This is a genomic window from Actinoplanes sp. NPDC051405 (assembly GCF_055586185.1).
In genome coordinates this window covers 1-57,671 of sequence record NZ_JBVJIR010000022.1, presented here as the reverse complement: position 1 = coordinate 57,671, position 57,671 = coordinate 1, and the positions used below count along the sequence as shown (strand labels likewise).

The window sequence follows — 57,671 nt, the reverse complement described above, 5'->3', positions numbered from 1 at the left end:
GACCTGCGACGACAGGTTGTCGATCTGGGAGATGAAGGTCCGCACGATGAGGCTGAGCCCGCCGAAGACCAGCAGCAGCGCGGCGACGAGGACCAGGCCGGCGGCCAGCGAACGCTTCATCCCGCGGCGGGCCAGGGCGGCGGCGGCCGGCTGGAACAGCGCGGCCAGCAGCAGCGCGACCACCACGGGGATGATCACCACCCGCAGCAGCCCGATGACCCGCAGGAAGAGGTACGCGGCCGCGACGAACAGGATGAACCGCAGGGCCCAGGCCCCGGCCGTACGGACGCTGCGGGGCAGGACGTCGTCGGTGCCCGGGCGCTGCTCCTGCACGACCAGCACCGGCGTGGCGGGATCCTGGAGGTCACCCGGCACGAACGGCGGAGGAGCGTTACGGGCCGCGGCGGCCGCGAGCCGTTCGCGTGCCCGGGTCCGCAGGGTCTGGGCCCAGGTACCTCTCCCCGCGCTGGGCGTACCTGTCATCGGATCCTCCAGATGGTGCTGAGCACTCCGGCCGAACCGGCCGGGCAGCCTCTAACTGCCCGCATCCGGGCCGATTCACGCGTACGGCGCAGGGGTTTCGTCCGCACCGGGAATGACCGTCCCCGGGGCGGGCATTCCGCGGTCCCGGGCGGGGTCCCCAGCGGTGGTTACGCTGGCTGTGGATCGAGGTACGAGAGGGGACAGATGACATCTCAGCGGCGCGCACTCGTCGTCCGGGGTGGATGGGCCGGGCACGAGCCGGTCAAGGCCACCGACCTGTTCATTCCGTACCTGCGCGAGCGGGGCTTCGCCGTGGAGGTGGCGGACTCGCCGGCCCCGTACGCCGACGCCGCGCTGATGGCGGCCACCGACCTGGTGCTGCAGTGCATGACCATGGCGACGATCTCCGGCGAGGAGGTCGCCGGCCTGGTGTCCGCGGTGGAGGCCGGCACCGGCCTGGCCGGCTGGCACGGCGGGATCGCCGACGCGTACCGGGCCAGCGCCGACTACCTGCAGCTCATCGGCGGTCAGTTCGCCGCGCACGCCGCCCGGGAGGCCTCCGGTGAGCGCACCGGCGACCAGTCCGACAACTACGTCCGGCACCGGATCGCCATGACGCCGGCCGCCGCGACCCACCCCGTCACCGAGGGCATGGCCGACTTCGACCTCGACACGGAGCAGTACTGGGTGCTGACCGACGACTACATCGACGTCCTGGCGACCACCACCACCGCTGTCCGGCCGTGGGCGCCGTGGCAGCGGCCGGTGACCTGCCCGGCGGTGTGGACCAGGCAGTGGGGACGGGGCCGGGTGTTCGTCGCAACGCCGGGGCGCACCGTCGAGGTCCTGGAGGATCCGAACGTGCGGACCATCGTGGAGAGAGGACTGCTGTGGGCGAGTCGTTGAGAGCCGGCATCGTCGGCGCCGGCAAGATCAGCGGCCAGTACAGCGCCACCCTCTCCCGGCTGTCGCAGGTGACGGTCACCGCGGTGGCCGACCTGGACCCGGGCCGGGCGCAGCTGCTGGCCGGTCAGCATCCGGGAGCCCGGGTGGTGGACCTGCCCGAGCTGTACGCCGCCGCCGACGTCGATGTGGTGCTCAACCTGACCACACCGAACCAGCACGCCGCCGTGGCCCTGGCCGCGATCGCCGCCGGCAAGCACGTCTACGGCGAGAAGCCGCTGGCCGCGACCGGTGCCGACGCGGTCGCCGTGCTCGAGGCGGCCGACGCCGCCGGGGTGCGTGTCGCCTGCGCCCCCGACACAGTGCTGGGTACGGGCGTGCAGACCGCCCGGGCCGCCGTCGACGCGGGCGAGATCGGCGTGCCGCACGCGGCGACCGCCTTCATGACCGGTCCCGGCCACGAGCGGTGGCACCCCGACCCCGAGTTCTACTACCAGCAGGGCGGCGGGCCGCTGCTGGACATGGGCCCCTACTACCTGACCTCGCTGGTGCAACTGCTCGGCCCCGTCCGCCGGGTGGTCGGCATGTCGTCGCGGCCGCGCCACGAGCGCACCATCGGCGACGGCCCGCGCGCCGGTACGGCCTTCCCGGTCGACGTCGACACCCACGTCACCGGCGTCCTGGAGCACGAGAGCGGCGCCCTGACCACGCTGATGATGAGCTTCGACATCTGGGCCGCCCACCTGCCGCGGATCGAGCTGTACGGCTCGCGGGGCTCCCTGTCGGTGCCGGATCCCAACTACTTCGACGGCGACGTCCGCCTGTTCACCGCGGGCGGCGAGAGCTGGCGGGTGCTGCCTCCGGCGGCCGGTTACGCCGGCGCGGGTCGCGGGGTGGGGCTGCTGGACCTCGCCGAGGCGCTGGTCGAGGACCGGCCGCACCGCGCCGCCGCCGACGTCGCGCTGCACGTGCTGGACGTGATGGAGGCGATCCAGGCGAGCGCGCGCGGCGGCTCGTGCGTGCCGGTGCACACGACCTGCCGGCGTCCGGACCGTATCCCCGGTGTGCTCGACCTCGGCTGATGAGGCAGCTGACGGGCGCCGGTCGGACGGTGGTGGCGGGACAGGCCCGGCGCCGGTGGAGCGTCGTGCTTGCGGTTGTGGTGGTGCTCACCGCCGTACCGGTGCTGCTGGCCCACCGGCCGGTGCCGGCGACCGGGGTCGCGCCCGCCGCGTTGCGGGACCGGATCGCGGCCTCGGCCACGCAGGTCTATCAGGGGTACGCGCAGAGCGCGGGCGCCCTGGGCCTGCCCGCGCTGCCCAACCTGGAGCAGGTGACCGCCCTGGTCAGCGGGACCACCGAGATGCGCGTCTGGCGCGGCGCCCCGGACCGGTGGCGGGTGGACGTCCTCGGGCCCGGCACCGAGCAGGGTCTCTACCAGCTCCCGGGCGAGCAGTATCTGTGGGATTACGGCGACAGTCAGCTCACCCGGATCGTCGGCGAGCAGCCGCTGCGCCTGCCCCGGGCGGCCGACCTGACGCCGCCGGAGCTGGTCCGCCGGCTGCTGAGCCTGGCCGCGGGTGATCGCCTGGAGCAGCTGCCCGGCAAGCGGATCGCCGGGGTGGTCGCGGCCGGGCTGCGGATCGTCCCGGTCGCCCCCGGCACCACCGTCGCGCACATCGACGTGTGGGCCGACCCGGCCAGCGGGCTGCCCCTGCAGGCGGAGATCACCGCCCGGGGCGCCCGGCGGCCGGTCTTCGTCACCCGCTTTCTGGAGGTCTCGCTGACCGCCCCGGCCGCCGCGGTGCTCGTCCCGCCGGCTCCCGGGCCGGGCATCGGGTCGGCCACCACCTCCGCGGCCGACGTGCTGGCCGCCCTGGACCGCTGGGACTCGCTGACCCCGCCGGACAGCCTCGCCGGCTTTCCCCGCCAGGACAGCGTCGCCGGGGTGCCGGTCGTCGGCGTCTACGGCACCGGCCTGGCCCGGTTCGTGGCGCTGGGCCTGCCCGGCCGGCTCGGTGACGACGTGTTCCGCAACGCGGCACGGTGGGGACGCCGGCTGACCGTGCCCGGCGGGGAAGCCGTGCTGATCACGGCCGGCCTGCTCAACGTCCTGGCGGTGCGGGCGGAGCGGACGTATCTGGTCACCGGCTTCGTGGACGCGCCGCTGCTGGAACGGGTGGCCGCCGATCTCGCCGGAGGGACCGCATGATCATCACCAGGGACCTGACCAAACGCTACGGCCACACCACAGCCGTACGCGGGGTCGATCTGGAGGTCCGCGAGGGCGACCGCTACGGCCTGCTCGGGCCGAACGGCTCCGGCAAGACCACCCTGATCCGGATGCTGCTGGGGCTGGTCTTCGCCACCCGCGGCGAGATAGAGGTGCTGGGCCTGCCCGTCCCCAGACGGGTGCGGGAGGTGCTGCCGCAGGTCGGCGCGCTGGTCGAGGGCCCGGGCATGTACCCGCACCTGCCCGGGCGCACCAACCTGAACCTCTTCGACGCGGCCGGGCCGGGCGGCGGGCGCCGCGACCGGCGGCGGCGGGTCGACCAGGCCCTCGAACGGGTCGGGCTGGCCGGCATCGACCGGCGGCCCGTCCGGGCGTACTCGCTGGGCATGCGGCAGCGGCTGGGCCTGGCCGCGGCACTGCTGCGCACGCCCCGGCTGCTGATCCTGGACGAGCCCACCAACGGGCTGGACCCGCGGGGCATCCGGGAGATCCGCGACCTGCTGACCGAGCTCAACGACGAGGGCACGACGGTGCTGCTCTCCAGCCACCTGCTGACCGAGATCGAGGCGTTCTGCAGCCGGGTGGGCGTCATGGACAGCGGCCGTCTGGTCCTGCAGGACGATCTGGCCGCGCTGCGCGCGCCCACCGGCCGGGTGGTGCTGCACACCCCGGACGCGGACCGGGTGATCGCGTTGCTCGACGGCCGGGTCGAGGCCCGCGACGGAGACCGGCTGACGGTACGCCACCAGGCGCCCGGCGACCTCAACGCCGAGCTGGTCACCGCGGGCGTCCGGATCGTGGAGCTGGCGGGCGAGCGACGTTCGCTGGAACAGGTCGTGCTGGAGGCCACCACCACGAGCTCGGACCGCGTCGAAGGGGGCACGGCATGATCCGGGTCGAACTGGCCAAGCTGTTCCGCCGCCCGCGCACGTACGTGATCGCGGCGCTGCTGTGCGCACTGCCGTTCATCGTCGCGGTGTTCCTGGCCACCACCCGGATCCCGCCGCCACCGGGGCAGGGCGGTGCCTTCCTGTCGGCGGTGCTGAGCAACGGCGCGCTGTATCCGGCCGCGGCGATGGCCCTGGTCCTGCCGGTGCTGCTGCCGGTCTCCGTCGCCGTGCTGGCTGGGGACGCGGTGGCCGGCGAGGCATCCGCGGGCACGCTGCGTTATCTGCTGATCCGCCCGGTGGGCCGGACCCGGCTGCTGGTGGCCAAGCTGGTTTCGCTGGTGGTGTTCGTGCTCTTCGCCATCGCGACCGTGCTGGTCACCTCCTACCTCACCGGCTTGGCGCTGTTCGGTGCCGAGCCGGACAGCACCGGGGTGACGCTGCCGGCCGACGTCACTTCCCTGTCCGGCGTCACGATCACCCCGGCCGGGCTGGCCTGGCGGCTGCTCGCCACGGTCGCCTACATCACGGTGTCCATGCTGGGCGTGGCGGCGATCGCCCTGTTCCTGTCGACGGTCACCGACTCGGCGCTGGGCGCGGCGATGGGGGCGCTGGCGATGCTGGTCGTGAGCCAGGTTCTGGTGACCCTGGACGCGGCAGCTGCGGTCCGGCCGTACCTGCCGACCCGCTACTGGCTGGCCTGGATCGACTTCTTCCGCGAACCGGTCCTCTGGCGCGACATCGAACGCGGCGCCGCCTTGCAGCTGGTCTACCTGGTGGTGCTGCTCGGGGCCGCGTGGGCGAACTTCATGACCCGCGACGTGACCAACTAGGCGGGGCAGGTTGCGGGCGCTGACCAGGGGGATGGGCCGAGGGCTTCCAGCACCAGGGCGGTGACGATCGGGTCGGTGGGTAGCGCGCTGTGCGAGATGCGCGCGTCCGGGCACAGCGTCTGCACCGCCAGGTTCGTGGCGCCGTCCAGGCGGGCCGAGTCGGGTGGTTGCACGGTCTCGTCGTCGTTCGTCCAGAGCGACAGCCAAGGCAGCCCGTCGGGCACCGGCTCCTCGTCGACGTCATCGAGCAGTGCACTGCCGGGAGCGAGCTGGCGGCACGCCGCCGGGCAGGAGCCGGGGGCCAGCGCGGAGCCCGCGCCGGCGATCCGGGTGCCGTGCAGGGGCGAGCCGAGGGTGACGATCCGCCGGGCCGAGTCGGCGCTGCGGTGCCGGTCCACCCACAGTTTGACGGCCACGCCACCAGCGGAGTAACCGACCACGTCGACCGAGGGCGCCCCTTCGTCCAAGGCGGCGCGCACGGCCGCGTCGACCGTGCCGGCCTGGACGAGCAGGTCGCCGGTGCCCTCGCCGGGCAGAGTCAGCACCGTCGCGGTGCGGCCCTCGGCGCGCAGCCGGGCCGCCAGCTGCGACAGGCCGGTCCGGCTGCCGCCGTACCCGGGGACCAGCAGGACCGGCCCGGGCCTGGCCTGATCCGGGCGGGCGACCGGATCCTCGCGGTTGATCAGGCGTACGCCCACCGTCACCAGCACCGCCAGCAGGACGGCGAGGGCGGCACCGAGCATCAGGCGGCGGCGAGGAGACACTCTTCATCATGACTCGCCGGCCGGGTCACCGTACTAGGATCGGCCGGTGACGTCGTTCGCGGTCGTCGGGGCGGGTTTCCGGGCCGCGGCGTACTGGCGGATCGCCGCCCGGCTCGACGGTCTGTCCTGTGTGGGCGCGGTGGTCCGCACGCCGCGCCGGCTGCCGGTCCCGGCGTACGGGTCGGTGGGTGAGTGTCTGGCCGGGGCGCGGCCCGATTTCCTGGTGACCGCCCTGCCCCGCACGGTCAATCCGGATGTCATCGTCGCCGCCGTGCGGCGCGGGGTTCCGGTGCTCTCGGAAACGCCGCCCGCCTCCGACGCCGCGGGTCTGCGGGAGCTGTGGGCCGCCGTCGGCGAGTCGGGGCTGGTGCAGGTGGCCGAGCAGTATCTGCTCATGCCCACCCACGCGGCGCGGGCGGCGGTCGTGGACCGTGGCCTGATCGGCGTGCCGAGCCAGGTGCACGTCTCGTCGACGCAGCTCTACCACGCGGTGTCGCTGATGCGGCGGCTGCTCGGCGCCGGCCACGAGCCTGTCACCGTCCGCGCGACCCGACACCGGGCCCCGCTGCTCGATCCGCTGAACCGGGCGGGCTGGACCGGCGCCACCGAGCCGCGCACAGCCACCACCACCATCGCCACGCTGGACTTCGGGGCCGGCCGCCGCGGCCTGTACGACTTCACCGACAACCAGACCCGCAACCAGCTGCGCTTCCGGCGCCTGCTGGTGCGGGGCAGCCACGGTGAGCTGCGCGACGACGAGGTCGTCCGGCTCGCCGGGCCGCGCACGATCGTGCGGACGCCGCTGGTGCGGGGCCGCGGCGCGGACGATCCGGACACCGGGCACCTCTCGCTGGGTGATGAGGTGCTCTTCCGCAACCCGTACGCCGGACTGCGGTTCAACGACGACGAGATCGCCACTGCCGCGCTGCTCGAGGCGACCGCCGCGTGGGTGCGCGGGGACGGGCCGGAGCCGTATCCACTGGCCGAGGGCGCTCAGGACCACCTGACCGGACTGGCGATCGAGGAAGCGGCCGAGACCGGTCGTACCGTCACGACCAGCACGCCGCCCTGGGACGCCGGCTGATCCGCGGTCAGTGCGGCGCGTCCTCCCGATCGGCGAACACGCGCGCCGCCAGGTGCAGCAGCTCCTCGACCGCCGCGCCCGGGTCGGCCGGGGGAGCGGGCACCGGCTCCGGTTCCACACACCGGTCCAGCAGCAGCTCCACCAGGGCGGCGCGGTTCATGACGTCGCCGGCGGTCAGGGCGCCGGGCAGGATCCGGATCTCGATCGTGTCCCGGACCGGGGTGTCGGTGAGCAGCTGGGTCAGGTTGACGTCGAAGAACTTGGTGAGCTTGCCGTCGGTCGCGGCCTTGCGCAGGTCGTCGTAGGAGGGCAGACCGGCGACCGCCTCGACCAAGGGCTCCGGCAGCGGGGCGAGCCGCCGGCAGGCCGGGTTGGTCTGGAGCAGCAGCCGCAGCGGCTCGCGCCAGTGGGCGAACAGCCGGACCACGTTGGCCAGGGCGTGCGGCTCCCGGAACGGCGCGCCGTCCACGTGCAGGTGCACGGCGGCCTCGTCGGGGACGGTGAAACCCAGCTCACGGGCCGGACCGAGGAGCTCTTCGAGCGCGGCGCCGTGGTCGGCGCTCAGCGGCGGCGTGACGATCTCGCACGGGCGTTCCCGCTCACCGCCGTGCGGCGCGGCCAGGGCGATGGTGGCGCCGGAGACGTCGTCCAGCCGGTACACGTCGCCGTACCGGTGGACCTTGCTGCCCCAGAGCTGGGCGGTCGCGTCCAGAGCGGCCCCCAGCGTGCCGCCCGGGTCGCTGTGCGCCGCCAGCAGGCTCAGCAGGCGGGGGTCGTCGCTGAGGATGCGGAACCAGCCCGGCGGCGCGGGGGTGCGCGGGTCGAGGCCCGCCATCAGGGTGACGTCGTCCACCAGCGTGCACAGCGGTGAGCCGTCGGCCCGGCGTACCTCGAAGCCCTGCGTCAGGTGCAGGAACCGGCCCAGGCCCGGGACCAGGGACGGTTCGCTGTCGTGATGCCACACCGGGTGGACCCGGCCGCCGCAGCGGTCGGCCAGGTCCCGCGCGAGAGTCCGCCGGCTGTGGCCTGGCGGGGCCATCAGCTCGATCTCGAATCCCGTACGCCGGTGCAGCGTGGCGGTCACGGCTTGACGGGCAGGGTGTCGCCGGCCAGCAGCCGCTTGCCACCTTCGACCTTGGCCGCGTACGGGTCGGCGAGCTTCCACAGCTTGGCCAGCTTGACCGCGTCGTCGTAGTCGTACCCGGCGGCGAAGAACTTGTTCACCCGGGCCGCCTCCTTGGCCTCGGCGACGGCGCTGGGCTTGACCGGCAGCTTCTTGTCGGCCAGCAGCCGCTTGCCGCCCTCGACCTTGGCCGCGTACGGGTCGGCGAGCTTCCACAGCTTGGCCAGCTTGACCGCGTCGTCGTAGTTGTAACCGGCGGCGAAGTACGCGTCCAGCTGCTTCTGTTCCTTCGGGTTGATCTCCTCGTCCGGCGCGGGGTCGTCCGGCGTGGCCGTGATCGGCAGCTTCTCGCCGGCCAGCAGCCGGCGCCCGGCCTCGGCCTTGATCGTGCCGATCTCGTCGCGGGACCGCCAGATCGCGGCGAGCTTGACCGCGTCCTCGTAGTCGTAGCCCGCGGCGAAGAAGGCGTCGTACTGCTTCTGCAGCTCGGCCTCGGCCGATGGGGTGGAGGGCGCGGCCGACGGCGCCATGTTCGGCATCGTGGCGGCGCCGGCGTTGACGGACTCCTGCTTGTGCTGGCCCGGCAGCAGCCCGGGCAGGCTGATCGCCCCGGCGATCAGGCTGACGCCCAGCACGGCGCCACCGGCGGCCTGCACACCCCAGCGGCGGCGCTGGTACGAGCGGGAGAGCTCCTGCACCCGGCTGTAGACCGCGGCCGCGTCGGGTGCCAGATGTTCATGGGTCTCAAAGGCGTTGCGGAGCTGGTCTCCGTGCTCGGTCACGACTTCTCCTCGGCGTGGATCCTGTGCTGTTTCTCCGACGAGAGCCGGAGTGTCTTGAGCGCCCTCGAAGCGTGGCTGCGCACCGTCGCCGGCGAACAGCCGATCAGGTCGGCGATGGCATCGTCGTCGAGCTGCTCGTAGTAGCGCAGCACGAGCACCGCCCGTTGCTTGCGCCCGAGCGTCGCCAGGCGGTTCCACAGCTCGTCGGCCTCGACGACGTCGTGGGCGTGGTCGCGTACCCCGCCCCTCGCGTCGTCTATGTCGACCAGCCGTTCCCCCACGGCGTGCACGTTGCGCGCCGCCCAGCTGCGCCGCCACGACAGATACTCGTTGAGCACCATGCGGCGGACGTAGGCCTCGGGGGAGTCGGCCACGTTGATCCGACGCCACCGGACCTGCGCTCTGGCCAGCACCTCCTGGACGACGTCCTGCGCCAGGTCACGGTCGCCGGTGAGGACGACCGCGTACCGCAGCAGACTGGGAAGCCGGGCCACCGCGAACTGCTCGAAGGTCACACCCTCTAGGACGGGTGCCGGGTGGTCGGTTGTGCACTCATGATCCGAACTTTTTCCCATGATCCTGGGCTCCCCGCGCCGGCGATGAATTGGTCACGCACGGTGATGGCGGTGCACCGCGCCGCCGACTCTAGAGGTGCCCCGCACCCCCGGCGCCGATCCGCGGGAATCGCGCCTGCAACCGTCCTGCTGCCCGGCGGCTCCCGGTGTGCCGCCCGGGGGCGTCCAGACTTGGCGCATGGTCGTCATCAGCCGGTGGAGCATCACCGACAAGCCGCAGGGCCGCCTCGACACCGCTCGTGAACTCGTCGCGGTGTGGGCCGTGCACCTGCACCGGTCCTACCGGCTCATCCGCGGCGCCTGAGCCGCCCGCTCGGTCTGGGTCCGCTTTGTTTGCATCCGCTTTGTTCTAGGCCCGCTCAGCCGGGCCCGCTCAGCCGGGCCCGCTCAGCCGGGCCCGCTCAGCCGGGCCCGCTCAGCCGGGCCCGCTCGGCCTGGCGCGCTCCGCCGGGGGGCGCTCGGTCCGGGCCCGCTCGGCCTGGCGCGCTCCGCCGGGGGGCGCTCGGTCCGGGCCCGCTCGGTGCTGGGTCGCTCAGCGTGGGTCCGCTCAGGGCGTCGGCGCGGCCTCGATCCGGGGCCGGGGGAAAAGCGTCAGCAGGCGGTCGGCAGCCTCCCGGTCTCCGCGTACGGTGACCAGCCCCGCGACCTCAGCGGCGGCCAGGGTCCCCGCACCGAAGATCAGCTCCCGGAATACCGTCGCGCTCGTGTCCACTACTGCGTCCGGCACCTGAGCCGCACCTCGGGTGAGCGTGAACCGGCTGTCGTTGACCTCCGCCACCAGGATGTCGCCGTCGAGCCGCAGTTCGCACCGGGCGGCCCACGTGCCGGCCGCATTCGCGTCAAAGGTCGTCCGCATCGCCAGGGCCAGCGCGTCCACGCTGAGCGCCGCGGTGGAGGTCGGCGGTGTGCGGCTGCCCCAGCGCCCGAGCGCCTGCAGGACCGGTTCGAGGTCGAGGCCGCGTTCGGTCAGCTCGTACACCTGGGCACTGGCCGGTGGGCCCAGCTGCCGGCGGCGCAGCACGCCGGACCGCTCCAGCTCGGCCAGGCGGTGGGTGAGCATGCTCTGCCCGGCGCCGGGCAGGCCGCGGCGCAGCTCGCTGAACCGTTTCGGACCCAGTAGCAGCTCCCGGACCACCAGCAGGGCCCACCTGTCGCCGACGAGGTCGAGCGCGCGGGCAACTCCGCAGGGGTCGTCATATGTCCGGGCCACGCGTTCATAGTATCGTTACCGCACTGACCGGTACAGAAAGAGAACCACGAAGCGGAGTGCCCATGCCGACGACCCGTTCGTACGTCCTGGTCCCCGGAGCCGGCGGGAGCGCCTGGTACTGGCACCGCCTCGTGCCCGAGCTCCGCCGCCGCGGCCACGAGGCGATCGCGGTCGACCTGCCGGCCGCCGACGACAAAGCCGGCCTGCGGGAGTACGCGGACGCCATCGTCGCCGCCGCCGAGGGTGATCGGCGCGTGGTGCTGGTGGCTCAGTCGATGGGCGGCCTCAGCGCTCCGCTCGCCTGCGACCGCCTCGATGTCGAGGAGATCGTCCTGGTCAACGCGATGATCCCGGCGCCCGGCGAGACCGGCGGCGACTGGTGGGCGGCGACCGGCCAGGAGCAGGCCCGCCGCGAGCTCGACGTGCGCGAGGGCCGCGACCCGGACGCGCCGTTCGACCCCCGCGTGATGTTCTTCCACGACGTGCCGGCGGAGGTCACCGAGGAGGGCATGGCGGCCGAGCCGGGGCAGTCGGGCACGCCGTTCGGTGAGCCGTGGCCGCTCGACGCATGGCCGGACGTGCCGACCCGGGTGCTCAGCGGCCGGGAGGACCGGCTGTTCCCGGTCGACTTCCAGATCCGCGTTGCTCAGGAACGGCTGGGGATCACGCCGGAGACCATGCCGGGTGGGCACCTGGTGGCGCTCAGCCGCCCGGAGGAGCTGGCCGCCGAGCTCGTCCGGCTCGCCTAGCTCGCCGAGCTCGCCTCGCCGCCGGGCTCGCCTAGCTCGCCGGGCTCGTTCGGCCCGCCTGGCCGGTCGGGCTCACCCGGTGAGCGTGGCCGTCCCCGCGACCGGTGCCGGGTGCTGGGTGCTGGGTCAGTCGGGCGGTCCCACCGGGGCGCCCTGTGCGGCCGGGCTGTCCGCGGCCGCGCCGGGAACGCCCGGGCCGCCGTCGTCCGCCCGGTGCACCTCGTCGTAGCTGAGGTCGCCGGGGTTGCCGTTGTCCGGCTCCGTCATCGCGTCCGGATCCATCGAGCCGGGGTCGGCCACGCTGCTGAGATCGTCATGCGGGTTCGTCATGCCGGCGGGCTTCCCCGGCCGTGCTCAGGCATACCCGAACCTGATGAAGTTCACCTATCCTTTACCCGGGCCCACCCGCGCACCTGTCGCATCCGTCAGGTCATCACCGGCCGGCCACTCGCGCGTGGACTCAGCGTCGCCCATGGTCCCTAGCGTCACCGGCAGGGGCCCGGCGACCGTGCCAGGGCCGGAGTGCAGGGGGTCCCATGCTCACCCGCCGTCAGGTTCTCACCGGCATCGCCGTCACCGCGGGCGCCGCCGCGCTGCCGGCCGATCCCGCCCGCGCCTCCGCGCACGCCGCCTCCGCCACCGGGTTGTTCTCCCTCGGGGTGGCCAGCGGTGATCCGCTACCCGGCGGCGTCATCCTGTGGACCCGGCTGATGACCGGCGACAGTGGTTCGGCCGCCGCCGGGTGGGCGCGCCGGCCCGTCGAGGTCGGCTGGCAGGTCGCCCGGGACGAGCGCTTCCGGCGGGTGGTGCGCAGCGGGCGTACGGTCGCCCGGCCCGAGCTGGCGCACTCGGTGCACGTCGACGCGCGAGGTCTGGAGCCCGGCCATGAATACTTCTACCGATTCCGGGCCCTGGACGCGCTGAGCCCCGTCGGCCGCACCAGGACAGCCCCGCACCCACGGCACGACGTGGCGAGCCTGCGCTTCGGCGTCGTCAACTGCCAGGATTTCCAGAACGGGTACTGGCCGGCGTACTGGGGTCTCGCGAACGAGGACCTCGACGTCGTCGTGCACCTCGGCGACTACATCTACGAGTACGACGCGAGCAGCCGGTTCGCCGACCGCCGGCACTCCGCCACCCGGACGCCGGGCCTGAACCAGCTGGTCACCCTGGCGGACTACCGCGACCGGCACGCGCAGTACAAGAGCGACCCGGCCCTGCAGGCGGCGCACGCCGCGTTTCCCTGGATCGTCACCTGGGACGACCACGAGACCGAGAACAACTATGCCGGCCTGCTCGACGAGATCGACGACACCGGAGCGTCCCGGCAGAACCCGGCCGCGTTCGCCCGCCAGCGTGCCGCCGCCTACCAGGCGTACTACGAGCACATGCCGATCCGGGCGAACCTGCGCCCGGGCAGCGCCGATCTGCGGATCTTCCGTCGTTTCGACTTCGGCCGGCTGGCCCGGTTCAACGTCCTCGACACCCGGCAGTACCGCACCGACCAGCCGGGGGCCTTCCCCGGCGACTTCGGCCTCGCGGCGGCCGGCACGGCCAACACCACCGGCACGCTCACCGGCGAGGCGCAGGAACGCTGGCTGCGTTCGGGGCTCGACCACTCGCCGGCCCGGTGGAACGTCATCGCGCAGCAGGTGATGATGAGCCGGATCAGGTTCCCCAACCCGGGCGGGCCGGTGCCGCCGCTGGTGGCCAACCTGGACCAGTGGGATGGTTACGCGCCGCAGCGCGAGCGGCTGCTGCGGCATCTCGCGCAGGCCCGGATCGCCAATCCCGTCGTGCTGGCCGGCGACATCCACTCCACCTGGTTCAGCGAGCTGCGCACGGACTTCGACCGCCCCGAGCAGCCGCCGGTCGCCGCCGAGTTCACGGCGACCTCAATCAGCTCAGAATTCCCTGCGGCGTATGACGCCCCGCTCAAGGCGGTCAATCCCACCCTGAACCCGCACGTGCGGTACTTCGACGGTTCCCGGCGCGGCTATCTGCGGTGCCAGGTCGGGCGGCGCGCCTGGCGCACCGACGTGCGCACGGTCGAGACCATCGAGGTACGGCGTACGCCGGTGAGCACCAGCGCGTCGTACTCGGTGGAAGCGGGGACCTCGGCGGTGCACCCCTCCTGAGCTCACCCGCGGCGGAAAACCCAGACAACATCGCTGTGGACCCGTACGGGAAACTGAGCCGATGCGGACCAAGCAGGAGCTCACCGAAGCAGTCAAGCGGGACCGGCGGGCGGCGCTCGTCGTCAACGCGCACTCCCGGCAGGGCATGCGGTTGTACGACGCCGCCCGGACCCGGCTGCTGGCGGCCGGCTTCACGCTGCTGGACGCGTACCCGGTGGACCGGCCCCGGGAGCTGGAGGCGACGCTCGCCGCGGTCATCGATCGCGGCCCGGATCTGCTCGTCGCCGGCGGCGGCGACGGCACCATCAGTACGGCGGCCCGGCTGCTCGCCCACCGTGACATCGCCCTGGGTCTGCTGCCGCTGGGCACCACCAACAACTTCGCCCGCACGGTCGGTGTGCCGCTGTCCCTCGACGAGGCCGTGGCGACGCTGACCGACGGCAAGGTCATCGACGTCGACCTGGGGCTGGCCGGGGCGACCGCGTTCACCAACCACGTCGGCGTGGGACTGTCGGCCGACCTGATGCTGTCGGCGCCCCGGCTGCTGAAGCGGGTGATCGGCCGGACGGCGTACCCGATCACGGCTCTGGGGTTGCTGGCCCGGCACCGTCCATTGCGGATCGTCGTGCGCGCCGGCGGGCGTGAGCACACGTTCGTGACGCACCAGCTCTACGTGGCCAACGGCGGTTTCCACGCCGGGCGGCCGATCACGGCGGACGCGCACGCCGACGACCGGCTGCTGGTGGCGTATCCGGTCGGTGGCCGCGGGCGGTGGGGCCTGCTGCGGGAGACGGCGCGCAACGCGGCGACCGGTCACCGGCGCACGCTCGACGAGGAGCCGTTCCTGGCGGTCGGCGAACTGTGGGTGGAGACCGACCGCCCGGCCCGCGTCGAGGTCGACGGCGAGCCGTCCGGCCGGACCCCGCTGCGGATCGGCCTGGACCCCAACGCGTTGCGGTTGATGGCCCCGGCCGACACGCGTGACCTCTAGGGCTGGGTCACCCCGCTCCGCCACGACGGGTCGCGGCCGATGAAGCCCACCAGCCGGGTCTGGACGTCCGCGTCGTCGGGCACCTCGACCCGGGCGCCGTACTGGCCGGACGAGCGCAGGACCTCTTCCATCTGCTCCATCCCGGCGAGCAGGCCGGCGCAGAAGGCCGGGTCCAGCCGGTCGTCCTGACCGGTGGCCCGGGACAGATCCCAGGTGTGCATGAACACGTCCGAGGTGTAGAACTGGTCGATCGCGTTGGCCAGCGGCAGCTTGCCGAGGTGCGGGTTGCTGAGCTCCCGGTGCGCCGTCGCCGGATCGTCGAGCACCGCCTGCACGCCGTCGCAGTGCACCTGCCACGCGCGGACCGGGTCGTCGTCCACCGACGGGCCGCGGGGCAGGTCGATGCCGGCGCCGGCGGCGAGGAAGCCGGGGAACCAGTCGGTCAGGTGCCGCACGACGTCGCGGGCGGTCCAGCCTTCCACCGGGGCCGGCACGTCCCAGGACCGGGTGCCGCGGACGCGGTCGGTGAAGAGCCCGGCGATCTGCCGGTGCCGCTCGGCGGGGATCTCAGACAGCGCCATCGTGGATCATCCTTTCCAGCTTCGCGTAACCCTGATTGAGCCCGACCTCCATGCCGCTGCGCAGCCACGCGTCGCGGGCCTCGAAGCTGTCGACCAGCGACTGGGTGCGCAGCCGCGTGCGGCCGCCGCCCAGATCCTCGAACCACATCGTCCCCAGCGACACCCCGTCCGGCTCGCCGTCGTAGGTGAAGGTCTGCACGATGCGGTCCACCCGAACCTCATGGAAGCAGCCGTGAAAGGCGTACTCCGTGCCGTCGCGCACCGAGACGTAGCGCCAGCTGCCGCCGCTGGTGGCGTCCCAGTGCTCGATCCGGGTGGTCATGCCGTCGGGGCCCACCCACCGGGCGAACAGCACGGGGTCGGTGTGCGCGCGGAAGAGTTGTTCAGGTGTGGCTTCGAAGTCACGACTCAGCCGGATCACCGGCACCTTCGGGTCGGCCTCGATCGATGTCTCCGAGATCGTGGTCATGGTCGTCTCCTTTCATCGCCGTCAGCACGGCGTCGAGGCGGCGGTAACGCTGCTCGGCGCGGGTCCGGTAGCGCTCGATCCAGGCGTCCATCAGGTCGAAGACCGCGGCCTCGAGCCGCACCGGCCGCGGCTGCGGCCCGCGCGGCCGGCTGACCAGCCCGGCGTCCTCGAGCACGCGCAGGTGCTTGTAGACCGCCTGCAGCGTCATCCGGTACGGCACGGCCAGCTGGCTCACGGTCGCGTCACCCTCGGCGAGCCGGGCCACCATGTCGCGGCGGGTCGGATCGGCGAGGGCGGCGAACACCCGGGTCAGCGTGTCTGTGGTCACGGCCCCTGGCTTTCTGTGTCGTCGCCCAAGTTTCAACTCATCGGTTGAAAGGACCGTAGACCGCGCCGGCCCGCCAGTCAACCGAACAGTTGAAAGTCCTGCCCGTCGTGCGCCGTACCGCGGTCGCGGGAATGATCGAAGGATGACGATCATCGAGACGCGGGGAGTGGACGCCCTGCTGACCCGGGCCCGGGCCGGCCTGCGCCGGCTGGACCCGCAACAGACCCTCGCGGCGGTCGCCGCCGGCGCGCTGCTCATCGACACCCGCACCGAGAGCCAGCGCCGGGTGCAGGGCGAGCTGCCCGGTGCGCTGGTGATCGACCGTACGGTGCTGGAATGGCGCCTGGACCCGGCGTCACCCGACCGGATCCCCGAGGCGACCGGGTACGACCGGCACGTCGTCGTGGTCTGCCGGCAGGGTTACAGCTCCAGCCTGGCCGCGGCCGGTCTGCAGGCGGTGGGCCTGCGCCGGGCCACGGATCTGATCGGCGGGGTGGAGGCGTGGCTGGCCGCCGGTCTGCCGATGACCGACGGCCCCGCCGACGTCCGTCTCTGAGCGGCGCCTCGTCCCGCCGCTCGACGCGACGGAACGAGGCGCCGCCGGCCTCAGATCCGGGCGCCCAGATCGGCTCCGGTGGCCGGGCGCAGGAAGGACGAGGTAGCGATCGCGCCAGTGGCCGTCCGCGGTCCGGTGATCACCGAGCTGTCGGTGCCGGCCGGCGCCGGGACCAAGCTCAGGTTCCACGAGTTGCCGCTGCCGGTCGAGCGGCCCAGCGTCACCGCGGTGCCGTTGCGGACGGACAGGTTCGCGGTGAGCCGGGAGGTGCTGGGAGCCCGGGGGACGCTGCCGCCGACCGGGGCGGGCGTGTTGGGCAGGGCTTCGCCGTCGATGACGACGCGCTCGGTGCCGTACCGGGTCAGCGTGATCGGCAGGCTCGCGGTGCCGCCGCGGGTGATCTGGATGTTGGTGGTCAGGGCGTAGGTGCCGCCGCGCACGGAGATGACGGTGCCGGGCTGGGCCAGATCGACGGCCCGCTGGATGGTGCGCAACGGGTGGGCCTGGTCGCCGGCGTTGCTGTCGTTGCCGGTGGTGACCACGAACAGGGGGAGCCGGGGCGGCGGCGGTCGCCGCGGCCGATGGGCCGAGGGTGACGCCGATGGCGGCCAGGGCGACGACGGCCGCGAGCGCGGCGGTGCTGCGGGCATGCACGGGGAACCTCCGGAGGTGAGGGTGAAGTCGTCGAGGTCAGCGCCAAGGCGCTGCGACGCGCGGGAACTGCCGCCGCGTGCTGCCCGGGAACGCGGTGGGACACCCGGCCCTGGTAAGGGCTTTCCTGGCGAGGTCAGCCAGGTACCAATCGACTGTCAACGATGTCCGGGTCGGCGGCTGCCGGCGCGGCGGTGATCCGAAGAAGGTCAATACCGTGCCGCGTGCAAGGCAACCGGACCCGGTGTGCGACTGATTCGCTGTGTCGTTGATCAGTGCGTCACCTGATGGATTGGCGACACATTTGCCGGCTGAATACGACCGAATTCCGGATTGGGCACCGTGCCGCCGGGTACCAGGGCCGCCAAGCGATTAGCCGGACGGTCGAATAGTTCGCCCGGTCGTTGCTCCGGTGGCCCGCGATGCGGGCCACCGGGCGTGCAAGTTGCACGCGGAAAGTGAATTTGTTGTCGACGAAAGGACGGACACGTGCGTTCTCGCCTGTCGCGAAGGCGTTCGGCGCCCATTACCGGATCTGTGCCGGCCCGCGGGAATGAGGTTTCCCGATGATCGGTGTGGCATTGCGATCCGCTCTCGACGAGCGAGTGGCTTCCGATATTCTGATCGACTGCGCCCGGCGCCACGGGGTGCCCGGGGCGCAACTGGCGATTCATCAGGGCGGCGCGACGGTCACCGCGGAATACGGCGAGGACGAGTACGGCACCAGCCGGCGGGTCACCCGGCACACCGCCTTCCCGGTGGGGTCGGTGACCAAGGCCGTCACCGCGACCACAGTGCTGGCCCTGGTGGCGGACGGGGACCTGGAGCTGGACGAGCCGGTCGGCCGGCTGGTGCCGGACCTGACCGGGGCGGCGGCCCGGATCACCGTGCGCCAGCTGCTCAGCCACACCGCCGGGCTGCCGTGCGGGCCGGCCGCCGAGGACGCGGCCGGGCTGTCCGTGCCGCGCTATCTGGCCGGCGCCTGCCGTCCCGAGCTGATGGTGCTGCCGCCCGGGGCGGGCTTCTCCTACTCCAACGTCGGCTACGTGCTGCTCGGCCGGCTGATCACCGTCGTCACCGGCATGAGCTGGCGAGATGCCGTCTCCTCCATCGTGCTCGAGCCGTTGGGCATCACCCCCACGCTGATCGGTGCCGCGGGTTCGCGCCGTACGGTGGCGATCGGTCACTCCGTGCACGGCCGCACCGGGCGGGTCCGGCCGGTCCGGCAGTCCCTGCCCGAGGCCGAGGCGGCGGCCGGCGCGCTCGCGCTGAGCGCGGCCGACCTGGTCGCCCTCGGCCGGCTGCACGTGGACGACGGCGTACCGGCCGTGCTGCCGGCCGGCCACGCGGCGCGGATGCGGGGCGTCGTGCCCGGGGCGGTCCCGTTCGGGCTGGCCCGGGGCTGGGGGCTCGGCCTCGCGGCGTTCGGCGTGGCCCCGCACGAGTGGTCCGGCCACGACGGCAACGCCGACGGCACCGGCTGCTTCTGGCGCATCGACGCTGACGGCGGCCAGATCGTCGCGCTGACCTGCAACGCCGGCTCGGGGCACGCCATGTGGGCCGACCTGAGTGCGGAACTGCGCCGCGCCGGCATCGCGGTGGACGATGCACTACCGGCGGCCGAGGTGCTGTTTCCCGGCACCGCGCCGGCGGAATGCGCGGGCAAATATCTCAATGGCGACCTGGAGTATCGGGTAATCGCCGGAGGGCCTTTCGGGCTCCGGCTGAGCATCGACGGCGAACCCGCCGAAAACATTGTCGTCCGGGCCGACTTGACATTCCATCTGGAGGATGCGTCCACCGGCCGGTGGACGCTGGGCGGACGCTTTGTGCGAGATCACCGTACGCGCGTGGTGAACGGTATCCAGGTCGGTGGGCGCCTCGGCGGCCGCCGAATCGAGGCGCTGGTCTAGCGGATTCCCTCCGCAATTGCCGTGCGCCGCGGGACCGCTGCGCACGTGTCCCGAGCTCCGCCCATCGTGACCCGAAAGGCTCATCGACGTTGACGAAACATCGCGCGGCACCGGTGTATTCAGCCGAGCAGACTCCGAAGCCGAGGGTGGGTGGGAAACCGCCGGAGACCGCGGAGGCCGGGCAGCTGAGCTACTGGAGGCAGCAGTGCGCCGGCCTGGTTCCGCCGCGGCTGCCGGGGCACCGTCGCGGTGATGCCGGTCCGGGGACCTGGGCGCAGGTGCGATGTGCGGTACCGGCCGGGTCGATCAGCGACCCGTCCGCCGGGGCGTCTTTGTCGGACCTCTGCGCTGCCGCGATGTACGTGGTCTTGACCCGCTACGCCCCCGGTGAGGACATCGCCGTTGTCAGTGCTCCCGGCGGAGGGTCGGGCCTGGTGGTGTTGCGGCCGGAGCGGGATCACGCCGCCGTCCTTGGCGGGCTCGTCCAGGCTGCCCGGCGGGTTGCTGTGCCCTTTGAGGGGCTGGGTCTCGACCCGGAGCTGGCTCGGGTGGTGGTCACGGATGGTTCGTATGCCCGGCCTGCCGTGGCGACCTCGCTGATTCTGCGGGCCGTGCCGGGTCCCGGGGAAGCGGTCGGCATCTCGCTGGAGTACCGGACCGACCGGCTGGCGGCGGATGTCGTGCAGCGGATGGCGGGTCATCTGAGTCGAGTGCTGGCGGCTTTCGCGGAACAGCCTGGTCTTGCGGTGGCGGAGCTGGACCTTCTCGGGGTGGCGGAACGACAGGACGTGGTGGCCGCCGGTGCGGGCGGTGTTCGGGAGATTCCCGCGGTTACCTGGGCGGCGCTGGTTGAGGCTCAGGTTCACCGGATGCCGGGGATGCCGGCCGTACTCTCGGGCGGATTGGTACTGAGCTATGCCGAGCTTGACGCGCGGGCCAATCGGTTGGCGCGGTTGCTGATCGCTCGGGGCGCTGGGCCGGAGACCGTGGTGGCGTTGGTGTTGCCGCGGTCGGTGGACATTGTGGTGGCTCAGCTGGCTGTGGCCAAGGCCGGGGCGGCGTTTCTGCCGGTTGATCCGGCGTATCCGGCGCAGCGGATCGCTTTCATGCTGGGTGATGCTCGGCCGGTCGTCACGGTTACGCGGGAAGACGTTCCGGCTCCTGTACATGCGTCGCCTGCGGGCGCCCGCAGCCCTTCCGCGAGTTCGGAACCCGTCGGTGCGGATCTGGTCGTGCTGGACGATCCTGGCGTCCGGGCGCAGTTGGCCGCCCTGCCCGGCACGGCGGTTACTGACGCGGACCGGCGCGCGCCGCTGACGCCGGAGCATCCCGCGTACGTCATCTTCACCTCAGGATCCACCGGCGTACCCAAGGGTGTGGTCGTCACCCACGCCGCGTTCGTGGATTTCGCGATGGCCGAGGCGGAGCATCTCGGTGCCGGGCCCGGTGACCGGGTGCTGCAGTTCTCGTCGCCCAGTTTCGACGCGTCCGTTCTGGAGCTGGGACTGGCCCTGCCGTCCGGGGCGGCTCTGGTCGTACCTCCGGCGGGCGCCACCGTGGGTGAGCCGCTCGCCGAGGTGCTGGCTGGGCAGCGGGTGACGCACGCGCTGATCCCGCCGGCGGCTCTGGCCACCGTGCCTGCGGGCACCGAGCTGCCGGAGCTGGGCACGCTGCTGGTGGGCGGGGAGGCGTGCGGTGCCGAGCTGGTCGAGCGGTGGGCCGGGGGCCGCCGGATGATCAACGCGTACGGTCCGACGGAGGTCACCGTCGTGGCGACCTGGACCGACGCGCTGACTCCGGGTGGCAATCCGCCCATCGGCCGGCCGCTGCCCAACACGGCCACGTACGTCCTGGACGCGCGGCTGCGTCCGGTGCCGGCCGGGGTGGCCGGCGAGCTCTACGTAGCCGGGCCTGGGCTGGCTCGCGGTTACCTGCACCGGCCCGGCCTGACCGCTCAGCGGTTCCTGGCCGACCCGTTCGGCGTCCCGGGCGCGCGGATGTACCGCACCGGGGACGTGGTTCGCCGGGCGGCGGACGGGCAGCTCGAGTACCTCGGCCGGGCCGACGACCAGGTGAAGATCCGGGGCTTCCGGATCGAGCCGGGAGAGATCGCGGCGGTGCTGGGCCGGCACCTATCCGTGGGGCGCGCGGCGGTTGTTGCCCGCGAGGACCGGCCGGGCGTCAAGCAGCTGGTCGCGTACGTGGTGCCGGCCGGCTCCGAGGGTGTCGACCAGGCGGAGTTGCGGGAGCACGTGGCAGCGGCGTTACCCGCACACATGGTGCCCGCCGCCTTTGTCACGCTCGCCGCCCTTCCGGTCAGCAGCAACGGGAAGCTCGACCATCGGGCGCTGCCCGCGCCACAGTTCGAAAGCTCGGGGCATGAGCCGCCTCGCACCGACGCGGAGCGCGCGGTCGCCACCATCTGGGCCGACGTCCTCGGCTTGCCGCACGTGGGACGTCACGACGACTTCTTTGCGCTGGGTGGTGACTCCATCCTGGCTGTGCGGGCGTTGTCTCGGCTGCGGGAGACGCTGGGTGTGCGGCTGCCGGCCCGGACTGCGTTCGACGCCCGTACCGTCGCTGACACCGCGGCCGCCGTCACTTCAGGTGCGCCTGAGGTGGCTCAGGTCATCACCAGGGTGGATCGATCCGGGCCGGTGCCGATGTCGACGTACCAGCGGCGGCTCTGGGCACACGAGCAGCTCGACGCCGGGTCGGGCGAGTACCACACGGGCGTCGGGTTGCGGTTGCGTGGGCCGCTCGACCTGGGCGTCCTGCGCGCTGCGCTGGCTGCGCTGGTGGAGAGACACGAGTCGTTGCGGACCACCTTCACCGTCGTCAGCGGGGAGCCGATGCAGGTCATCGCCGAAAGCGGCGAGCTGCCCCTCCGCGTTGTCGAGCTGGGCGCTGGTGCGCTGGACGAGCTGCTCGCCGAGGAGCTGAGGCGCCCGTTCGGCCTGGGCGCCGGGCCGCTGACACGAGCCACCCTGGTGGGCTGTGGGCCGGACGAGCACGTGCTCCTGCTCGCCCAGCACCACATCGTCACCGATGGCTCGTCGGTGCGGGTGCTCACCGACGAGCTCGCGGAGCTCTACGACGCCGGCGTCCGCGGGATTCCGGCTCAGCTGCCCACGCCGGCGGTGCAGTACGCCGATTTCTCGGCCTGGGAGCGCGCTCGGTTCACCGGGGCAGTGGTCGAGGACCGCCTGGCGTACTGGCGTGAGCGGCTGGCGGGGATCGACCCGCTGCAGCTGCCCACCGACGCGCCCGGGTCCGCCGATGTCGGCAGGCCAGGTGGCCTGCACCGGACGCTACTGCCGGCCGCGCTGGTCCGTCGCCTGGACCGGCTGGGCCGGCGACACGGCGCGACGGTCTACATGACACTCGTCGCCGCGGTACAGGCGTTGCTCGCCCGCTACAGCGACCAGCGTGACATCGTGCTCGGCACGGTTGCCTCCGGGCGGGACCATCCCGACCTCGAACGGCTGGTCGGCTTCCTGGTCAACACGCTGGTCCTGCGCGGCAGTGTGGATCGGCGGCAGAGCTTCGCCGAGCGGGTGGCCGATGTGCGGGAGACGGTGCTCGACGCGTTCACCCACGACGTGCCGTTCGATCGGCTCGTCGAGGAGCTCCGGCCGCGTGGTGTCCCGCTGGTACGGGCTGTCGTCGTGTTGCAGCAGGAGCTGCTGCGGGCCAGGGAGGCCGGCGGGCTGCGGTTCGACGAGTACGACCTGCCTCGCCCTGCTGCCCGGTTCGACCTGGTCTTCGAGTTCGTTCCGCGCGGCGACACCCTCGGCCTGGCAGTGGAGTACGACGCGACGCAGTTCACTGTGGACCGTGTCCGGCGACTCACAGATCACCTCGTCCGGCTCCTCGACGCGGTCACCACCGATCCGGCCGCGCCTCTGGGATCCGTCGACTTACTCTCCGCCGCCGAACGACACGAAGTACTGGTTGCCCGCAACGACACGGCTCGGGCCACCGAGCCGGCCACTCTGGCACAGCTCTTCATTCGTCAGGCAGCCCGCACTCCCGACCTGCCCGCGCTGCTCGACCGGCACGGTCCGGTCACCTACGCCCAGCTTCGGGCTCAGGTCAACCGGCTCGCCCGGCTGCTGATCCAGCGCGGCGCAGGTCCGGAACAGATTGTGGCCCTGGCGCTGCCTCGGTCGGTGGACATCGTGGTGGCCCAGCTGGCGGTCGCTCAGGCCGGTGCCGCGTTCCTGCCGGTCGATCCGGCCTATCCCGCGTCGCGGATCACGATGATGCTGGACGACGCGGCTCCGGTGCTGGTGCTGACGCTGGCCGCCCTCGCCCCGGACCTGCCCGTGCCCGGCGGGACCACGCTCGTGCTGGACGACCCGGCGGTCGTGGCGGCCGTCGCGGAGCTCCCCGGCGAAGACCTCGCCGCTTCCGAACGTTCAGGTCCGCTGCTTGCGGCTCACCCTGCCTACGTCATCTTCACCTCCGGTTCCACCGGCCGGCCGAAAGGTGTCGTGGTTCCGCACGCGGGCCTGGCGAGCTTCTCGGCCGCCGAGATCGAGCACTATCAGGTACGTCGGGGCGATCGCATCCTGCAGTTCGCGTCGCCCAGCTTCGATGCCTCCGTGTTGGAGCTGTGCATGGCACTGCCGGCCGGCGCCGCTCTTGTGGTTCCCCCGGAAGGTCCGCTGCTCGGTGACCGGCTCGCGGAGGTGCTGGCCGATTCGCGGGTCACCCACGCGCTGATCCCACCCGCGGCGCTGGCGACCGTGCCGGACGACGCGCGCCTGCCCGACTTTCGATGCCTCATCGTGGGCGGCGACGCTTGCGGCGCTGACCTGGTCGCGCGCTGGGCGCCGGGTCGCCGCATGATCAACTCGTATGGCCCGACGGAGTCCACGGTTGTGGCTACCTGGAGCGGGCCGCTGGTCCCGGGCCGGGTGCCGCCGATCGGCCGGCCTATCGCCAACACCCGGGTGTATGTGCTGGACGGCGCGTTGCGGCCGGTGCCGGATGGCGTGCCCGGCGAGTTGTACATCGCTGGGACCGGCCTCGCCCGCGGCTATCTGCACCGGCCGGGTCTTACCGCGCAACGCTTCGTCGCAGATCCGTTCGCCGTGTCCGACCAGCCCCGCGCGTCGAAGCCCGGCGGCGCGTCCACCCCGCCCGGCGCGCTGGGCCCATCTGGCGCGCTAGGCCCGGCTAGCATGCCCGGCGCTCGGATGTACCGCACCGGTGACATTGTGCGCTGGGCCCCCAGCGGCGAGCTGGAGTTCCTCGGCCGCGCCGATGACCAGGTGAAGATCCGCGGGTTCCGTATCGAACTCGGCGAGGTAGCCGCCGCGCTGACCCGGCAGCCCGCCGTCGATCGCGCAGCCGTCGTAGTCCGCGAAGACCCGCCCGGCACCCGCCGCCTGGTCGCCTACGTAGTGCCGCCCACCGGCGGACACCACGACCCGGCACCGCTGCGGGCCGCACTCGCAGCCGAGCTGCCCGGCCACATGGTCCCCGCCGCGTTCGTCTTCCTGGACGCGCTCCCGGTCGACCCGAACGGCAAACTCGACCGCCGCGCCCTCCCCGCCCCCGACCTCACCGCCGCCCCGGACCGGTACGTGGTACCTCGCACCGATACCGAGCGGACCCTCGCGGCCATCTGGGCCGACGTGCTGGGCGTGCCGCGCGTCGGTGTCGAGGACGACTTCTTCGCACTTGGTGGCGACTCCATCCTGAGCATCCAGGTGGTGTCCCGGGCCCGGGCGGCCGGATTGCAGTTCACTTCCCGCGAGCTGTTCCGGCACCCGAGCATCGCGGCGCTGGCCTCGGTCGTCACTGTGGCCGGTCCAGCCACCAGCGACACCGGGCCGGTCACCGGCAGTTCCCCGCTCACCCCGATCCAGCGCTGGCTTCTGGAGACCCGGGGCACCGGCGCAAACCGCTTCGACCAATGGCTCGCTCTCGAATTGACGCCCGGCGTGGATGAGCGGGCGCTGCGGACCGCGCTGACCGCCTTGCTCGGTCAGCATGACGCGCTGCGGGCGCGGTTCCCGGCGACCGGGGACGGTCACCGGATGGAGATCGGACCTCCGGTTGAGGTGAGCCTGATCAGGCGGCGGTTGTCCTCCGCAGCGACGCCTGAGGCGCTGCTGGAGGAGGCGCGGCGGGCCCACGGACCGATCGACCTCGACGGCGGACCGATGCTGCGGGCCACGCTGGTCGACGCCGGCGTGCCGGTGCTGGTGCTCGCGGTGCACCACCTCGTCGTCGACGCCGTGTCGTGGCGGGTGCTGGCCGAGGACCTGGGGCTGGCGTACCGGCAGGCGGCAGCGGGGGAGCCGGTACGGCTGGCCGAGCGCACCACCTCGGTGCTGGAGTGGGCCAGCCGCCTGACGGACTACACCGCCAACGGTGGCTTTGCCGGCGAGCGGGAGCACTGGGCGGCTGTCGGAGCTTGTGAGCCGGCTCTGCCAGTGGAGCGCAGCGGGCCGGACACCGTGGCGGACAGCCGGTCGGTGACCGTGCGGCTGGACCAGGCCGAAACCACGGCCCTGCTGCAGGACGTGCCGGCGGCGTACCGGACGCAGGTCAACGACGTGCTGCTGACCGCGCTCGGCGCCACGCTCGCCGAGTGGACCGGCCGCCCGCGGGTTGTTGTGGATCTGGAGGGCCACGGGCGCGAGGAGATCCTCGACGGCGTCGACCTTTCCCGCACCGTCGGCTGGTTCACGACCGTCTACCCGGTCGTCCTCGAGGTGCCGGTCGCGGATGGCTGGGGCAGCGCGTTGAAGGCGGTGAAGGAACAACTTCGGGCCGTTCCCCGGCGGGGCATCGGTTTCGGGGCGCTGCGCTACCTCGACCGCGACGAGCGACTCGTCGGTTCGGCACCGCAGGTCAGCTTCAACTACCTCGGCCAGCTTGACTTCCCGGCGGGTGCCGACGGCCTGGTCCAGGGCGTGGCCGCTGCGCTCGATCTGGACGACGACCCGGCCGCCGCCCGGCCGCACCTGCTGGAGGTCGTCGGCCGGGTCACTGCCGGCTGCCTCGAGCTGACCTGGTCGTACGGGCGCAACCGGCACGAGCCGCCGACCGTCGCCGCGCTGGCCGAGCGCATGTGTGCCGCCCTGCGCGCGATCGTCAGCCACTGCGCCGAGGCGGGCGCCGGGGGCCGTACCCCGTCGGACTTCCCGCTTGCCCGCCTCGACCAGGCCGCGGTGGACCGCCTGGCCGGGCCCGGCACCGACGTCGAGGACATCTACCCGCTGACCGCGATGCAGGCCGGCATGGCGTTCCACGGCCTGGAGCCGGGCGCGCACGGCGTCTACTTCCAGCAGACCACCTTCGTGCTCGACGGGGTCGAGGATCCCGGGCTGCTCGCTCAGGCCTGGCAGCAGGTGGTGGACCGCACCCCGGTGCTGCGCACCGCGGTGGCGTGGGACGAGCTCGGCGAGCCGGTGCAGATCGTGCACCGCGGCGTACGCGTCCCGGTCACCCACCTCGACTGGACCGGGTACGGCGACACGGACCGCCGCGAGCACCTGCGTTCACTCCTCGACCAGGACCGCACCGAGGGCCTCGATCTGACCCGGGCGCCGTTGCTGCGCCTCGTGCTGGCCCGGCTCTCCGCGACCGAGGTGCGGGTCGTCTGGACCTTCCACCACCTGCTGTTGGACGGCTGGAGCATCTTCCAGGTGCTGTCCGACGTCTTCGCCTGTCACGCCGCACTCCGCCGGGGCATCACGCCCGCGCTGCCGGCCCGGCGGCCGTTCCGTGACTACGTCGCCTGGCTGGGCGAACAGCAGGATGATCTGGCGGAGGTTCACTGGAGGCAGGTGCTGTCGGGCTTGAGTGCGCCTACGCCTCTGCCGTACGACAGGGAACCGGTGCCGGGGACCGGGGCCCGCTCGGCTCAGCGGTACGCCATCACGCTCGACGAGCAGGAGTCGCAGCAGCTGCACGACGTGGCCCGCAGCAACCGGTTGACCCTCAACACGCTGATCCAGGGCGCCTGGGCGTTGCTGCTGTCCCGGCACAGCGGACAGCGTGACGTCTGCTTCGGCGCGACGGTGTCCGGCCGCCCGGCCGGCCTGCGCGGCGCTGACGCCATCACCGGTCTGTTCATCAACACCCTGCCGGTTCGTGTCGACGTCGACCCGGACGCCGGCACCCTGCCCTGGTTGCAGTCGTTGCAGGCCGCGCAGATCGAGGCGCGGCAATTCGAGCACCTTCCGCTCGCCCGGCTCCGTGCGCTCAGCGACGTGCCCGCCGGGACCGGACTCTTCGACAGCATCGTGGTGTTCGAGAACTACCCGATCGACGACGACGCCGCGCGGGCCCACGGGCTGCGGCTGCGGGAGCTGGACGCCGTCGAGACCACCAGCTTCCCGCTCAGCCTGCTGGCCTATCCCGGACCGCGGCTGTCGCTGGCGCTCGGCTACGACCCGGCGTGTTTCGACGAGGACACCGCGCGGCGACTGCTGGAACATCTGCGGGAGCTGTTGACCGCCGTTGCCGAGGACCCGCACCGGCCGGCCGGACAGCTGCCGATGCTGACCGCCGCGGAGCGGGACCTGGTGCTCACCAGGTGGAACGACACCGCCCATCCGGTCCCCGCCGCCACGCTGTCGGACCTGCTGACGGCGCAGGCGGCACGGACCCCGCAGGCGCCGGCGGTCACCTTCGGCGGGGAGACGCTGTCGTACGCCGACCTCGACCGCTGGTCCAACCGGCTCGCGCATCGGCTGATCGCCTCCGGTGCGGGGCCGGAACGGTGCGTGGCGGTGGCGTTGCCCCGCTCGCTGGAGCTGGTCGTGGCCCTGGTGGCGGTGCTCAAGTCCGGGGCCGCGTACCTGCCGGTCGATCCGGAGCTGCCCGCCGCCCGGATCGCGATGATGCTCGACGACGCCCGTCCGGTGCTGGTGCTCGACCGACGGCAGGATGTCAGCGACGCCTCGGGTCCCGAGCGCACCCCGGACGACGCCGACCGGCTCGCGCCGCTCAGTCCGGCCGGCCCGGCCTACGTCATCTTCACCTCCGGCTCAACCGGGCGACCCAAGGGTGTGGCCGTGCCGCACGAGGGCATCGTCAACCGGTTGCTGTGGATGCAACACGAGTACAACCTCGGCCCCGATGACGTGGTCCTGCAGAAGACGCCGGCCAGTTTCGACGTGTCGGTCTGGGAGTTCTTCTGGCCGCTGATCGTCGGCGCACACCTGGTCGTGGCCAGGCCGGAGGGTCACAAGGACCCGGCCTACCTCGCCGCCCTCATTCGTGAGGCACGGGTGACGACCGTCCACTTCGTACCGTCGATGTTGCGGGCTTTTGTGGCCGAGCCCACGGCCGCGGGCTGCACCGGATTGCTCCGGGTGATCTGCAGCGGCGAGGCCCTGCCGGCCGATGTCGCCGCCGCATTCCACGCACTGCTGCCGGTCGGCCTGCACAACCTGTACGGCCCCACGGAGGCGTCCGTCGACGTCACGTATTTCCCGTGTCCACCGCAGTCCCGGTCCGCGGCTGTTCCGATCGGGCGGCCGGTGTGGAACACCCGCACCTACGTCCTCGACCGCGACCTGCGACCCGTGCCACCGGGCGTGCCCGGCGAGCTCTACCTGGCCGGGGTGCAGCTGGCTCGGGGCTACCTGAACCGGCCCGGCCTGACCGCGCAGCGTTTCGTCGCCGACCCGCACGGCGGCCCCGGCAGCCGGATGTACCGCACCGGCGACCTGGCCCGCTGGCATCCGGACGGCACGCTGGGCTTCCTCGGCCGCACCGACGACCAGGTCAAGATTCGCGGCTTCCGGATCGAGCCGGGTGAGATCGAGGCCGCATTGCGCCGGCTGCCCGGCGTGACCCAGGCGGTGGTCCTGGCCCGCGATGACCGCTTGATCGCGTACGTCGTACCCATGCCCGGTCCTGGGCCGGAACCGGCCGATCTGCGCGACCGGCTCGCCGCCGATCTGCCGCAGCACATGATTCCGTCGGCCTTCGTCGTCCTGGACCGGCTTCCGTTGAGTCCCAACGGCAAGCTCGACCGCGCGGCGCTGCCCACCCCGGACCGCTCCGACACGACCGGCGCTGAGCCCGTGGCTCCCCGCACCGACGCCGAAGGTGTCATCGCCGGGATCTGGTCCGAGGTGCTCGGCACCGACCGGGTCGGTGTGCACGACAGCTTCTTCGACCTGGGCGGCGACTCGATCCGCGGCATGCTCGTCGCCTCCCGCACCGGCACCGCCTTCGGGCTGCCCCTGAGCCCTCGCGACATCCTCAGCGCCCGCACCGTGGCTGCCCTGGCCGAGCTCGTGGAGGACCGGATCCTCCGCGAGCTGGAGAGCCTCGCGTCCGGCGCCGGCACCGACGAACCCCGATGAAGGAGCACCTCTTGCCGTCCCCGCAGCAGAGCCGTACGGCCGCCCTGCCCGCGCACCTGCAGCAGCTCCTCCGCCAGCGACTGGCCGGATCGGCGCCCGCCACGACGGTCGCCGACCCGATCCCGCCCGCCCCGCGGGGCGAGCCGCTGCCACTGTCGTTCTCGCAGCAGCGGCTCTGGTTCCTGGACCGCTTCCAGCCCGGCGAGGCCGAGTACAACAGCGCGTTCGCGATGCGCCTCAGCGGCCCGCTCGACCTGGCCGCGCTGACCACGGCGGTACGGGCACTGGCCACCCGGCACGAATCGCTGCGGACCACCTTCGACGACATCGACGGCGCGGCGGTTCAGGTCGTGCACCCGGTGCCGGACCTTTACGTCCCGCTGGTCGACCTGGCCTCCGGAGCCGACCTGGAACAGGTGCTGTACGAGTCGTACTCGGTGCCGTTCGACCTGCGGACCGGTCCGCTGTTCCGGGTCACGGTGTTCCGCCTTGGGGAGCAGGAGCACGTGCTGCTGCTGGCCGCCCACCACATCGTCACCGACGGCTGGTCGATGGGCGTGCTGACCGAGGACCTGGCCGCCCTCTACGAGGCCGCTCACCACGGCACCTCAGGTGAGCTGCCTGAGCCGGCCCTGCGGTACGCCGACTTCGCCGTCTGGCAGCGCCGCCGCGCCACCGGTGAGGAGGCTCGCAGGCACGCCGACTACTGGGCCGGACGGCTCGCCGGACTGCAACCGCTGGAGTTGCCCACCGATCGGCCGCGCCCCGCGGTGCGCACGTCGCACGGTGCGGTGCACCGGTTCGCCGTGCCCGCCGCCGTCGCTGACCGGCTGGCCGACCTGGCCCGCGCCAACGACACCACTCTGTTCACCGCCCTGACCGCGGCCTGCACCCTGCTCTTCTCTCGCTATGCCGGACAGGACGACGTCGCGCTGGGCACGGTCGTCTCCGGGCGTAACCGGCCGGAACTCGAACGGCTCGTGGGCTTCTTCGTCAACACGGTGGTGCTGCGTTCCCGGGTGGACGAGCGCGGGACCTTCGCCGACCTGCTGGCCGAGGTGCGCGGTACTGCGCTGGACGCGTTCGCCCATGACGACGTGGCGTTCGAGCGGCTGGTGGAGGCAGCCGGCGCGGCCCGCGATCCCAGTCGTAACCCGCTGTTCGACGTCATGGTGCTGCTGCACGACGAACGCCGCGCTGCCCCGCGGCTGAGTGGCCTGCGTGTCGAGGAGATCGAGCTGTCGCGTCGAGCGGCCACTGTGGACCTGTCGGTGGAGTTCGAGCGGCGCTCCGGCGCTCTGTCCGGGTTCGTGGAGTACAACACCGACCTGTTCGACGCCGTGACCGTCGAGCGGATGACCCGGCACCTGCTTGGTCTGCTCGACGCGGTCACCACGGCGCCCGGGCGGCGCCTGGCCGAGCTGGAGCTGCTCAGCGCCGGCGAACGCGATCAGGTGCTGCGGCAGTGGAACGCCACCGATGCCGACTTCCCCGCCGGCACCTTCGGTGAACTGTTCGAGGCTCAGGTGAGCCGCACCCCGGATGCCACCGCCCTGGTGTGCCGGGACACGACACTGACGTACCGGGAGCTGGACGCGCGGGCGAACCGGCTCGCCCGGCTGCTCGTGCGGCGCGGTGCCGGGCCGGAACGGGTGGTGGCGCTGGCCCTGCCCCGTACGGCCGAGATGATCGTGGCGTTGCTGGCCGTGCTGAAGGCGGGTGGCGTGTACCTGCCCGTCGATCCGGACCTGCCAGCAGACCGCATCGCCTTCGTGCTGGACGATGCCGCGCCGGTGCTGACCCTGACGGCCGGAAGCAGTTCGCTGCCGGCCGGGACTGCCGGGCTGGCGCTGGACGACCCGGCTGTCCGGGCGGAACTCGACGGGTTCGCCGACAGTCGCCTTGCTGACGCCGAGCTGCTCGGCCGGGCGGGTCCGCGGCACGCCGCCTACGTCATCTACACCTCCGGCTCCACCGGCCGGCCCAAGGGCGTCACGGTTGAGCACCGGCAGCTCGTCAACCTGTTCCACCATCACCGCCAGGGCCTGACGGCGGCCGCGGGCGGACGACTTCGGGCGGCCTTGACCGCGGCGTTCTCCTTCGACACTTCATGGGAAGGTCCGCTGCTCATGGCGGACGGGCACGAGCTGCACGTCATCGACGAACAGACCCGGCTCGACCCGCGCGCCCTGGTGGACTACATCCGCGCACACCGCATCGACTTCCTCGACCTGACGCCCTCGTACCTGCAGCAGCTGCTGCCCGCCGGACTGCTCGCCGACGACGCGCATCGGCCGGCCGTGCTCATGCTGGGTGGCGAGGCGCTGAGCGAGTCGCTGTGGCGGGAGCTGGGCGCGGTGCCCGGCACGACGGCGTACAACTTCTACGGGCCGACCGAGTGCACCGTGGACGCGCTGTCCTGCGAGGTCGGTGCCGGGACACGTCCGGTGGTCGGGCGCCCGCTGCGCAACGTGCGGGCGTATGTGCTCGATGCCTCCCTGCGGCCGGTGCCGATCGGCGTGGCGGGGGAGCTGTATCTCGCCGGGGAGCAGGTGGCCCGGGGCTACCTGAACCGCCCGGGGCTCACCGCCGAGCGTTTCCTGGCCGACCCGTTCGGCGCCGGTGGCGGGCGGATGTACCGCACCGGTGACCGGGTGCGGTGGACCGCCTACGGGCAGCTGGACTATCTCGGGCGCGCCGACGAGCAGGTCAAGGTGCGCGGTTACCGGATCGAGCCGGGCGAGATCGAAGCCGTGTTGCATGCCGTCCCGGGTGTCGCCGAGGCGGCCGTCATCGCCCGCGACGACGACGCCGGGCACCGCCGCCTGGTCGCGTACGTCGTGCCCGCGAACCCGCAGGACGCGCCGGACAGCACCGCTCTGCGCACCGAACTTCGACGGCAGCTGCCCGACTACATGGTGCCCACGGCGTACGTCGTGCTGGACCGGCTGCCCACCACGCACACCGGCAAGCTGGACCGCCGCGCCCTGCCCGCCCCGAGCGGTCCGGCCACCGATCAAGCCGACCACGTGGCTCCCCGCACTGCCACCGAACGGCAGCTCACCGAAATCTGGGCCACTGTGCTGGGCGCCGAGCGGGTCGGGGTGACGGACAACTTCTTCACCCTGGGCGGAGACTCGATCCTGAGTATCCAGGTGGTGTCCCGGGCCCGGCAGGCTGGTCTGCGGCTGACCTCACGTGACGTCTTCCTGCACCAGAGCATCGCCGAGCTGGCCCTCGTGACGGGCGCCGCCGAGGCTGGCGAGGCGGCACCGGTCATCGCCGGCCCGGCCCCGCTCACCCCGATCCAGCACTGGTTCTTCGGCACGTACGGGCCGCTGCGGCACTTCACCATGTCGATGCTGCTGGACTTGGCCGCCGACGTGGACGAGGAGGTGCTGGGCCGGGCGCTGCACGCGGTCGTGCGTCACCACGACGGGCTCCGGCTCACCTTCACCACCGGAGCCGAAGGTACGGTTCAGCAACCTGTCGTTGTCCCCGTGGCGCTGGCCGTGCGCGATCTGCCCGATGATGCCGCGCTGGAAGAGGCCGCCGCCGAGCTGCGCGCCGCTCTGGACCTGGAGACCGGGCGGATGTTCGCCGCTGTGCTGGCGCGGTCCGGCTCCGGCCGGCCACCGCGGCTGCTGCTGGTGGCTCACCACCTCGTCATGGACGGGGTCTCCTGGCGGATCGTGCTGGAAGATCTGGAGACGGCGTACCGGCAGCTGGCCGGGGCGCAACCGGTGGCGTTGCAGCCGGTGACAACTCCGTTCACCCAGTGGGCACACCGGCTGGCCGCCCACGTCACAGCCGGCGGCCTCGACGACGCGCGGGCGTACTGGGCGGGCACCGGCGAGGCCGTGGCACTGCCCAGGGATCACGACGGCGCGGCCACGGGGCAATCGACGCGGGCGGTGACCGTCCGGCTGGGCCGCGACGACACCGACGCGCTCCTGCACCGGGTGCCGCCGCTCTACCGCACCCAGGTCAACGACGTGCTGCTCAGCGCCCTGGGCCGGGTGCTGGCCGACTGGACCGGCCGGGACCGGGTCGCGGTCGCCTGCGAGGGCCACGGCCGTGAGGAGCTGCTCGACGGCGTCGATCTGTCGCGGACCGTCGGCTGGTTCACGACCCAGTTCCCGGTGACGCTGGATCTGCCCGCGGCGCCGGACTGGGGCCGGACCCTGCTTGCCGTCAAGGAACAGCTGCGCGCGGTGCCGCACCGGGGACTCAGCTACGAGGCCCTGCGCTACCTGTCGCCCACGGCCACCGCATCAGGGGGAGGTGCGCTACCTCAGGTTTGCTTCAACTACCACGGCCGGTGGGACGCCGCCCAGGCCACCGGACTGGTCCGGGCCCGGCACGACGGCGTCGGACCTGAGCTGGATCCCGGGCAGGCGCCGGCGTACCTGCTGGACATCGCCGGGCTGGTCGAGGACGGGGAGCTGCGGCTGAGCTGGCTCTACAGCGCCGACGTCCACGACGAGCACACCGTACGGCGGCTCGCCGAGGCCATGCTCGACGCGTTGCGTGAGATCGTCGCGCACTGCGCCGACCCCCGGGCCGGCGGCCGTTCGCCCGCCGACTTCCCGCTGGCCCGCCTGGACCAGGCCGGTGTGGACCGGGTCGCCGGCGACGGCCGCAACGTCGAGGACGTCTACCCGCTGACCCCGCTGCAGGCCGGCATGGTCTTCCACAGCCTGGTCGACGAGGACTCCGGCGTGTACGCCGACCGGACCCAGCTGCGGCTCGGTGGCGTCACGGACCCCGCTGCCCTGGCCACCGCCTGGCAGCGCGTTGTCGACCGGACGCCGGCCCTGCGTACCGCTGTGGTCTGGGAAGGGGTCGACCAGCCGGTGCAGGTGGTGCACCGCGAGGTCACCCTGCCCGTGACACACCACGACTGGCGAACCCTGGACGCCGCCGCCCGCGCCGCCGCCCTGCGCAGCCTGCTGGCCGAGGACCGGGCCGCCGGACTGGAGCTGACGGCCGCCCCGCTGATGCGGCTCGCCATCGCCCGCACCGCCGACGACGAGGTCCTCGTCGTGTGGACCTCGCACCACGTGCTGCTCGACGGCTGGAGCGTCGGGCAGGTCTTCACCGAGGTCGCCGAGCAGTACGCGGCCATCGTCCGCGACCGGGCACCCCGTCCGGTGCACCGCCGCCCGTTCCGCGACTACCTTGCCTGGCTCGCCGGCCAGGACACCGGCCAGGCCGAGCGGTACTGGCGCGGAGTCCTCGCCGGGCTGAGCGCGCCGACCCCGCTGCCCTACGACCGCCAGCCGGTCGAGGCGCACCGCACCGAATCCGCCGAGACCATCCGGCTGCGCCTGGCCGAGCCGGAGTCCGCCGCGCTGCGTCAAGCCGCGCAGCAGTACGGGCTGACCGTCAACACTGTCGTGCAGGGCGCCTGGGCGTTGCTGCTGTCGCGGTGCAGCGGCGAGAACGACGTCGTCTTCGGCACGACCGTCTCCGGACGTCCGGCTGAGCTGCCGGACGTCGAGTCGATGATCGGCATGTTCATCAACACCGTGCCGACCCGGGTCTCCGTGCCGGACGGCGAGCCGGTGGGAGAGTGGCTGCGCGGCCTGCAACAGGCGCAGAGCGAGGCCCGTCGCTTCGACTGGGCCGCCCTGTCGCAGCTGCGCGCCTGGAGCGAGGTGCCCGCGGGTACCAATCTGTTCGACAGCGTCGTGGTGTTCGAGAACTACCCGTACGACGAGGCCACCGTCGCCGCCGGGGAGCTGCGGCTGCGCGAGGTGCGGGCCGGCGACACCACCAACTTCCCGCTGGCGCTGAGCGCGTACCTGGCCGACGGGCTACGGCTGGAGCTGGCGTACGACCCGCGGCTGTTCGACGCCGCAACCGCGCAGGGTCTCGCGGAACGGCTGCGACTGTTGCTCGGGGCGTTCGCCACCGATCCGCGGCAATCGGTGTCCACGTTGGAGTGGGTGACCGCCGAAGAGCGGCGGCGGGTGCTGACCGAGTGGAACGCCACCGGTCTCGCCGTACCGGACACGACCTTCCCGGCCGTCTTCGCCGAGCAGGCCCGCCGTACCCCGGACGCCACCGCCCTGGTCTTCCGGAGCACCCGGCTGACCTTCGCCGAGCTCGACGCCCGGGCCAACCGGCTCGCTCACCTGCTGATCCGGGCCGGAGTGGGCCCGGAGCGGGTCGTCGCCGTCGCGCTGCCGCGCGGCGCCGACAGCGTGGTGGCGATTCTCGCGGTGCTCAAGGCCGGCGGCGTCTACCTGCCCGTCGATCCCACGCTGCCGGCCGAACGGGTGGACCTGCTGTGCCGCGACGCCCGCGCCACCGTGGTGCTGTGCGCGGACGGACAGCACGCCGCAGACCTGCCCGTGCTCAGGCTCGACACCCGGGCCACTGCCCGCAAGCTCGCCCGCTGCCCCGAGACCTGCCCGAGCGACAGCGACAGGACAGGTCCGCTGCATCAGGAGAACTCCGCCTACCTCATTTACACCTCAGGCTCAACAGGTCGACCTAAAGGCGTGCTGGTCGAGCACCGGCAGCTCACCACCCTGTACTACGACCACCTCACCGAGCTGATCGAGCCGGAGAGCCAAGCCGCCGGCCGGCCGCTGACGGTGGCGCTGACGGCGACGTTCTCCTTCGACACGTCGTGGGAAGGCTTACTGTTCCTGGCCGCGGGCCACCAGCTGCACGTGATCGACGACGACACCCGGCTCGACCCGGATGCGCTCGTCGGCTACATCGCCGAGCACCGCGTTGATCTGCTCGACGTCACTCCCTCGTACGCGCGGCAGTTGGTTCCGGCCGGGCTGCTCGACGACGCCCGGCCGTTCCCGCGGGTGGTCATGCTCGGCGGTGAGGCGGCCGAGCCCGACCTCTGGCGTGCCGTCGCGGCCAGTCACGTCACCGGCTACAACTACTACGGGCCGACGGAGTGCGCCGTCGACTCGGTGTCGTGCCGTATCAGCGACGCCGACCGGCCCGTCATCGGCCGGCCCGGGCGCAACCAGCGTGCGTACGTTCTGGACCGCGGCCTGCGGCCGGTGCCGCCGGGGGTTACCGGTGAGCTGTACATCGCGGGGGACCAGGTCGCTCGCGGCTACCTGGACCGGCCGGGGCTGACTGCCCAGCGGTTCGTCGCCGACCCGTTCGGTGCGGCTGGGGCCCGGATGTATCGGACCGGCGACCTGGTCCGCTGGACCGGTGCTGGGCTGCTGGAGTATCTCGGGCGTGCCGACGAGCAGATCAAGATTCGCGGCTTCCGGATCGAACCGGGTGAGATCGAGGCGGCCCTGCTCGCGGATCCCGCGATCGCCGCGGCCGCGGTCGTCGCCCACGAGTCCGCCACCGGCACGCGGCGCCTGGTCGCCTACCTGGTCGCCGCCTCGGCTCCCGCCACCGCCACCGCCACCGCCACCGCCACCGCCACCGGCACCGCGCAGCCGCAGTCGCAGCTGGAGCCGTACCCGCACGGGCAGGCTCACCCGCAGCGGGAGAGGGAGCAGAGCCGCAGGCCGCAGCTTCCCGCGGCCGACGAGCTCCGCTCGCGCCTGAGCCGCACCCTGCCCGACTATTTGATCCCAGCGGCATTCATCGGCGTCGCCGAACTGCCGATGACCAGCAGCGGCAAGCTCGACCGCAGGTCACTGCCCGAGCCCGACTTCGGCACCGGTACGCGCAACGAGCACGTCCCGCCCCGCACCCCGGCCGAACGGCTCGTGGCCCGCATCTGGTGCGAGGTCCTCGGAGTCGAGCGGGCCGGCGCCACGGACTCGTTCTTCGAACTCGGCGGTGACTCGATCCTCAGCATGCGGGTCACCTCGCGGCTGCGGGAGGCCTCCGGTGTCCGGGTGTCGCCGCGCGCGGTGTTCGCCGCACCGACGCTGGCCGGCCTCGCCGCGCTGCTGGACATCGGCGCGGGCACGGGCACGGAGAACACCGGGACCATCTCCCGGGTGGACCGGCGCGGGCCGCTGCCACTGTCGTTCGCCCAGCAGCGGCTGTGGTTCCTGGACCAGTTCGCTCCCGGCGGCACGGAGTATGTGTCCCCGCTGACGCTGCGCCTGACCGGATCCCTGGACACGGACGCCCTGAGCACGGCGCTGACCGCACTGGTGGCCCGGCACGAGTCGCTTCGCACGACCTTCGACACCGTCGACGGCCGCGGCGTGCAGGTGATCGGAGAGCCGTATGAGGTGACGCCGAAGCTGCGTGACCTCCTTACGCCGGCCGAGCCGGCGTCGACCGGTACCACGCCGGCCCAGATGACGCTGGGCGAGTCCGCGCCGGCCGAGGTCACGCCGGGCGAGTCCGCGCTCGCCGAGACCGCGCTGCACGAGGTGCTGGCCGCCGAGGCGAGCCGCCCGTTCGACCTGCGCACCGGCCCGCTCCTGCGCACCCTCCTGGTACGCACCGCCCCGGACGATCACATCCTCCTGCTGACCCTGCACCACATCGTCACTGACGGCTGGTCAGGCGGCATCCTCACCGACGAGCTAGCCGTTCTGTACGCAGCCGCCCTCCAAGGCGAACAGGCCACCCTCCCCGCCCTCACCCTCCAGTACGCCGACTTCGCCGTCTGGCAACGAGCCCAGCTCGCCGGCCCCACCGCCGAGACCCAGCTCGACTACTGGCGCGGCCAACTCGCCGGCGTCGCCCCGCTGGAGCTGCCCACCGACCGTCCTCGCCCGGCAGTCCGCACCTCGGCCGGCGCCATGCACGCCTTCACCGTCCCGCCCGAGCTTGCCGATCAGCTGCACCGCCTCGGCGGAGCCCACGACTGCACTCTCTTCACCACCCTGGTCGCCGCCTGCCAGCTCCTGGTGAGCCGCTGGTCCGGACAGGACGACATCACTCTGGGCACCGTCACCTCCGGGCGCGAACACCCCGGCCTCGACCGGGTCGTCGGTTTCTTCGTCAACACTGTCGTGCTGCGCTCGCGGCTCGACGCGCGGCAGCCGTTCACCGAGCTGCTGGCCCAGGCGCGGGAGACCGTACGCGGCGCCTTCGCCCATCAGGACGTGCCGTTCGAACGGCTCGTCGACGAGCTGCGCCCGGTTCGGGACACCAGCCGCAACCCGCTGTTCGACGTGCTGATCGTGCTGCAGAACCTTCCTGGCGACCCGCCTGCGCTGCCCGGGCTCACTGTGGCCGAGCTGCCGCCGCCCGTGGTCACGGCGAGCCACGACCTGGCCATCGAGTTCGAGGAACGCGACGGGGTGCTGGCCGGCGCCATCGAGTACAACACCGACCTGTTCGACGCTGCCACGATCGCGCGGATGGCCGGGCATCTGGTCGTGCTGCTGGGGGCGCTGGCCGACGACCCGGCCCGGCCGCTCGGTGAGATGCCACTGCTGACCGGCGGCGAACGGCAGGAGATCCTCGCGTACCAGCGCGGTCCGGTGCTGGACGCGCCGCGCGCGACGTTCCCTGAGCTCGTTGCGGCGCAGGCCGCCCGGGTTCCGCAGGCGACGGCCGTGGTGTGCGGTTCCGTGTCGCTGACCTATGCCGAGCTCGACGCGCAGGCGAACCGGCTGGCTCACGTGCTCCTGAGCCGCGGCTGTGGTCCGGAGTCGATCGTGGCGGTGGCCCTGCCGCGCAGCGCCGAGCTGGTCGTGGCCCTGCTCGCCGTGCTGCGGGCGGGCGCCGCGTATCTGCCGATCGATCCGGAGCAGCCGGCCGGCCGGACGGCGGCCGTGCTGACCGACGCGGATCCGGTCCTGGTGCTCGCCGCGCCGGATACCGCTGGTCTGCCGGCCGGCCTCGCCGTGCTGAGCCCGTCCGACGTGGACGGGGATACCGCAATGCCGGTGCCGCCGCTTCCGGGTACCACCGCGTACGTCATCTACACCTCAGGCTCCTCAGGCCGACCCAAAGGTGTCGCGGTGGAGCACCGGCAACTGACCAACCTGCTCGCCCACCACCGCGCCGGGTTCCTCGCCGGCTTCGCGCAGCGGCACGGGGATCGGCCGCTGCGGGCAGCACTCGCGGCTTCCTTCACCTTCGACGCCTCACTGGAGGAACTGCTGCTGCTCGCGGGCGGCCACGAGGTGCACGTCATCGAGGACGCCGTCCGCCTCGACGCGGACGCCTTCGCCGGTTACGTCGCCGATCACCGGATCGACCTGGTCGACGTCACCCCGTCGTACGCCCGGCACCTGCTCGCCGCGGGCCTGCTGACCACCGATCGGCACCGGCCGGGCACCCTGCTGCTCGGCGGCGAGGCCCTCGGTGACGGACTCTGGCAGGAGCTGAGCCACACGCCCGATGTCGCCGCCTACAACATGTACGGTCCCACCGAGTGCACAGTGGACGCGCTCGCTGCGCCGGTCACCGGGTCGGTGCGGCCGGTCCTGGGTCGTCCGCTGCCCAACATGCGTGCGTACGTGCTCGATGAGCGGCTGTCCCCGGTGCCGGCGGGCGTACCCGGCGAGTTGTACCTCGCCGGTGCCCAGGTGGCCCGCGGCTACCTGCACCGGCCGGGCCGCACAGCGGGGCAGTTCCTCGCCGACCCGTACGGCCCGGCGGGGGAGCGGATGTACCGCACCGGCGACCGGGCCCGGTGGACGGCCGACGGGACGGTGGAGTTCCTCGGCCGGGCCGACGATCAGGTCAAGATCCGCGGCTTCCGGGTGGAGCCCGGCGAGGTCGAGGCGGCGCTGCTGGCCCGGCCCGGCGTCAAGGAAGCGGTGGTGGTCGCCCATGCGGACCCGGCTGGTCACCAGCGGCTGGTCGCGTACCTGGTCACCGACGACGGCCGGGACCCGGGCAGCACCGTGCTGCGCTCCTGGCTCAAGCAGTCGCTGCCCGACTACCTGGTCCCCTCGGTGTTCGTGCTGCTGGACCGGTTGCCGGTCACCGCGAGCGGCAAGGTCGACCGGCGGGCGCTGCCGGCGCCGGCCCTGCCGGCCGGGGAGGACCGCGAGTACGTCGCCCCGCGCTCCGAGATCGAGCGGCAGCTCGCCGAGATCTGGGCCGGTGTGCTGGGCGCGGACCGGGTCGGTGTCACGGACAACTTCTTCACCCTCGGCGGCGACTCCATCCTGAGCATCCAGGTGGTGTCCCGGGCCCGGCAGGCCGGGCTGCGGGTCAGCTCCAAGGACATCTTCCTGCACCAGAACATCGCCGAGCTGGCGCTGGTGGCCGGCACCGCGACGGCGCCCGAGGCGGCACCCGCCGTCGCCGGGCCGGCGCCGCTGACCCCGATCCAGCACTGGTTCCTCGACCACGAGCCGGTCCACCGCGGCCACTTCGCCATGTCGATGCTGATGGACCTGCCCGCCGACGTCGACCGGGCCGCCCTCGCGGTGGCGCTGCACGCGGTGGTCACCCACCACGAGGCGCTGCGGATGCGGTTGCACCACGGACCCGAGGGCTGGTCCCAGCAGTCGGCCGAGGCGATCGGCGTGCCCCTGGACGTCCACGATCTGTCCGCGCTCAGCGCGGAGGAACTACCGGCGGCGGTGGACCGCCACGCGCTCGACGCCCAGCGCGGCCTCGACATCGCCCACGGCCCGATGCTGCGCGCCGTGGTGTTCACGTTCGGGCCGGACACGTCCGCCTCGGCCGAACACGAGAACGGATCGAACGGCCAGGGCCACGGCCACGGCCAGGGCCAGGGCCAGGGTCAGAGCCAGGACCAGGGCCACGGCCGCGCACCGCGGCTGCTGCTCGTCGTGCATCACCTCGTCATCGACGGGGTGTCCTGGCGGATCCTGCTGGACGATCTGCAGACGGCGTACCGGCAGGCAGCCGCCGGCAGACCGGTCGAGCTGCCCCCGGTCGGCACCGCCTACACCGGCTGGGCGCAGCGGCTCGCCGCACTCGTCGCCGCCGGTGGGCTCGACGACGCCCTGCCGTACTGGACCCGGGCGGTCCGCGAGGCCACGGCCGAGCTGCCGGTCGACCGCCAGGGCCCCAACACCACGGCCACGGCCCGCAACGTGACCGTCCGGCTGTCCCCGGCCGACACCGACGCGCTGCTGCACCAGGTACCCCCGGTGTATCGCACCCAGGCCAACGACGTGCTGCTCAGTGCCCTGGGCCGGGTGCTCGCCGAGTGGACCGGCCGGGAGCGCGTGCTGCTCGCCCTGGAGGGCCACGGCCGCGAGGAGCTGTTCGACGACGCCGACACCTCCCGCACGGTCGGCTGGTTCACCGCCGAGTTCCCGGTCTCGCTGAACGTGCCGGCCGGCGACTGGGCGGGAGTGCTCACCGGCGTCAAGGAACAGCTGCGCGCGGTGCCGCACCGAGGTCTCAGCTTCGGCGCGCTGCGTTACCTGAGCCGGGCCGACGGTCCGGGGGCGGCGCTGCGCGGGCTGCCGATGCCGCAGATCTGCTTCAACTACCACGGTCAGTGGGACGTCGACGCCGAGCCGGACGGGCTCTACCGGGCCTGGCACCCGGGTGCCGGGCAGGACGTCGCGCCGGAGAGCAACCGCGGCTACCTGATCGAGATCACCGGCGCGGTCACCGACGGTTGCCTGCAACTCGACTGGACCTACTCGCACGAGGTGCACGACGAGGCCACCGTACGCCGGCTGGCCGACGCCATGGTGGCGGCGCTGCGCGACATCGTGGCGCACTGCGCCTGGCCCGGCGCCGGTGGGCGCAGCCCGTCGGACTTCCCGCTCGCCGCCCTGGACCAGGCCGCGGTCGACCGGCTGGCCGGCGACGGCCGCGACGTCGAGGACATCTACCCGCTGACCCCGCTGCAGGCCGGCATGCTGTTCCACAGCCTGGTCGACGCCGGTTCCGGTGCCTACGTGGACCAGGTACGGGTCCGGCTGTCCGGGGTGAGCGACCCGGCCGCGCTGGCCGAGGCCTGGCAGCGGGTCATCGACCGGACGCCGGTGCTGCGCAGCGCCGTGGCCTGGGAAGGGCTGTCCCGGCCCGTGCAGGTGGTGCGGCGCCGGGCGACCGTGCCCGTTGTTCACCTTGACCTGAGCTCCCGGTCCGCGCAGGAACGCGACGCCGAACTCGAACGACTGTCGGCGGAGGACCGCGCCACTGAACTGGATCTGACCCGGGCGCCGCTGCTGCGGCTGGCGATCGTGCGGCTCGGCCCGGACGAGGTGCTGCTCAGTTGGAGCTCGCACCACATCATGCTGGACGGCTGGAGCACCGCCGCGGTCTTCGCCGAGGTCTGCGAGCAGTACGCCGCGATCACGTCCGGCCGCGCACCGCAGCTGAGCCCGCGGCGCCCGTTCCGCGACTACCTGTCCTGGCTCGCCGCGCAGGACGGCGCCGAATCACAGCGCTACTGGCGTGGCGTGCTCGCCGGCGTTGAGGCACCGACCCCGCTGCCGTATGACCGCGCGCCCGTCGACACCCACCGCACCGAGTCCTCGCAGTCGCTGCGGCTCGAACTGAGCCCGCAGGAGTCGGCGCTGCTGCACGCCACCGCCCGCGCGAACGGCCTGACCGTGAACACCGTCGTGCAGGGCGCCTGGGCGCTGCTGCTGTCGCACTACAGCGGCGAACGGGACGTGTTGTTCGGCACCACGGTCTCCGGGCGGCCCGCCGAGCTCGCCGGGGTGGAGTCGATGATCGGCATGTTCATCAACACCCTGCCCACCCGCGCGCTCATCAGCGACGACGCAGACCTCGCCGGCTGGCTGCGGGCCCTGCAGATCGAGCAGAGCGAGGCCCGGCGCTACGACTTCGCCTCGCTGGCCGACCTGCGCGCGTGCAGCGACCTCCCGCCCGGCGGCGCCGGACTGTTCGCGAGCATGGTGGCCTTCGAGAACTACCCGATCGATGCCGCGGGGGAGGGGCCGGGGCTGCGGGTCGGTGAGGTCGAGGGGATCGACACCACGACGTTCGCCCTCTGCCTGACCGCGTACCTTGACGACCGGCTGCGCTTCGAGCTCGCCTACGATCCCGCGCTGTTCGACGCGGGCACGGTGGCGACGCTCGCCGGGCGGCTGCGTACCCTGCTCGACGGGATCGCGGCGGACCCGCACCGCACGCCGGACCGGCTGCCGTGGCTGTCCGACGCCGAGTGCGAGCAGGTCCTGGTTTCCTTCAACGCCACGGACCGGCCGACGCCGGCCGGCACGCTGACCGGGCTGCTCCAGGAGCAGGCCGTGCGGACCCCGCGGGCGCGGGCGGTGGTGTTCGAGGACGACGAGCTCAGCTACGCCGATCTGGACGCCCGGGCCCGAGAGCTGGCGGCGCGGCTCGTGGCGGCCGGCGCGGGCCCGGAGACGTGCGTGGCCGTCGCGCTGCCGCGCTCGGCCGAGTTGGTGGTGGCGCTGGTGGCCGTGCTGTACGCCGGGGCCGCGTACCTGCCGATCGAGGCGGACCTGCCCGCCGAGCGGGTGGCGTTCATGCTGAGCGACGCCCGGCCGGTGCTGGTGCTGGACCGGCTCGAGACTGTGCGCGCCGGTGCCGGCCTGCCCGCGCCGGCCGCCGGACCGCTGCCTGAGGTGGCTGACGGCAACCCCGCCTACGTCATCTACACCTCCGGTTCGACGGGCCGGCCCAAGGGGGTGGCGGTACCGCACCAGGGCATCGTCAACCGGCTGCAGTGGATGCAGCATGAGTACGGCCTGGCCGCCGACGACGTGGTCCTGCAGAAGACCCCGGCCGGCTTCGACGTGTCGGTCTGGGAGTTCTTCTGGCCGCTGACCGTCGGCGCCACCCTGGTGGTGGCGCGGCCGGACGGGCACCGTGACCCGGCCTACCTCGCGGACGTCATTCAGCGGCACCGGGTGACGACCGTCCACTTCGTACCGTCGATGCTGCGGGCCTTCGTGGCCGAGCCGGCCGCCGCGGGCTGCACCGGGCTGCGCAGGGTGATCTGCAGCGGCGAGGCGCTTCCCGGTGACCTCGTCACCGCGTACCAGCGGGTGCTGGCGGCCGGCCTGCACAACCTGTACGGCCCCACCGAGGCCTCGGTCGACGTGACCTCCTTCGCCTGTCCGCCCGGCTGGGACGCGTCTCCGGTGCCGATCGGCCGCCCGGTCTGGAACACCCGCACGTACGTCCTCGACCGCCGGCTGCGCCCGGTGCCGCCCGGCGTACCCGGGGAGCTCTACCTCGCCGGGGTGCAACTGGCCCGCGGCTACCTGCATCGGCCCGGCCTGACCGCCGAACGCTTCCCGGCCGACCCGTACGGCGCCGCCGGGAGCCGGATGTACCGCACCGGCGACGTGGCCCGCTGGACCGCCGACGGCTTGCTCGAGTACCTGGGCCGCACGGATCACCAGGTGAAGATCCGCGGCCAGCGGATCGAGCTCGGCGAGATCGAGGCGGCGCTCGGTGCCCACCCGGCGGTCCGGGACGTCGCCGTGCTCGCCCGCGAGGACCGGCCCGGTGGACCACGTCTGGTCGGCTATCTGGTCCCCGGACCGGATGCGACCGTGCCGGACACCGCCGAGCTGCGGACGTTCCTGCGGCGGGACCTGCCGGAGCACATGGTTCCCGCGGTGTTCGTCACCCTCGACCGACTGCCGCTGACCGCGAGCGGCAAGCTGGACCGCCGGGCTCTGCCCGCGCCCGGCGAGGACGGCTTGGTGGCGCCCGGGCATGTCGCGCCGCGCACCGAGGCTGAACGGGTGGTCGCCGCGGCCTGGTCCGAGATCCTCGGCGTGGCCGAGGTCGGCGCCGAGGACGACTTCTTCGCCCTGGGTGGCGACTCGATCCTCAGCATCGGCCTCACCTCCCGGCTGCGCGAGGCCTTCGGCGTGCAGCTGTCACCGCGCGCCGTCTTCGACCACCCCACCGTCGCCGGGCTGGCCGCCGCGCTCACCGTGCCGGCCGGTACGCCCGACACCGCCGGCATCACGCCGCTGCCCCGGGACCGGGCGCTGCCGCTCTCGTTCGCCCAGCAGCGGCTGTGGTTCCTGCACGAGTTCGACCCCAGCTCCACCGAGTACGTGACCCCGACCGCGGTACGCCTGACCGGAACTCTGCGCACCGACGCCCTCCGCAGTGCGCTGGACGCCCTCGTGGCCCGGCACGAGTCGCTGCGCACCACCTTCCGGGCCGGCGCGGACGGAGTCGCCGAGCAGGTGATCCAGCCGCCGGGACCGGTGCCGCTGGAGGAGCAGCAGCTCGGCGACCCGGCCCGGCTCGGCGAGGTGCTCGCCGCCCACACCGGCCGCCCGTTCGATCTGGCCGCCGGGCCGCTGCTGCGGGCGGTCCTGATCCGCCTCGCCGACGACGAGCACGTCCTGCTGCTCGTGCTGCACCACATCGTCACCGACGGCTGGTCGACCGGGGTGATCATGACCGAGCTGGCGGAGCTGTACGCCGCCCGGCCCGCGCGCCTGCCGGAGTTGCCGGTGCAGTACGCCGACTTCGCCGCCTGGCAACGCGAACGGCTCACCGGGCCGTTGCTGGACGAACAGCTCGGCTACTGGCGGGAGACCCTCTCCGGCGTCCCGACGCTGGAACTGCCGTACGACCGGCCCCGCCCACCCGTGCACACCCAGCACGGCGCGGTCCACGAGTTCCGGGTGCCGCCGGCCCTCGCCGCGCGGCTGACCGGGCTCGGCCGGCAGCACGGCGGCACGCTGTTCACCACCCTGGTGGCCGCCTGCCAGCTGCTGCTCAGCCGCTGGTCCGGGCAGGACGACGTGGCCGTCGGCACGGTCACCTCCGGCCGGGACCGGGCCGAGCTGGAGAGCCTCGTCGGCTTCTTCGTCAACACGGTGGTGCTGCGCACCCTGGTCGACGGCAACGGTTCGTTCGCCGATCTGCTCGGCCGGGTCCGGCAGACCGTGCTCGGCGCGCTCGCCCACCAGGACGTGCCGTTCGAGCGGCTCGTCGACGAGCTGCGCCCGGCCCGCGACACCAGCCGGACGCCGCTGTTCCAGGTCATGGTGGTGCTGCAGAACCTGCCGGGGGAGGCGCCGGAGCTGCCGGGGCTGCGCACCGAGCCGGTCGAGCTGCCGATGACCGCGGCCGGTTTCGACCTGACCGTGGAGTTCGAGGAGTCGCCTGCCGGCCTCGACGTGGCCCTGACCTACAACACCGACCTGTTCGACGCCGCCACTGTCGCGCGGATGGCCGGCCACCTGACGGCCCTGTTCGAGGCGATCGCCGCCGATCCGGACCGCCCGGTCGCCCGGCTGCCCATGCTGAGCGAAGCGGAACGGCAGCACCTGCTGACCGGGCTCAACGACACCGCCCGGCCGGTGCCGCCGGCCACTCTCGACCAGCTGTTCGCCGCGCAGGTGGCCCGGACGCCGCAGGCCCCGGCCGTGCTGCACGACGACGGGGAGATCAGCTACGCCGAGCTGGACGACCGGGTCAACCGGCTGGCCCGGCTGCTGATCGAGCGCGGCGCCGGACCGGAATCGATCGTCGCGCTGGTGCTGCCCCGGTCACCGGAGATCGTGGTGGCCCAGCTGGCGGCGGGCCGGGCCGGGGCCGCGTACCTGCCGGTGGACCCGGCCTATCCGGGCGACCGGATCGCCTTCATGCTCGAGGACGCCCGTCCGGTGCTCACGGTGACCCGCGCGGACCTGGCGGCGAGCCTGCCGGAGGGACCGGTCCTGATCGTGCTCGACGACCCGGCGGTCGGCGCCGCGCTCGCCGGTCAGCCCACGGCTCGGGTGACCGCCGCGGACCGCCGCGCGCGGCTGGACCCGGCCCATCCGGCCTACGTCATCTACACCTCCGGGTCCACCGGCCGTCCCAAGGGGGTCAGCGTCACCCACGCCGGGGTGGCGAGTTTCTCGGCGGCGGAGATCGAGCACTTCGCGGTCCGGCCCGGTGACCGGGTGCTGCAGTTCGCCTCGCCCAGCTTCGACGCCTCGGTGCTGGAGCTGTGCATGGCGCTGCCCGCGGGGGCCGCCCTGGTGGTGCCGCCGCCGGGTCCCCTGGTCGGCGAGCAGCTGCGGGAGGTGCTGGCCGGGCGCCGGGTGACGCACGCGCTGATCCCGCCGGCCGCGCTGGCCACCGTCGGCGAGGCCGGGCTGCCGGACCTCGGCACGCTGATCGTCGGCGGCGACGCCTGCGGTCCGGAGCTGGTCGCACGCTGGGCGCCGGGCCGGCGCATGATCAACGCGTACGGCCCGACCGAGTCCACGGTGGTCACCTCCTGGACCGGACCGCTGGCCCCGGGCGGCGTGCCGCCGATCGGCCGGCCGATCCGCAACACCCGGGTGTACGTGCTCGACGCCGCCCTCCAACCCGTGCCCGTGGGCGTCGCCGGTGAGCTGTACGTCGCCGGGGCCGGCCTGGCCCGCGGCTACCTGCACCGGCCCGGCCTGACCGCCGAACGTTTCCTCGCCGATCCGTTCGGTGCCGCCGGCAGCCGGATGTACCGCACCGGTGACCTGGCCCGCTGGACCACCACCGGGGAGCTGGAGTTCCTCGGCCGGGCCGACGACCAGGTCAAGATCCGCGGGTTCCGGATCGAACCGGGGGAGGTGGAGGCCGCGCTCACCGCACATCCCGCGGTCGCTCAGGCCGTGGTGATCGCGCGCGAGGACCGGCCGGGCAGCAAGCGCCTGGTCGCGTACGTGGTGCCGCCGGCCGGGGACTCGGCGCCCGGAACCGTGGAGCTGCGTGAGTTCCTCGGCCGGAGCCTGCCCGACTACCTGGTCCCGGCCGCGTTCCTGGCGCTGCCGGCGCTGCCGGTGACCGCCAACGGCAAGCTCGACAAGCGTGCCCTGCCCGCCCCGGACCCGGCGGCTCCCGAACCGGGGGCCGGGTATCTGGCCCCGCGCACCGACACCGAGCGGGCGCTGGCCGGGATCTGGGGTGACGTGCTGGGCCTGGACCGCGTCGGCGTGCACGACAATTTCTTCGACGTGGGCGGCGACTCCATCCTGAGCATCCAGGTGGTCTCCCGGGCCCGGCAGACCGGCCTGCACCTGACCACCAAGGACCTGTTCCTGCACCAGGACATCGCGGCGCTGGCCGAGGCGGTCACCGTGGTCGGTGCCGGCGACGCCGGGCGGGCACCGGTCGTGGGCGAGGTGTCGCTGACGCCGATCCAGCGCTGGTTCTTCGACACCCACACCGCCAACCCGCACCACTTCAACCAGGCGGTGATGCTGGAACTGCCGGCCGAGGTGGACGAGGCGGCGCTGGGCGCGGCCCTGACCGCCCTGGTCACCCAGCACGACGCCCTGCGGTCGGTGTTCACCCGGGGTCCCGCCGGGTGGCGCCAGGAGATCGCGCCACCGGACGACGCCGGGGTGCTGCGCCGGCATCTGCTGCCGGCGGCCGGCGACGACGAGCAGCAGGCGGCGCTGGAGAAGGTCGCCGAGGACGTGCACGCCTCGTTCGACCTGCACCGGGGTGGGCTGCTGCGGGCTGTGCTGTTCGACCGCGGGGACGGGCGGCGGCCGTACCTGCTGCTGGTCGTGCACCACCTGGTCGTGGACGGGGTGTCCTGGCGGATCCTGCTCGACGACCTGGAGACCGCGTACGGCCAGCTCACCCGGGGTGGACCGGTGGACCTGGGCGCCCGGACGACCTCCGTACAGGAATGGGCGCAGCGCCTGACCGCGCACGTCGCCGCCGGAGCGTTCGACGGTGAGGTGGACTACTGGGCGGCCGGTGCCGATGCCGAGGCGCCGCCGCGGGAGGCGCCGGCGGAGACATCGGCCGCGCCGATGCGGACGGTGTCCGTGGCGCTGAGCGCCGACGACACGGACGCCCTGCTGCGGGTCGCCCCGGGCAGCTACCGGACGCGGATCAACGACGTGCTGCTGGCCGCGCTCGCCTGGGCGCTGTCCCGGTGGAGCGGCCAGGACCGGGTACGCGTCCAGCTGGAGGGCCACGGCCGCGAGGACATCCTGGACGGTGTGGACCTGTCCCGTACGGTCGGCTGGTTCACCACGATGTACCCGGTCGCGCTGGAGGTCGGCGCCGGCACCGAGCCGCAGTGGCGCACGCTGATCAAGTCGATCCGCAAGCAGTTGCGGGCGGTGCCGGGTAACGGGCTGGGCTACGGCGCCCTGCGCTACCTCGGCGACGAGCGGTCCCGGGAACTGCTCGGCGGCGAGCGCCAGGACCCCGAGGTGGTCTTCAACTACCTCGGGCAGTGGGACGCCCGCTCCCAGGAGACCGGGACGACGCTCTACCAGGCGTCGCACCCGGCACCCGGGCAGGACCACGATCCCCGCGACCGCACCGCGCGGGCCCTCGAGGTGGTGGGTTCGGTGCACGGCGGCGAGCTGGAGTTCTCCTGGTACTTCCAGCCCGGCCGGCACGACCCCGCTGCGGTGCAAGCGGCGGCCGAGGCCTTCGCCACGGCGTTGCGGGCCATCGCGCACGACTGCCGGCAGGGGCGGGGATGACCGTCCCGCTGTCCCGCAACCGCGACTACCGGCTGTTGTGGCTGAGCCAGGCCTGCGCCGAGTTCGGCCACAACGCCACCGCGATCGCGTTCCCGCTGCTGGTGCTGGCGGTGACCGGCTCGACCGCCGCGTCCGGGCTGGTGCTGGGGACGATCGCCACCGCGCAGCTCGTCGCCGGGTTGCCCGCCGGGGCCCTGGCGGACCGGTGGAACCGCAAACGGGTGCTGCTGGCCTGCGAGGCGGCGCAGGCGGTGGCGGTCGGCAGCCTGGTGGCGGCGCTGCTGCTGGACGTGGCCACGGTGGCCCACATGGTGGTGGTGGCGGCGGTGCTGGGTGGCTGCACGGCGCTGTTCGAACCGGCCGAGGACGCGACCCTGGCCGCCGTGGTGCCGGAGGACCAGCTGTCCGCGGCGGTCGCGTCGAACGGGGCCCGTACCTCGCTCGGGCAGCTCGCCGGCACCGCCGCCGGGGGATTTCTGTTCGCCGCGGCCCGGGTCCTGCCGTTCGTGGTGGACGCCGCCACCCACCTGGTGTCGTTCGTGGCCCTGGCCTTCCTGCGGGTGCCGCCCCGGGACACGCCGCCGGCGCCGGTGCGCAACCTGGGCCCCGAGATCGTGGCCGGGCTGCGCTGGGCGTGGCAGCACCGGACCATCCGGATCACCACCCTGTACGCGGCGCTGCTCAACCTGTTCTTCAGCGCCTTCTACCTGGTGGTCATCGTGCTCGCCCAGCGCCGCGGCACGCCGCCCGGCGAGATCGGCGTCATGGCCGCGATGCTGGGCGCCGGTGGGGTGGTGGGCGCCCTCGCCGCCCCCTACCTGCAACGGGTGCTCAGCCCGTACGTGTCCATCGCCTCGGTCTTCTGGGTCCTGGCCGTGCTCACCCCGGTGACCGCGCTGGTGCACGGCGGCTACCTGATCGGAGCGATCTTCGCGGGCATGGCCCTGCTGGTCCCGACCGCGAACACCACCATCGTGACGCAGCAGCTGATCAGCACCCCGGACGAGCTGCGGGGCCGGCTCAGCGGCGTGCTCGCCCTGCTCACCGGGGTGGCCGGTGCGGCCGGGCCGGTGCTGGGCGGGCTGCTGACGGCGGTGGTGCCCGGCACCACGGCGGTGCTCGTCTGCGCGGCGGGCATCGCGGCGGTGACCGTCTCGGTCACCGCCAGCAAGGTACTGCGCGAGTTTCCCCGGCCCCGGGTCCCGGTGGCCGGGTAGATCGATCCGAGCGAGAAAGAGGGGACAGAGATGGACGAGCACGAACGCTACGAGGTGCTGCGCAACGACGAGGAGCAGTACTCGCTGTGGCCGGTGGGGCTGGACGTACCGGCGGGCTGGCAGCGGGTCGGCAAGGAGGGCACCCGCGACGAGTGTTCCGGCTACGTCGACGAGGTCTGGACCGACATGCGGCCGCGCAGCCTGCGTGAGCAGATGGACGGCTCGGCCAAGGCCTGACGGCACGCGACCGGGCCCGCCGCGCCGGCGGGCCCGGGCCGCGTCAGGAGCTCTCCGGTACGGCGCAGAACGCGTTGCCCTCCGGATCGGTCAGCACCCAGTGGCCGCTCTCGTCGTCCGGGGCCCGCACCACGCCCGCGCCCAGCGCCAGCAGGTCGTCCGGGTCGCGGTCACGCAGCACCACGTGCCAGTGCAGCCGGTTCGCGCCGTCGCGGGCCTCCGGCACCGGATCGAAGACGAAGAAGTCCCAGGGAAAGTCGGGGGCGGCCCGGACCACGGCGGCCTCGCCCTCGGCCACCACCTCGCCGCCCAGCACCGCACCCCACCAGCGCGCCTGGGCCCGGGCGTCGCGGCACTTCACGACGAGCTCGAAGATGCCCGGGGGCCGGTCGTCGACCGCCGGGAAGGCGCAGAACTCGTTGCCCTCCGGGTCGGCCAGCACGTACCAGGGGTCGGTGCCCGGCCGGCGCAGCAGCCGGCCGCCCGCCGCGACGATGTGGTCGACGTCCGCGCCGGACAGCCGGACGTCCAGGTGCACGCGGCTCTGCTCGGTCGCGAGCCGCCGCACCTGGCGCACCCGGACGATCTCGTTGCGGGGCCGGCCGGGCCCGGGGTCGATGCGGAACGCCGCGGGGCCATCCTCGCGCACCGGCGCGCCGAGCACCGCGCCCCAGAATCGCGCGATGGCCGGCGGGTCCAGCGCCTGCAGGCTCAGGCCGTCGAACTGTACGGGCGGCAGCACGTATCGGGCGAGGTCGTCGGTCAGGGTCGGTCGAGACATCGTTCCTGATTACCCGTACGCGACGGCGATCGTCAATGTCGCGGGGCGCTTGTCCAGCTAACGGGTGGCGGTACCACGCGACGCACGTGGCGTGCGGCTCATCCGCTCAGCTCGGCCCGCGCGTGACCGATGAGGTGCCGGAGAAGGTCCGGGTTCGCGGCACGGGAAACGGTGAGCGGAATGAGCTCTGGGCAGGTACGCCCAGGAGTCGGCACGAGCGGCGGTGCGCCTGACCGGCTGCTGCGCGCCACGGTCGCCGCGACCGTGGCCTGGCTCGTCCTCTACACCGTGCTGACCGCGCTCAGCCAGGACTCGCCGCGGGCGGCGATGTTCGTCGGCGACATCCTCTACCTCGTGCCGCTGATCGCCGGGGTGCTCGTCGCCGGGGTGGCGGTCCGCCGGGAACGGGGGCGGCACCGCACCCTGTGGCAGGTGCTCACCGTGGCGTTCGCGGCGCAGCTCGCGGGCGAGAGCGTCTGGGCCGGCTACGACTATCTGACCCCCGACGGGCCGCCCGCACCGTCGGTGGCCGACATCGGCTACCTGCTCTCCTCGACGCTCATGGTGGTGGCGGTCCTGGTCGGCTTCGGCGGGGCGACCCGGCTGCGGCACCTGCGCGGCCTGCTGGACAGCATGCTGATCATCGTGAGCCTGGGTGCGCTGGGCTGGCAGATGCTGATCAGGCCGCAGCTCTCGGAGGGGATGGCGTTCGCCGACGCGGTCAACGTCGCGTACCCGCTGCTGGACGTGGTGCTGCTGGCCTGCCTGGGCATCGTCGGCCTGGCCGGGCACAAGTCGGTGCCGATGACGGTGCGGCTCGTCGGCGCCGCCGGGGCCGTCAACGCGGTCAGCGACATCGTCTACACCTACCTCGCCACCTTCAGCGACTACGACAGCGGCAGCTGGGTGGACGTCGGCTTCGAGATCGCGGCGGCGCTGTGCTTCCTGGCCGCTGTGGTCGCCGTACGGCGCCCGGAACCGCCCGCCGAGCCACGGTCCTTCGACCGGGGCATGCCGCTCATGCCGATCCTCATCTCGGTCACCGCCACCTCGGCGCTGGTCGCGTTCGACAAGGTGAGCGCCGGTGCGGTCGGTGATCTCACCCTGATCGTCGTCGCCGTCCTGTTCCTCACGGTCATGCTGCGCCAGTACCTGTTCGCGGCCGACCGGGCCGGTCTCGCCGAGCAGCTCGCCCTGGCCGTGACCGAGCAGCAGCGGCTGGCCGTGACCGACGGTCTCACCGGCCTCTACAACCGCCGCCACCTGATGACGATCGTCGACCGGCTGCGCGGCGCGCCCGCCGGCCGCCCGGTCAGCCTGATGGTCGTCGACCTGGACCACTTCAAGCTGGTCAACGACACCCACGGCCACCTGGCCGGTGACGCGGTCCTGCAGGAGGCGGCGGCCCGCATCACCACGACGGCCCGGGCCAGCGACGTGGTGGCCCGCTACGGCGGCGAGGAGTTCGTGCTGCTGCTGACCGACACCGACGGGGCGGAGGCCGAGCGGCTCGCCGAGCGGGTGCGCCGCCGGCTGCGCGAGACACCGATCGTCGTGGGGGACGCCGTCATCGCGCTGACCGCCTCGATCGGGGTGGCCAGCTCACCGGACGGCACGGTCCAGCATCTGCTCGAGGCGGCCGACCGGGCGCTCTACCGCGCCAAGGAACAGGGCCGGGACCAGGTCACCACCGTCGCCGCGCCGGTACGGGAGCCGGTCGCCGTACCGGGACCGACCGGCTGACCGGCGCCACACTGGCGCCACACTTCGGCCGGCACCGAACCGTTGCGGCCGTACCGTTTCGCCGTGCAGCAGATCAACGGCCGCGAGGCCGCCCTCGCCGTCCTGACCGACCCTCGCTTCGTGGTGCCGCCCGTGCCGCCCGGCGCGAGCGGCATCGCCTGGCTGCGGGCCGCGGTCGGCCGCTTCAGCTCGGGCCCGGCCCACGACCACCGGCGGGCTCTGGCCGTCGCGGTTCTCGACGCCGTGCCTCCCTCGACGCTGCGCACCGGCGGCGGGCACCCGGTGACCGTGCTGGCCCGGGCCCTGGGCATCGCCGAGCCGGTCACGGACCTGGTCCGCGAGGTGGCGCAGGCCTACCAGCCGGGCACCGGCGACGAGAGCCGGGCCGACGCGGCGGTCGACCGGCTGGTGACGATCCTCGGCGGCGGGTACACCGAAGCGACCGCGGCCCTGATCGGCGTGCTGACCCAGGCGTGCGACGCGACCGCCACGCTGATCGAGCGGGCCCGGCACCGGCCGGTCGACGAGGTGCTGCAGGACGATCCGCCGGTCCGGGCCACCCGGCGCCAGGCCCTGGTGGCGACCACGGCCGGCGGTGTGACGGTGCGGGCGGGGGAGGTCGTGCTGGTCGGTCTGGCCGGGGGACCGGCTTTCGGCGCCGGTCCGCGCCGCTGCCCGGGCCGCGACCACGCCCTGGCCCTCGTCGCCGGAGCCCTCGCGAGGGATTCACCGACCGTTCACGAGGAAACGCCGGACACCGCCCCCGGAACCGGCACAGACTGACCCGATGATTGTCCTCGAGATAGCGGGGCTGCTCATCCTGGCCACCGCCACCTGGCTGGTCCTGAACCGGCCGCAGTCCGGCTCCGGCGTCGTGCACCGCCGCCTGACCACGACGATGCTGGCGGCCGGTGGCGCGGTGCTCGCGGGCAGCCTGGTCGCCGGGGTCGTGCTGGCGTTCTGACCCGCGGCGTTTGAAGATCATCGTCGCGGAAACAGTGCGGCGATGCCGGGATGGTTGCAAGCGGGTGGGTGGGGACTGCTGGCGGGCTCGGCGCTGCTCGTCGGCGCCGCGGTCGGCTATCTGGCGCGGATCCCGCAGAAGATCATCGCCTCGATCATGGCCTTCGGCGCCGGGGTGCTGCTGTCGGCCGTGTCGTTCGAGCTGGTCGCCGAGGCCTACGCGAGCGGCGGGCTGCTGCCGACCGCGCTGGGCGCGATCGCCGGCGCCGTGCTCTACACCGGGGCGAACGTCCTGCTGGCCCGGCGCGGGGCCCGGCACCGCAAACGCTCCGGCGATCAGCAGCCCTCCGAGCAGGACCAGGGCGGATCCGGTACGGCGCTGGCCCTCGGCGCCCTGCTCGACGGCGTACCGGAATCGATCGTCATCGGCACCAGCCTGCTCGGCGGCGGCGCGGTGAGCGTGGCCACCGTGGCGGCGGTGTTCATCAGCAACGTGCCCGAGGGCCTGTCCAGCGCGGCCGGGATGCGTCGCGCCGGCCGCTCGCCCGCGTACGTCTTCGGGCTGTGGGGCGGGATCGCGGTGATCAGCGGTCTCGCCGCGCTGGCCGGTTACACCCTGCTGGGCGGCGTGGCTCCGAGCATCCTGGCCGCCATCACCGCGCTCGCGGCCGGCGCCATCCTCACCATGATCGCCGACACGATGATCCCCGAGGCCTTCGAGAAGACCCACCTGGCCATCGGCCTGATCACCCTGCTCGGCTTCCTGACCGCCTTCGCCCTGTCCCGCGCCGGCTGAGCACCGGGTGGGCTCACCGCGACGGCAGGGCGGCCACGGGAATGCCCTCGCCCACCGCCCAGGTCAGGCCGTCCCGGATGGCGTCCAGCGGCAACGGGCGGTCGCGGGTCACCGCCACCACCACGGTGGCCGTCGGCGGCAGGAACGGGTTGCGCTCACCCGCCGCGGCCAGCTCGGTGCCGACCCGGTAGGCCAGTTTCACCGCGTCGTCGTACGGCAGCGCCGGCATGACCAGCAGGAAGCTGTCCTCGTCCAGGCGGGTGATCCGGTCGGCCGGGCGCAGCACCGCGGCCAGGACCGCGATCAGGCCCTCGTTGCGCAACGCCAGCGTGCGGCGCCCGGTCTGCTCGGGCAGCACCCGCACCGGGGCCGGGCGGACGCCGAGCAGCGCCACCGGCAGCGTGCCCGAGGCGGTCACCCCGTCGGCTCCTGACCATCGGCGTACCCCGGCCTCGTCGGTCAGCGCCGCCTGGTGCCGGCCGCCCGGCGTGGCCCCGGCCGCGGGGGCGCGCAGTTTCTGGATCGTGGCGCGGTCGCGGTCGGTGCGTTCGGCCAGCAGCCGTACCGCCGCGTCGGCCCGGCCCTCGCCCGGCGTCGCCGGCAGGTGCCGGACCCGCTGCACGACGTCGTCGATCGCCGCGCGCGCGGCCGCGGGCAGGCGGTCCGCCAGCGCCTCGCGCAGGCGCAGCACCTCGTGCAGGGCGTCGTCGCGCCGGAAGCGCCAGTCGCCGTCGAACACCCGGCCGGCTTCCAGGGTGGCGGCTGCGGGATCGACCTCTTCGCGGTCATGAGCGACCAGCACGGCGCCGAAGCGCGGCGTCAGCACCGCGACGGTCCATTCGCGAGCCAGGTCCTCGGACTCGTGCAGCAGCACCGGGTACGGCCCGGCCGGCAGCTCCGGCGGGCGGGTGGCGACGACGCCGACCACCGCGACGGCCGCCAGCTTCGCGATCCGCTCGTACACCTGGCGTTCGCGTTCGAAGTACGGCAGCCGCTGGAACAGCGCGATGACCACCATGGGCCCGTCCTCGGCCACGGCCAGGGCCGCCTGCTCGATGGCGTGCGAGACAGTCACCAACGTGGACTTGGTCAGGCGTTTCTCGATCATCGGGCCGGACTCTACGGCGGTGGCCGGGGCTCCGCCACCGGTGCGTCTCAGGAGGGCCGGCCGGCCCGGGCGACCAGCGCCGCCGCGATGTCGCGGACCTTGCGGTTGCCCTGCTGCGAGACGCCGATGAGGATCTGGATCGCCTCCTCCGGGGTGCACCGCCGCTCGCCCATGATGATGCCCTTGGCCTGCTCGATGACGGCCCGGCTCTCCATCGCCACCTGCATCTGCTCGGCCAGGGTCACCTGCACGTCGTAGACGTGGGCGTTGGCCAAAGCCGCGGCGGCGTACGCGGCGAAGGTCTGCGCGAGCGCGACGGCCTCGTCGTCGAAGGCGTCCGGCGCGGTGGAGAAGACGTTGATCGCCCCCGTGACCCCCTCCTCCACGGGCAGACCCACGGCCAGCGCGCTGCGCACACCGGCGTTCCGGGCCCGGGCGGCCCAGTCGGGCCAGCGGCTCTCGCTCTCGGTGTGCGGGGTGGCCAGGGTCTGCAGGGAGGCCGCGGCATCCAGGCACGGGCCGTGTCCCCGCCGGTACTGCGCCTCGTCCAAGGCCAGGGCGAGCTCGGCGGTGAAGGCGGCGGTGGCCGGGCCGGTGGCGCGTACGAGGGTCACGGAGACCGCGTCGGCGCCCGGAACGGTGGCCCGGGCCAGCTCCGCGACGGTCTTCAGCACGCCGTCGAGGTCGGTCTCGCCGAGCTTGATCCGGCCGAGCCGGGCGAAGGCCTCGGCGGCGGCGGGCCGGTGCGTTTCGGACATCAGCAGTCTCCTCGCCGGCCTCGGTCGTCAAGGCCACACGCTACCCCTTGACGGCCCCGGCGAAGTTGAACCGGTTCAAGCGTTTTTCGCACAGGCCCCGCGAATCAGAAGCACCCGCGTGGGGGGGGGGGGGGGGGGGGGGGAGGGGGGGGGGGGGGGGGGGGAGGGGGGGGGGGAGAAAGCAGGGGGGTGCGGCAAAGGAAGGAACTCCCCCTCC

Annotated in this window: 34 protein-coding genes (1 of these 34 running past the window's edge); 20 read left to right on the top strand and 14 right to left on the bottom strand. The window is 73.2% G+C overall.

The window, feature by feature from the left end; translation table 11 throughout:
- A protein-coding gene (locus ACZ6S4_RS37150; protein ID WP_465479401.1) for an AI-2E family transporter crosses the window boundary here: on the bottom strand, positions 1-483 show its beginning. It extends 903 nt beyond the left edge of the window; only the first 483 of its 1,386 coding nucleotides appear in the window; its start codon is at positions 481-483; the stop codon falls past the left edge of the window.
- Positions 484-687: 204 nt separating this feature from the next.
- Between ACZ6S4_RS37150 and ACZ6S4_RS37145 the strand changes: the two genes are divergently transcribed.
- From ACZ6S4_RS37145 to ACZ6S4_RS37125, 5 genes are read left to right on the top strand one after another with little or no spacing between them, the layout of a single operon-like run.
- Positions 688-1,389 (top strand): ThuA domain-containing protein, encoded by a 702-nt coding sequence (locus ACZ6S4_RS37145; RefSeq protein WP_465479400.1) that lies wholly within the window; start codon positions 688-690, stop codon positions 1,387-1,389.
- Positions 1,374-2,468 (top strand): Gfo/Idh/MocA family protein, encoded by a 1,095-nt coding sequence (locus ACZ6S4_RS37140; protein ID WP_465479399.1) that lies wholly within the window; start codon positions 1,374-1,376, stop codon positions 2,466-2,468. The genes ACZ6S4_RS37145 and ACZ6S4_RS37140 overlap by 16 nt, the downstream gene beginning before the upstream one ends.
- Positions 2,468-3,598: a serine/threonine-protein kinase gene (locus ACZ6S4_RS37135; RefSeq protein ID WP_465479398.1), complete on the top strand. Its 1,131-nt coding sequence runs from the start codon at positions 2,468-2,470 to the stop codon at positions 3,596-3,598. The genes ACZ6S4_RS37140 and ACZ6S4_RS37135 overlap by 1 nt, the downstream gene beginning before the upstream one ends.
- Positions 3,595-4,509, top strand: a complete 915-nt coding sequence (locus ACZ6S4_RS37130; RefSeq protein WP_465479397.1) for an ABC transporter ATP-binding protein — start codon at positions 3,595-3,597, stop codon at positions 4,507-4,509. The genes ACZ6S4_RS37135 and ACZ6S4_RS37130 overlap by 4 nt, the downstream gene beginning before the upstream one ends.
- Positions 4,506-5,339 carry an ABC transporter permease gene (locus ACZ6S4_RS37125; protein ID WP_465479396.1) on the top strand — a complete coding sequence of 278 codons (834 nt, stop codon included), beginning with the start codon at positions 4,506-4,508 and terminating at the stop codon, positions 5,337-5,339. Before ACZ6S4_RS37130 ends, ACZ6S4_RS37125 begins: the two co-directional genes overlap by 4 nt.
- Here ACZ6S4_RS37125 and ACZ6S4_RS37120 read toward each other — a convergent pair.
- Positions 5,336-6,103, bottom strand: coding sequence for an esterase/lipase family protein (locus ACZ6S4_RS37120; protein WP_465479395.1), 768 nt, complete (start codon positions 6,101-6,103; stop codon positions 5,336-5,338). The genes ACZ6S4_RS37125 and ACZ6S4_RS37120 overlap by 4 nt on opposite strands.
- A 46-nt stretch (positions 6,104-6,149) precedes the next feature.
- Between ACZ6S4_RS37120 and ACZ6S4_RS37115 the strand changes: the two genes are divergently transcribed.
- Entirely contained in the window at positions 6,150-7,187 is a 1,038-nt protein-coding gene (locus ACZ6S4_RS37115; RefSeq protein ID WP_465479394.1) for a Gfo/Idh/MocA family protein, read from the top strand.
- 7 nt (positions 7,188-7,194) lie between these two features.
- On the opposite strand, the gene ACZ6S4_RS37110 is transcribed toward ACZ6S4_RS37115, so the two are convergent.
- From ACZ6S4_RS37110 to ACZ6S4_RS37100, 3 genes are read right to left on the bottom strand one after another with little or no spacing between them, the layout of a single operon-like run.
- Positions 7,195-8,271: an amidoligase family protein gene (locus ACZ6S4_RS37110; RefSeq protein ID WP_465479393.1), complete on the bottom strand. Its 1,077-nt coding sequence runs from the start codon at positions 8,269-8,271 to the stop codon at positions 7,195-7,197.
- Complete coding sequence (locus tag ACZ6S4_RS37105) at positions 8,268-9,092, bottom strand: hypothetical protein (RefSeq protein ID WP_465479392.1); 825 nt, start codon at positions 9,090-9,092, stop codon at positions 8,268-8,270. The genes ACZ6S4_RS37110 and ACZ6S4_RS37105 overlap by 4 nt, the downstream gene beginning before the upstream one ends.
- Positions 9,089-9,607, bottom strand: coding sequence for a SigE family RNA polymerase sigma factor (locus tag ACZ6S4_RS37100; protein WP_465479391.1), 519 nt, complete (start codon positions 9,605-9,607; stop codon positions 9,089-9,091). The genes ACZ6S4_RS37105 and ACZ6S4_RS37100 overlap by 4 nt, the downstream gene beginning before the upstream one ends.
- A 238-nt stretch (positions 9,608-9,845) precedes the next feature.
- Between ACZ6S4_RS37100 and ACZ6S4_RS37095 the strand changes: the two genes are divergently transcribed.
- Entirely contained in the window at positions 9,846-9,971 is a 126-nt protein-coding gene (locus ACZ6S4_RS37095; RefSeq protein ID WP_360553525.1) for a hypothetical protein, read from the top strand.
- 243 nt (positions 9,972-10,214) lie between these two features.
- Here ACZ6S4_RS37095 and ACZ6S4_RS37090 read toward each other — a convergent pair whose 3' ends face one another.
- Positions 10,215-10,877 (bottom strand): winged helix-turn-helix transcriptional regulator, encoded by a 663-nt coding sequence (locus ACZ6S4_RS37090; protein WP_465479390.1) that lies wholly within the window; start codon positions 10,875-10,877, stop codon positions 10,215-10,217.
- Between the two features lie 62 nt (positions 10,878-10,939).
- Here ACZ6S4_RS37090 and ACZ6S4_RS37085 point away from each other — a divergent pair, with 62 nt between their 5' ends.
- Positions 10,940-11,626: an alpha/beta fold hydrolase gene (locus ACZ6S4_RS37085; protein ID WP_465479389.1), complete on the top strand. Its 687-nt coding sequence runs from the start codon at positions 10,940-10,942 to the stop codon at positions 11,624-11,626.
- Positions 11,627-11,752: 126 nt separating this feature from the next.
- Here ACZ6S4_RS37085 and ACZ6S4_RS37080 read toward each other — a convergent pair whose 3' ends face one another.
- Positions 11,753-11,956 (bottom strand): hypothetical protein, encoded by a 204-nt coding sequence (locus ACZ6S4_RS37080; RefSeq protein WP_465479388.1) that lies wholly within the window; start codon positions 11,954-11,956, stop codon positions 11,753-11,755.
- Positions 11,957-12,162: 206 nt separating this feature from the next.
- Here ACZ6S4_RS37080 and ACZ6S4_RS37075 point away from each other — a divergent pair, with 206 nt between their 5' ends.
- Positions 12,163-13,764, top strand: coding sequence for an alkaline phosphatase D family protein (locus ACZ6S4_RS37075; protein WP_465479387.1), 1,602 nt, complete (start codon positions 12,163-12,165; stop codon positions 13,762-13,764).
- Positions 13,765-13,825: 61 nt separating this feature from the next.
- Positions 13,826-14,755 (top strand): diacylglycerol/lipid kinase family protein, encoded by a 930-nt coding sequence (locus ACZ6S4_RS37070; RefSeq protein WP_465479386.1) that lies wholly within the window; start codon positions 13,826-13,828, stop codon positions 14,753-14,755.
- On the opposite strand, the gene ACZ6S4_RS37065 is transcribed toward ACZ6S4_RS37070, so the two are convergent.
- Genes ACZ6S4_RS37065 through ACZ6S4_RS37055 form a run of 3 tightly spaced genes read right to left on the bottom strand, consistent with a single transcriptional unit; the run spans position 14,752 to position 16,133 of the window.
- The gene (locus ACZ6S4_RS37065) at positions 14,752-15,336 is read right to left on the bottom strand and encodes a TIGR03086 family metal-binding protein (protein WP_465479385.1); all 585 of its coding nucleotides are present in this window, start codon (positions 15,334-15,336) and stop codon (positions 14,752-14,754) included. The two genes, ACZ6S4_RS37070 and ACZ6S4_RS37065, sit on opposite strands and share 4 nt — an antisense overlap.
- Positions 15,323-15,805 carry an SRPBCC family protein gene (locus ACZ6S4_RS37060; RefSeq protein WP_465479384.1) on the bottom strand — a complete coding sequence of 161 codons (483 nt, stop codon included), beginning with the start codon at positions 15,803-15,805 and terminating at the stop codon, positions 15,323-15,325. The genes ACZ6S4_RS37065 and ACZ6S4_RS37060 overlap by 14 nt, the downstream gene beginning before the upstream one ends.
- Positions 15,738-16,133 carry an ArsR/SmtB family transcription factor gene (locus ACZ6S4_RS37055; protein ID WP_465479383.1) on the bottom strand — a complete coding sequence of 132 codons (396 nt, stop codon included), beginning with the start codon at positions 16,131-16,133 and terminating at the stop codon, positions 15,738-15,740. The genes ACZ6S4_RS37060 and ACZ6S4_RS37055 overlap by 68 nt, the downstream gene beginning before the upstream one ends.
- A 142-nt stretch (positions 16,134-16,275) precedes the next feature.
- Here ACZ6S4_RS37055 and ACZ6S4_RS37050 point away from each other — a divergent pair, with 142 nt between their 5' ends.
- Positions 16,276-16,689 (top strand): rhodanese-like domain-containing protein, encoded by a 414-nt coding sequence (locus ACZ6S4_RS37050; RefSeq protein ID WP_465479382.1) that lies wholly within the window; start codon positions 16,276-16,278, stop codon positions 16,687-16,689.
- A 50-nt stretch (positions 16,690-16,739) separates the two neighbouring features.
- Here ACZ6S4_RS37050 and ACZ6S4_RS37045 read toward each other — a convergent pair whose 3' ends face one another.
- The gene (locus ACZ6S4_RS37045; RefSeq protein ID WP_465479381.1) at positions 16,740-17,339 is read right to left on the bottom strand and encodes a DUF1565 domain-containing protein; all 600 of its coding nucleotides are present in this window, start codon (positions 17,337-17,339) and stop codon (positions 16,740-16,742) included.
- Positions 17,340-17,906: 567 nt separating this feature from the next.
- Here ACZ6S4_RS37045 and ACZ6S4_RS37040 point away from each other — a divergent pair.
- The 5 genes from ACZ6S4_RS37040 to ACZ6S4_RS37020 all read left to right on the top strand — a co-directional run bounded on the left by ACZ6S4_RS37040 (position 17,907) and on the right by ACZ6S4_RS37020 (position 51,305).
- Positions 17,907-19,253 carry a serine hydrolase domain-containing protein gene (locus ACZ6S4_RS37040; RefSeq protein ID WP_465479380.1) on the top strand — a complete coding sequence of 449 codons (1,347 nt, stop codon included), beginning with the start codon at positions 17,907-17,909 and terminating at the stop codon, positions 19,251-19,253.
- 356 nt (positions 19,254-19,609) lie between these two features.
- Entirely contained in the window at positions 19,610-29,596 is a 9,987-nt protein-coding gene (locus ACZ6S4_RS37035) for an amino acid adenylation domain-containing protein (protein WP_465479379.1), read from the top strand.
- On the top strand, positions 29,593-49,851 hold the full coding sequence (locus ACZ6S4_RS37030) for a non-ribosomal peptide synthase/polyketide synthase (protein WP_465479378.1): 20,259 nt from the start codon (positions 29,593-29,595) through the stop codon (positions 49,849-49,851). The genes ACZ6S4_RS37035 and ACZ6S4_RS37030 overlap by 4 nt, the downstream gene beginning before the upstream one ends.
- Positions 49,848-51,068: an MFS transporter gene (locus ACZ6S4_RS37025; RefSeq protein WP_465479377.1), complete on the top strand. Its 1,221-nt coding sequence runs from the start codon at positions 49,848-49,850 to the stop codon at positions 51,066-51,068. The genes ACZ6S4_RS37030 and ACZ6S4_RS37025 overlap by 4 nt, the downstream gene beginning before the upstream one ends.
- A gap of 30 nt (positions 51,069-51,098) precedes the next feature.
- A complete protein-coding gene (locus ACZ6S4_RS37020) occupies positions 51,099-51,305 on the top strand; it encodes an MbtH family protein (RefSeq protein ID WP_465479376.1) in 207 nt (68 codons plus the stop codon).
- Between the two features lie 43 nt (positions 51,306-51,348).
- Here the strand turns inward: ACZ6S4_RS37020 and ACZ6S4_RS37015 are convergent, their stop codons facing one another.
- Positions 51,349-52,086, bottom strand: coding sequence for a VOC family protein (locus ACZ6S4_RS37015; protein WP_465479375.1), 738 nt, complete (start codon positions 52,084-52,086; stop codon positions 51,349-51,351).
- 180 nt (positions 52,087-52,266) lie between these two features.
- Here ACZ6S4_RS37015 and ACZ6S4_RS37010 point away from each other — a divergent pair, with 180 nt between their 5' ends.
- From ACZ6S4_RS37010 to ACZ6S4_RS36995, 4 genes are all read left to right on the top strand, one after another.
- A complete protein-coding gene (locus ACZ6S4_RS37010; RefSeq protein WP_465479374.1) occupies positions 52,267-53,829 on the top strand; it encodes a GGDEF domain-containing protein in 1,563 nt (520 codons plus the stop codon).
- A 63-nt stretch (positions 53,830-53,892) separates the two neighbouring features.
- Positions 53,893-54,612, top strand: coding sequence for a hypothetical protein (locus tag ACZ6S4_RS37005; RefSeq protein WP_465479373.1), 720 nt, complete (start codon positions 53,893-53,895; stop codon positions 54,610-54,612).
- 4 nt (positions 54,613-54,616) lie between these two features.
- Positions 54,617-54,793, top strand: coding sequence for a hypothetical protein (locus ACZ6S4_RS37000; protein WP_465479372.1), 177 nt, complete (start codon positions 54,617-54,619; stop codon positions 54,791-54,793).
- 42 nt (positions 54,794-54,835) lie between these two features.
- Positions 54,836-55,588, top strand: a complete 753-nt coding sequence (locus ACZ6S4_RS36995) for a ZIP family metal transporter (protein ID WP_465479371.1) — start codon at positions 54,836-54,838, stop codon at positions 55,586-55,588.
- 13 nt (positions 55,589-55,601) lie between these two features.
- Here the strand turns inward: ACZ6S4_RS36995 and ACZ6S4_RS36990 are convergent, their stop codons facing one another.
- Entirely contained in the window at positions 55,602-56,696 is a 1,095-nt protein-coding gene (locus ACZ6S4_RS36990) for a DICT sensory domain-containing protein (protein ID WP_465479370.1), read from the bottom strand.
- 47 nt (positions 56,697-56,743) lie between these two features.
- Entirely contained in the window at positions 56,744-57,454 is a 711-nt protein-coding gene (locus ACZ6S4_RS36985; protein ID WP_465479369.1) for an ANTAR domain-containing protein, read from the bottom strand.
- Positions 57,455-57,671 lie beyond the last annotated feature (217 nt).

Bases quoted from the DNA above. Each gene is read 5' to 3' on its own strand.
- ACZ6S4_RS37060 (WP_465479384.1), bottom strand. From the start codon at position 15,805: ATGACCACGATCTCGGAGACATCGATCGAGGCCGACCCGAAGGTGCCG.
- ACZ6S4_RS37000 (WP_465479372.1), top strand. From the start codon at position 54,617: ATGATTGTCCTCGAGATAGCGGGGCTGCTCATCCTGGCCACCGCCACC.
- ACZ6S4_RS37025 (WP_465479377.1), top strand. From the start codon at position 49,848: ATGACCGTCCCGCTGTCCCGCAACCGCGACTACCGGCTGTTGTGGCTG.
- ACZ6S4_RS37045 (WP_465479381.1), bottom strand. From the start codon at position 17,339: ATGCCCGCAGCACCGCCGCGCTCGCGGCCGTCGTCGCCCTGGCCGCCA.
- ACZ6S4_RS37085 (WP_465479389.1), top strand. From the start codon at position 10,940: ATGCCGACGACCCGTTCGTACGTCCTGGTCCCCGGAGCCGGCGGGAGC.
- ACZ6S4_RS37075 (WP_465479387.1), top strand. From the start codon at position 12,163: ATGCTCACCCGCCGTCAGGTTCTCACCGGCATCGCCGTCACCGCGGGC.
- ACZ6S4_RS37040 (WP_465479380.1), top strand. From the start codon at position 17,907: ATGATCGGTGTGGCATTGCGATCCGCTCTCGACGAGCGAGTGGCTTCC.
- ACZ6S4_RS37095 (WP_360553525.1), top strand. From the start codon at position 9,846: ATGGTCGTCATCAGCCGGTGGAGCATCACCGACAAGCCGCAGGGCCGC.
- ACZ6S4_RS36995 (WP_465479371.1), top strand. From the start codon at position 54,836: ATGCCGGGATGGTTGCAAGCGGGTGGGTGGGGACTGCTGGCGGGCTCG.
- ACZ6S4_RS37050 (WP_465479382.1), top strand. From the start codon at position 16,276: ATGACGATCATCGAGACGCGGGGAGTGGACGCCCTGCTGACCCGGGCC.
- ACZ6S4_RS37030 (WP_465479378.1), top strand. From the start codon at position 29,593: ATGAAGGAGCACCTCTTGCCGTCCCCGCAGCAGAGCCGTACGGCCGCC.
- ACZ6S4_RS37020 (WP_465479376.1), top strand. From the start codon at position 51,099: ATGGACGAGCACGAACGCTACGAGGTGCTGCGCAACGACGAGGAGCAG.
- ACZ6S4_RS37135 (WP_465479398.1), top strand. From the start codon at position 2,468: ATGAGGCAGCTGACGGGCGCCGGTCGGACGGTGGTGGCGGGACAGGCC.
- ACZ6S4_RS37080 (WP_465479388.1), bottom strand. From the start codon at position 11,956: ATGACGAACCCGCATGACGATCTCAGCAGCGTGGCCGACCCCGGCTCG.
- ACZ6S4_RS36985 (WP_465479369.1), bottom strand. From the start codon at position 57,454: ATGTCCGAAACGCACCGGCCCGCCGCCGCCGAGGCCTTCGCCCGGCTC.
- ACZ6S4_RS37070 (WP_465479386.1), top strand. From the start codon at position 13,826: ATGCGGACCAAGCAGGAGCTCACCGAAGCAGTCAAGCGGGACCGGCGG.
- ACZ6S4_RS37010 (WP_465479374.1), top strand. From the start codon at position 52,267: ATGAGCTCTGGGCAGGTACGCCCAGGAGTCGGCACGAGCGGCGGTGCG.
- ACZ6S4_RS37035 (WP_465479379.1), top strand. From the start codon at position 19,610: ATGTACGTGGTCTTGACCCGCTACGCCCCCGGTGAGGACATCGCCGTT.
- ACZ6S4_RS37015 (WP_465479375.1), bottom strand. From the start codon at position 52,086: ATGTCTCGACCGACCCTGACCGACGACCTCGCCCGATACGTGCTGCCG.
- ACZ6S4_RS37130 (WP_465479397.1), top strand. From the start codon at position 3,595: ATGATCATCACCAGGGACCTGACCAAACGCTACGGCCACACCACAGCC.
- ACZ6S4_RS37125 (WP_465479396.1), top strand. From the start codon at position 4,506: ATGATCCGGGTCGAACTGGCCAAGCTGTTCCGCCGCCCGCGCACGTAC.
- ACZ6S4_RS37065 (WP_465479385.1), bottom strand. From the start codon at position 15,336: ATGGCGCTGTCTGAGATCCCCGCCGAGCGGCACCGGCAGATCGCCGGG.
- ACZ6S4_RS36990 (WP_465479370.1), bottom strand. From the start codon at position 56,696: ATGATCGAGAAACGCCTGACCAAGTCCACGTTGGTGACTGTCTCGCAC.
- ACZ6S4_RS37145 (WP_465479400.1), top strand. From the start codon at position 688: ATGACATCTCAGCGGCGCGCACTCGTCGTCCGGGGTGGATGGGCCGGG.